Source organism: Streptomyces sp. AC627_RSS907, assembly GCF_019049165.1.
Genome location: NZ_JAGMUE010000291.1, coordinates 1 through 57671, shown reverse-complemented (window position 1 = coordinate 57671; position 57671 = coordinate 1). Strand labels below are relative to the sequence as shown.

General features: G+C 72.1%; 39 protein-coding genes and 1 pseudogene (1 of these 40 running past the window's edge). 12 read left to right on the top strand and 28 right to left on the bottom strand.

All coding sequences use genetic code 11. From position 1 onward, the window contains the following. From KUM32_RS35315 to ngcE, 9 genes are all read right to left on the bottom strand, one after another. Window positions 1-1009, bottom strand: partial view of an amino acid permease gene (locus tag KUM32_RS35315; protein ID WP_217146015.1) — the 5' portion only. Its footprint begins 512 nt before the window's first position; 1009 of the gene's 1521 nt are visible here — the first part of the coding sequence; the start codon lies at window positions 1007-1009; the stop codon falls past the left edge of the window. 137 nt (window positions 1010-1146) lie between these two features. Then, a complete protein-coding gene (gene dxs, locus KUM32_RS35310; protein WP_217146014.1) occupies window positions 1147-3078 on the bottom strand; it encodes a 1-deoxy-D-xylulose-5-phosphate synthase in 1932 nt (643 codons plus the stop codon). A gap of 781 nt (window positions 3079-3859) precedes the next feature. Beyond that, window positions 3860-5164, bottom strand: coding sequence for a sugar ABC transporter permease (locus KUM32_RS35305; protein ID WP_217146013.1), 1305 nt, complete (start codon window positions 5162-5164; stop codon window positions 3860-3862). Beyond that, window positions 5161-5952, bottom strand: coding sequence for an ATP-binding cassette domain-containing protein (locus tag KUM32_RS35300; RefSeq protein ID WP_217146012.1), 792 nt, complete (start codon window positions 5950-5952; stop codon window positions 5161-5163). The genes KUM32_RS35305 and KUM32_RS35300 overlap by 4 nt, the downstream gene beginning before the upstream one ends. Window positions 5953-6134: 182 nt before the next feature. Next, on the bottom strand, window positions 6135-7238 hold the full coding sequence (locus KUM32_RS35295; protein ID WP_217146027.1) for a sugar ABC transporter substrate-binding protein: 1104 nt from the start codon (window positions 7236-7238) through the stop codon (window positions 6135-6137). Between the two features lie 133 nt (window positions 7239-7371). Next, window positions 7372-8583, bottom strand: coding sequence for an ROK family transcriptional regulator (locus KUM32_RS35290; RefSeq protein ID WP_217146011.1), 1212 nt, complete (start codon window positions 8581-8583; stop codon window positions 7372-7374). A 194-nt stretch (window positions 8584-8777) separates the two neighbouring features. Beyond that, window positions 8778-9701, bottom strand: coding sequence for a carbohydrate ABC transporter permease (locus KUM32_RS35285; RefSeq protein WP_217146010.1), 924 nt, complete (start codon window positions 9699-9701; stop codon window positions 8778-8780). Between the two features lie 2 nt (window positions 9702-9703). Continuing rightward, complete coding sequence (locus KUM32_RS35280; protein ID WP_217146009.1) at window positions 9704-10630, bottom strand: carbohydrate ABC transporter permease; 927 nt, start codon at window positions 10628-10630, stop codon at window positions 9704-9706. A gap of 85 nt (window positions 10631-10715) precedes the next feature. Further along, a complete protein-coding gene (gene ngcE, locus KUM32_RS35275; protein WP_217146008.1) occupies window positions 10716-12164 on the bottom strand; it encodes an N-acetylglucosamine/diacetylchitobiose ABC transporter substrate-binding protein in 1449 nt (482 codons plus the stop codon). 409 nt (window positions 12165-12573) lie between these two features. Between ngcE and KUM32_RS35270 the strand changes: the two genes are divergently transcribed. The 3 genes from KUM32_RS35270 to KUM32_RS35260 all read left to right on the top strand — a co-directional run bounded on the left by KUM32_RS35270 (window position 12574) and on the right by KUM32_RS35260 (window position 18691). Then, window positions 12574-16389 (top strand): GH92 family glycosyl hydrolase, encoded by a 3816-nt coding sequence (locus KUM32_RS35270; RefSeq protein ID WP_217146007.1) that lies wholly within the window; start codon window positions 12574-12576, stop codon window positions 16387-16389. Between the two features lie 156 nt (window positions 16390-16545). Then, window positions 16546-17076 carry a hypothetical protein gene (locus KUM32_RS35265; RefSeq protein WP_217146006.1) on the top strand — a complete coding sequence of 177 codons (531 nt, stop codon included), beginning with the start codon at window positions 16546-16548 and terminating at the stop codon, window positions 17074-17076. A gap of 661 nt (window positions 17077-17737) precedes the next feature. Then, window positions 17738-18691 carry a VCBS repeat-containing protein gene (locus tag KUM32_RS35260; protein ID WP_217146005.1) on the top strand — a complete coding sequence of 318 codons (954 nt, stop codon included), beginning with the start codon at window positions 17738-17740 and terminating at the stop codon, window positions 18689-18691. 85 nt (window positions 18692-18776) lie between these two features. Here KUM32_RS35260 and acnA read toward each other — a convergent pair whose 3' ends face one another. After that, window positions 18777-21491 (bottom strand): aconitate hydratase AcnA, encoded by a 2715-nt coding sequence (gene acnA, locus KUM32_RS35255; protein ID WP_308408803.1) that lies wholly within the window; start codon window positions 21489-21491, stop codon window positions 18777-18779. A gap of 597 nt (window positions 21492-22088) precedes the next feature. Here acnA and KUM32_RS35250 point away from each other — a divergent pair. Continuing rightward, the gene (locus tag KUM32_RS35250; protein WP_217146003.1) at window positions 22089-23618 is read left to right on the top strand and encodes a UDP-N-acetylglucosamine 1-carboxyvinyltransferase; all 1530 of its coding nucleotides are present in this window, start codon (window positions 22089-22091) and stop codon (window positions 23616-23618) included. A 221-nt stretch (window positions 23619-23839) separates the two neighbouring features. Here KUM32_RS35250 and KUM32_RS35245 read toward each other — a convergent pair whose 3' ends face one another. The 5 genes from KUM32_RS35245 to KUM32_RS45500 are packed head-to-tail and all read right to left on the bottom strand — an operon-like array spanning window position 23840 to window position 32632. Continuing rightward, window positions 23840-25147 carry a TIGR02679 family protein gene (locus KUM32_RS35245; protein WP_308408802.1) on the bottom strand — a complete coding sequence of 436 codons (1308 nt, stop codon included), beginning with the start codon at window positions 25145-25147 and terminating at the stop codon, window positions 23840-23842. Between the two features lie 41 nt (window positions 25148-25188). Continuing rightward, on the bottom strand, window positions 25189-29427 hold the full coding sequence (locus KUM32_RS35240; RefSeq protein WP_308408801.1) for a TIGR02680 family protein: 4239 nt from the start codon (window positions 29425-29427) through the stop codon (window positions 25189-25191). Window positions 29428-29434: 7 nt separating this feature from the next. Beyond that, a complete protein-coding gene (locus tag KUM32_RS35235; protein ID WP_217146002.1) occupies window positions 29435-30697 on the bottom strand; it encodes a TIGR02678 family protein in 1263 nt (420 codons plus the stop codon). Continuing rightward, window positions 30694-32307, bottom strand: coding sequence for a TIGR02677 family protein (locus KUM32_RS35230; RefSeq protein WP_217146001.1), 1614 nt, complete (start codon window positions 32305-32307; stop codon window positions 30694-30696). The genes KUM32_RS35235 and KUM32_RS35230 overlap by 4 nt, the downstream gene beginning before the upstream one ends. A gap of 31 nt (window positions 32308-32338) precedes the next feature. After that, a complete protein-coding gene (locus KUM32_RS45500) occupies window positions 32339-32632 on the bottom strand; it encodes a hypothetical protein (RefSeq protein ID WP_254406602.1) in 294 nt (97 codons plus the stop codon). 801 nt (window positions 32633-33433) lie between these two features. Between KUM32_RS45500 and KUM32_RS35215 the strand changes: the two genes are divergently transcribed. The 4 genes from KUM32_RS35215 to KUM32_RS35200 all read left to right on the top strand — a co-directional run bounded on the left by KUM32_RS35215 (window position 33434) and on the right by KUM32_RS35200 (window position 37721). After that, on the top strand, window positions 33434-34084 hold the full coding sequence (locus KUM32_RS35215) for a CatB-related O-acetyltransferase (RefSeq protein WP_217146000.1): 651 nt from the start codon (window positions 33434-33436) through the stop codon (window positions 34082-34084). A 174-nt stretch (window positions 34085-34258) separates the two neighbouring features. Then, window positions 34259-36352, top strand: coding sequence for a SpoIIE family protein phosphatase (locus KUM32_RS35210; protein ID WP_217145999.1), 2094 nt, complete (start codon window positions 34259-34261; stop codon window positions 36350-36352). 214 nt (window positions 36353-36566) lie between these two features. After that, window positions 36567-36782 carry a hypothetical protein gene (locus KUM32_RS35205; RefSeq protein ID WP_308408800.1) on the top strand — a complete coding sequence of 72 codons (216 nt, stop codon included), beginning with the start codon at window positions 36567-36569 and terminating at the stop codon, window positions 36780-36782. A gap of 12 nt (window positions 36783-36794) precedes the next feature. Then, complete coding sequence (locus KUM32_RS35200) at window positions 36795-37721, top strand: DUF2637 domain-containing protein (protein ID WP_217145998.1); 927 nt, start codon at window positions 36795-36797, stop codon at window positions 37719-37721. 189 nt (window positions 37722-37910) lie between these two features. On the opposite strand, the gene KUM32_RS35195 is transcribed toward KUM32_RS35200, so the two are convergent. From KUM32_RS35195 to KUM32_RS45495, 4 genes and pseudogenes are all read right to left on the bottom strand, one after another. Beyond that, on the bottom strand, window positions 37911-38345 hold the full coding sequence (locus KUM32_RS35195; protein ID WP_217145997.1) for a DUF6299 family protein: 435 nt from the start codon (window positions 38343-38345) through the stop codon (window positions 37911-37913). Window positions 38346-38484: 139 nt separating this feature from the next. Continuing rightward, on the bottom strand, window positions 38485-38883 hold the full coding sequence (locus KUM32_RS35190; RefSeq protein ID WP_217145996.1) for a RidA family protein: 399 nt from the start codon (window positions 38881-38883) through the stop codon (window positions 38485-38487). Continuing rightward, window positions 38880-40034: an acyl-CoA dehydrogenase family protein gene (locus KUM32_RS44205; RefSeq protein WP_374227586.1), complete on the bottom strand. Its 1155-nt coding sequence runs from the start codon at window positions 40032-40034 to the stop codon at window positions 38880-38882. The genes KUM32_RS35190 and KUM32_RS44205 overlap by 4 nt, the downstream gene beginning before the upstream one ends. A gap of 120 nt (window positions 40035-40154) precedes the next feature. Continuing rightward, a pseudogene (locus KUM32_RS45495) lies at window positions 40155-40469 on the bottom strand (acyl-CoA dehydrogenase family protein); the annotation flags it as partial. A 127-nt stretch (window positions 40470-40596) separates the two neighbouring features. Between KUM32_RS45495 and KUM32_RS35175 the strand changes: the two are divergent. After that, the gene (locus tag KUM32_RS35175; RefSeq protein WP_374227585.1) at window positions 40597-42267 is read left to right on the top strand and encodes an AMP-binding protein; all 1671 of its coding nucleotides are present in this window, start codon (window positions 40597-40599) and stop codon (window positions 42265-42267) included. Window positions 42268-42282: 15 nt separating this feature from the next. Next, on the top strand, window positions 42283-43128 hold the full coding sequence (locus KUM32_RS35170) for a PaaX family transcriptional regulator C-terminal domain-containing protein (protein ID WP_217145995.1): 846 nt from the start codon (window positions 42283-42285) through the stop codon (window positions 43126-43128). Window positions 43129-43143: 15 nt separating this feature from the next. Here KUM32_RS35170 and KUM32_RS35165 read toward each other — a convergent pair whose 3' ends face one another. After that, window positions 43144-45531, bottom strand: coding sequence for a bifunctional salicylyl-CoA 5-hydroxylase/oxidoreductase (locus KUM32_RS35165; RefSeq protein ID WP_217145994.1), 2388 nt, complete (start codon window positions 45529-45531; stop codon window positions 43144-43146). A gap of 3 nt (window positions 45532-45534) precedes the next feature. Beyond that, on the bottom strand, window positions 45535-46362 hold the full coding sequence (locus KUM32_RS35160) for an enoyl-CoA hydratase family protein (RefSeq protein ID WP_217145993.1): 828 nt from the start codon (window positions 46360-46362) through the stop codon (window positions 45535-45537). 402 nt (window positions 46363-46764) lie between these two features. Between KUM32_RS35160 and KUM32_RS35155 the strand changes: the two genes are divergently transcribed. Further along, window positions 46765-47202, top strand: coding sequence for an ATP-binding protein (locus KUM32_RS35155; protein ID WP_217145992.1), 438 nt, complete (start codon window positions 46765-46767; stop codon window positions 47200-47202). Here the strand turns inward: KUM32_RS35155 and KUM32_RS35150 are convergent. The 7 genes from KUM32_RS35150 to KUM32_RS35120 form a co-directional block, all read right to left on the bottom strand. Further along, window positions 47162-48601, bottom strand: a complete 1440-nt coding sequence (locus KUM32_RS35150; protein WP_217145991.1) for an amino acid permease — start codon at window positions 48599-48601, stop codon at window positions 47162-47164. The genes KUM32_RS35155 and KUM32_RS35150 overlap by 41 nt on opposite strands. Before the next feature lie 254 nt (window positions 48602-48855). Next, the gene (gene argF / locus KUM32_RS35145) at window positions 48856-49863 is read right to left on the bottom strand and encodes an ornithine carbamoyltransferase (protein WP_217145990.1); all 1008 of its coding nucleotides are present in this window, start codon (window positions 49861-49863) and stop codon (window positions 48856-48858) included. Between the two features lie 95 nt (window positions 49864-49958). Further along, on the bottom strand, window positions 49959-51182 hold the full coding sequence (locus KUM32_RS35140; protein WP_217145989.1) for an arginine deiminase: 1224 nt from the start codon (window positions 51180-51182) through the stop codon (window positions 49959-49961). Between the two features lie 89 nt (window positions 51183-51271). After that, window positions 51272-53302 carry an HEXXH motif-containing putative peptide modification protein gene (locus tag KUM32_RS35135; protein WP_254406600.1) on the bottom strand — a complete coding sequence of 677 codons (2031 nt, stop codon included), beginning with the start codon at window positions 53300-53302 and terminating at the stop codon, window positions 51272-51274. A gap of 117 nt (window positions 53303-53419) precedes the next feature. Beyond that, window positions 53420-53659, bottom strand: coding sequence for a hypothetical protein (locus KUM32_RS35130; protein ID WP_217145988.1), 240 nt, complete (start codon window positions 53657-53659; stop codon window positions 53420-53422). Between the two features lie 117 nt (window positions 53660-53776). Beyond that, entirely contained in the window at window positions 53777-54895 is a 1119-nt protein-coding gene (locus KUM32_RS35125) for a caspase family protein (protein WP_217145987.1), read from the bottom strand. Beyond that, window positions 54892-56055 carry a hypothetical protein gene (locus KUM32_RS35120; RefSeq protein ID WP_217145986.1) on the bottom strand — a complete coding sequence of 388 codons (1164 nt, stop codon included), beginning with the start codon at window positions 56053-56055 and terminating at the stop codon, window positions 54892-54894. The genes KUM32_RS35125 and KUM32_RS35120 overlap by 4 nt, the downstream gene beginning before the upstream one ends. A gap of 192 nt (window positions 56056-56247) precedes the next feature. Between KUM32_RS35120 and KUM32_RS35115 the strand changes: the two genes are divergently transcribed. Next, complete coding sequence (locus KUM32_RS35115) at window positions 56248-57567, top strand: cation:proton antiporter (RefSeq protein ID WP_217145985.1); 1320 nt, start codon at window positions 56248-56250, stop codon at window positions 57565-57567. Window positions 57568-57671 lie beyond the last annotated feature (104 nt).

The window sequence follows — 57671 nt, the reverse complement described above, 5'->3', positions numbered from 1 at the left end:
CGCCGAAACTGATCACACCCGCGAAGAAGGGGTGCCCGGTGGCCTTGAACGCGTCGGCGAGCGGGGCGTCGACGGACAGCTTGCTGTAGTGCTGCATGCCGGTGACCACGATCGACACCAGGACGTACAGGACGGTGCAGATGGCCAGCGAGCCGAGGATGCCGCGGGGCATGTCCCGCTGCGGGTTCTTGGTCTCCTCGGCGGCCGTGGCGACGATGTCGAAGCCGATGAAGGCGAAGAAGACGACGGAGGCGGCGGTGAAGATGCCCATCACGCCGAAGTTGGCCGGTGCCCACCCGAACATCAGCTGGATCAGGGGCGAATGCAGGCCGCCGCCCGCCTCCACCGGCTGGGAGTCCGGGATGAACGGGTCGTAGTTGGCACCCTTGACGAAGAAGGCACCCGCGATGATCACGACGAGGACGACCGCCACCTTGACGGCGACGACGAGCGAGGTGATCCGCGCCGACAGCTTCATGCCGAGCACGAGGATGACGGTGAGCACCAGCACCAGGGCGGCGGCCAGGATGTCGAAGCCGAACCCCTCGGCGCCGTCCCGGCCGCCGAGCGCCGCGGGCATCTGCCAGCCCGCGTTGTCCAGCAGCGAACGGATGTAGCCCGACCAGCCGACGGCCACCACCGCCGTGCCGAGCGCGAACTCCAGGACCAGGTCCCAGCCGATGATCCAGGCGGGCAGTTCGCCGAGCGAGGCGTAGGAGAAGGTGTACGCCGACCCGGCCACCGGGAGGGTGGAGGCGAACTCCGCGTAGCAGAGCGCGGCGAGCGCGCAGACGACACCGGCCACGACGAAGGCCAGGGCGACCGCGGGCCCGGCGTTGTTCTTCGCGACCGTGCCGGTCAGTACGAAGATGCCGGTGCCGATGACGACACCGACGCCGAAGACGGTGAGGTCGAGCGCCGACAGGGATTTCTTGAGCGCGTGCTCCGGTTCCTCCGTGTCACGGATGGACTGCTCGACCTTCTTGGTCCGGAAAAGGGTGCTGCTCACGGGAAACCTCCCACGCTTGGCGTCCTCGACGTGATCGAGAGGGGGCGTACTGCGTGTGCCCCGGCGTGGCTGGAATCACGCGGATGGGCCGGTTTCGCCACTGCAACGAGTGGAGATACCGGCCCATCGGCGGTACGTCAGTCGCGCGCGGCCTCCACCGAGTCCACCCCGGCGCCCGGACGCTCGTACCTGCCGTCGAGCTTGGCGACCAGGCCGGTGACCTGACGGGCGATGTCGGGGGCGGTGAGCCCGATCTCGGCCAGGACCTCGGCGCGGGAGGCGTGGTCGAGGAAGCGCGGCGGGATGCCGAAGTCACGCAGCGGTACGTCCACGCCCGCGTCGCGCAGGGCCTGGGCGACGGCCGAGCCGACGCCGCCGACGCGCGAGTTGTCCTCGACGGTGACGACCACGCGGTGGCGCTCGGCGAGCGGGGCCATGGCCTCGTCGACGGGCTTGACCCAGCGCGGGTCGACGACGGTGGTGGAGATGCCCTGCTTGTTCAGCATGTCGGCGACCTCCAGGCACATCGGCGCGAGCGCGCCGACCGAGACCAGGAGGACGTCCGGGGTGTCGGTGCCCGGGGCGCGCAGCACGTCCATGCCGCCGACGCGGCCGACGGCGGGTACGGCGGGGCCGACGGCGCCCTTGGAGAAGCGGACCACGGTCGGCGCGTCGTCCACCTCGACGGCCTCGCGCAGCTGGGCGCGGACCTGGTCGGCGTCGCGCGGGGCGGCGAGCCTGAGGCCGGGGACGACCTGGAGGATCGACATGTCCCACATGCCGTTGTGGGAGGCGCCGTCGGTGCCGGTGACACCGGCCCGGTCGAGCACGAACGTCACGCCGCACTTGTGCAGGGCCACGTCCATCAGCACCTGGTCGAAGGCGCGGTTGAGGAAGGTGGCGTACACGGCGAAGACCGGGTGGACCCCGCCGTGGGCGAGGCCGGCCGCGGAGACGGCGCCGTGCTGCTCGGCGATGCCGACGTCGTAGACGCGGTCGGGGAAGGCCTTGGCGAACTTGTCGAGGCCGACCGGCTGGAGCATGGCGGCGGTGATGGCGACGACGTCCTCGCGCTCCTCGCCGATCCTGACCATCTCGTCGCCGAAGACGGACGTCCAGTCGGCGCCGGAGCTGGAGATGGGCAGGCCCGTGTCGGGGTGGATCTTGCCGACGGCGTGGAAGCGGTCGGCCTCGTCCGCCAGGGCGGGCTGGTAGCCGCGGCCCTTCTCGGTGAGGCAGTGCACGATGACCGGGCCGCCGAAGCGCTTGGCGCGGGTGAGGGCGGACTCCAGGGCCTCGATGTCGTGGCCGTCGATCGGGCCGACGTACTTCAGGCCGAGGTCCTCGAACATCCCCTGCGGGGCGATGAAGTCCTTCAGGCCCTTCTTGGCGCCGTGCAGGGTGTCATAGAGGGGGCGGCCGACGACCGGGGTGCGCTCCAGGACCTCCTTGGTGCGGGCCAGGAAGCGCTCGTAGCCGTCGGTGGTGCGCAGGGTCGCCAGGTGGTTGGCGAGGCCGCCGATGGTGGGCGCGTAGGAGCGCTCGTTGTCGTTGACGACGATGACGAGCGGGCGGTCCTTGGCGGCGGCGATGTTGTTCAGCGCCTCCCAGGCCATGCCGCCGGTCAGCGCGCCGTCGCCGATGACCGCGACGACGTGCCGGTCGTCGTGTCCCAGGACCTGGTTGGCCTTGGCGATGCCGTCGGCCCAGCCGAGGACGGTGGAGGCGTGGCTGTTCTCGATGACGTCGTGCTCGGACTCGGCCTGCGAGGGGTAGCCGGACAGGCCGCCCTTCATCTTCAGCCTCGAGAAGTCCTGCCGGCCGGTGAGCAGCTTGTGCACGTAGGACTGGTGTCCGGTGTCCCAGAGCACCTTGTCGGTCGGGGAGTCGAAGACGCGGTGCAGGGCGAGGGTGAGTTCCACCACGCCGAGGTTGGGGCCGAGGTGGCCGCCGGTCTTGGAGACCGCGTCGACGAGGAAGGTCCGGATCTCCTCTGCCAGCCGGCCCAGCTCTTCCAGGCTGAGCCGGTCCAGATCGCGCGGTCCCGTGATGCGGGTCAGCAGCGGCACCCGTGCCTCCTTGCAGTAGAGCTGTTGCCGGGCTCGTCGAGTCTAATGTTCCGCTCCGGCGGAACGTGTCCGGGCGGTGCGTCGTACGTCACGCGATCGACTGTTCCCATCGGGGGCCGCTTCCACGTCTCGTCGAGCGCCCTTTTTCGGTGGACCGGTGCGCGACCGGTTTCCGGTGCGCCGCTGGCCACCGGTTTCCCCCGCGCCGGGCCACCACGAGCGTCGGCCGGCGGTCCGGCGAACGGCCACCGGTACGCCGGACCGCCCGCCCGGATCCCCGGTACAGAAACCGACCCCCACCGCTTTCCCCCGCACCGGACCGCCACAGGCATCGGCGGACGCGCCGGCGAACGGCCACCGATGCGCCGGACCGCCACGGGTTTCCGGTACGGGAACCGATCGCCACGGGCCCCCGCGCACCGGACCGCCACGGGCCCCGCGCACCGGACCGCCACGGGTTTCCGGTGCACCGGACCGCCACGGGTTCCCGGTGCACCGATCACCCCGGGGATTCCGGTGCACCGATCACCCCGGGGCTTCCGGTGCGCCGGTCGTCTGCCGGGGAAGGGCCCCCGCAAGGCGGCGAACGGGACTCCCGTGGCGCCGGGAACCGGGCGACCGGGCGACCGGCGCGCGGGCGACCGCTCCGGGCCGGCCCCTGGCCACGCGGCGCGGTCCGGCCCCGGCGCGGCACCGGGCCCGGTGGCCTCACCACGGGGTCCGCCCGCCGACCCGAGGCTCAGCCGGGTCGGCGGGCGGACCTTCGTCGGCCGTGCGCGGGCTACGCGCGGCCGGCCGTCTTCTGCGTCTTGCGGGTGACCGCGTCGATGACGACGGTCGCCAGCAGGACGCCACCGGTGATCATGTACTGGACCGGCGAGGCGATGCCCTCCAGGGCGAGGCCGTACTGGATCGAGACGATGACCATCACACCGAGCAGCGCGTCCCAGGTGCGGCCGCGGCCGCCGAAGAGGGACGTGCCGCCGATCACGGCCGCGGCGATGACGTTCATCAGGAACTCACCGGTGCCCGCGCCCTGGTTGGCGGAGGCGATCTTGGAGGCGACGAAGAGACCGCCGATCGCCGCGAAGGTGCCGGCGATCGCGAAGACCGAGATCCGGACCAGCTCCACGTTGATGCCGGCACGGCGCGACGCCTCGACGCTGCCGCCGAGCGCGAAGACCTTGCGGCCGTACGCGGTGCGGCGCAGCACGAAGTCCGTGAGCAGCAGGAACGCAAGGAAGATCACCACGGCCAGCGGCAGGCCCTTGTACTGGTTGAAGACGAACGCCACGGCGAAGGCCAGGACCGCGAGCAGTGCCGTGCGCACGATGATCTCGTTCAGCGGCCGGGACGGCACGCCGGCGGCCTCGCGGCGGCGGTTGTCGAAGAACGCGGTGAGGAAGTACCCCGCGGTCACGACGATCGCCAGACCGTAGGCGGCGGCCACGTCGCTGAAGTAGTAGCTGGTCAGCTTGACGACCACGCCCTCGGAGTCGAGGTTGATCGTGCCGTTGTCGCCCAGGATCTGCAGCATGAAGCCCTGCCAGAACAGCAGTCCGGCCAGCGTCACGGCGAAGGCCGGGACACCGATGCGGGCGAAGACGAAGCCGTGGATGGCGCCCGCCACCGTGCCGGTGAGGACGGCGCATATCAGGGCGAGTATCTCGTTCATCCCGTGCGTGACGCTCAGCACGGCGAAGGTGGCGCCCGCGACACCGCTGACCGAACCGACCGACAGGTCGATCTCGCCGAGCAGCAGGACGAAGACGATGCCGACCGCGATCATGCCGGTGCCGACCATGGCGACCGACATGTCGGAGAAGTTGCCGGCGGTGAGGAAGTTGGAGTTCAGGCTGGTGAAGATGGCCCAGATGATCAGCAGACCGACGACGACGGGGAGGGACCCGAGGTCGCCCGCCTTCATCTTCCGCTTGAACTCGTCGACGTAGCCGGCGAGGCCCTGCTCGCGCACCAGCAGCCGCGGGTCGACCGCGGTGACCGCGGCGGAGGCCGCGTCGGGGTTCTCCACCGCGCGGTCCTCGGCGGAAGCGCCGGCGGGCGTGGAGGTCTTGTCGATGCTCACTTCTTGATCTCCCCATGGGTGCGCGCCGCACGACGGGTCACGGCGTTGTCCGTGGCGCCCGTGATGGCGGAGATGATCTCTTCCTGCGAGGTCGACTTGACCTCGAAGACGCCGTTGTTGCGCCCGAGGCGCAGGACGGCCACCTTGTCGGCGACCGCCTTGACATCGGCCATGTTGTGGCTGATGAGGATGACGGCGTGACCGCGCTCGCGCAGCCGCTCGACGAGGTCGAGGACCTGCGCGGTCTGCTCGACGCCGAGGGCGGCGGTGGGCTCGTCGAGGATGACCAGTTTGGGCTCGCCGAGCATGGACCGGGCGATCGCCACGACCTGGCGCTGACCGCCGGAGAGCGAGGCGATCGGGATGCGGACGCTGGGGATGCGGATGGACAGCGTGTCCAGCAGCTCGCGGGAGCGGCGCTCCATCTCCACCTCGTCCAGGACCCCGCGCTTGCGGAGCTCCCGGCCCAGGTAGAGGTTGCCGACCACGTCGATGTTGTCGCACAGCGCGAGGTCCTGGTAGACGGTCGCGATGCCCAGGTTCTGGGCGTCGTGCGGCTTGTTGATCGTGACGGTCTTGCCGTCCCACTCGATGGCGCCCTCATCGATGGGGTGCACGCCGGCGATCGTCTTGACCAGCGTGGACTTTCCGGCGCCGTTGTCGCCCACCAGGGCGACCACTTCACCGGCGTGGACCTCAAGCTCTACATCGGTGAGCGCCTGGACGGCACCGAATCGCTTGGAGACCCCGCGCAACGCCAGCACGGGCGTAGCGGACACGTGAACCATCTCCTTCGCCGCCTGACCCGGCGGGAGGTTGTGCAGAAAGACTGGGTGGGGGCGGGGGACACCCGCGAGGTGTTCCGTCCGGCGCCCCGCGTAGCTTGCGGGGCTGACGAGTGCGGAGCGCCGGAGGAAGCAGCGTGCAGCCGGTCCCGTACGCGTTCACGCGGTACGGGAAGCGGGACTGCTTACTTGAGCCCGATCTTGTCGCAGGCCGACTTGTACTTGCCGCCGCAGATCTCGTCGAGCGTGTAGAAACCTTCCTTGATGACGGTTTCCTTGATGTTGTCCTTGGTCAGCGAGACGACCGGGACGAGAACCGCGGGGACGCCCTTGGTCGTGGCGCTGTCGACCTTGTCCTTGGCGATGGAGTCGAGCGACTCGCCCTTGGCGAGCGCGACGGCCATCTCGGCGGCGACCGTGGCCTCCTGCGGGTAGGACTTGTAGACGCTCATGTACTGCTCGCCGGTGACGATGCGCTGCACGCCCGCGAGTTCGGCGTCCTGGCCGGTGACCGGGATGTCGGCGATGCCCGCTGCCTTGAGCGCGGTGACGATGCCGCCCGCCATGCCGTCGTTGGCGGAGTAGACGCCGACGATCTTGTCCTTGCCGATCGCGGAGATGGCGCCCTCCATGTTGGCGTTGGCGTTCTCCGGCTTCCACTCCTTGGTGTCGTACTCGCGGCCGATCTTCACCTTGCCGTCGAGGACGGAGTGGGCGCCCTCCTTGAACTGGGCGGCGTTCGGGTCCGTGGAGGAGCCGTTCATCATGACGATCTGGCCGTCCTTGGCCTTGTCGCCCAGCGCCTTGAGGAGGGCCTCGCCCTGCGTCTTGCCGACGGTGACGTTGTCGAACGAGGTGTAGGCGTCGATGGGGCCCTCGGCCAGGCGGTCGTAGGCGACGACCTTGATGCCCTGGTCCTTGGCCTTCTTCACCGAGCCGGCGATGGCCTTGAAGTCCACCGCGTCCACGATCAGGACGTCGACCTTGTTGGTCACCATCGTGTCGACCTGCTGCGCCTGCAGGCTGGCGTCCTGCTTGGCGTTGGCGTAGACGACCTCGCCCTTGTTGTTCGTGAGCTCCTTGACCCTCTTCTCGATCAAGGGCTTGTCGAACTTCTCGTAGCGCGCGGTCTGGTTCTCCGGAAGGAGCAGGCCGACCTTGATGGCGTCGCCCTTCTTGGCACCGGAGTCGGCCGCGTCGTCCTTGTCGCCGGACTCCTTGGCGCTGCCGCAGGCGGCGAGCGAGACGGCCATCGCGGTGGCCGCAACGGCAACGGCGGCACGACGCATACGCGTGTTCACTTCAGAAACCTCCCTGACGAGGCCGCGTCGTTGCGGCCGAGGTGGCTGGAAGTCAACTCGGCCACACGTGCGGCGTCAAGAAGTAAATCCTTAACGAGATGGCAACGGTGCCATCCCTTCTCTAAGTGAAGGCAGGGGTGGCCGTCGGCAGAGCGCCGTTCACGCTTCCATCCAAAAGGGTCGAATCGCCCATCTCGCTGAGAGCGAGGGCGAGCGCCCCGAGGACCTCCGCACGGCCCCCAAGTGCCCCCGGGAGAACGGACAGTTGGCGTGCCGCACTGGGGATGGCGTACCGGCCGACCGACTCCCTGATCGGGCCGAGCACCAGCTCACCGGCCTCGGCCAGGTCGCCGCCCAGGACCACGCGGCTCGGGTTGAGCAGGTTGCAGAGATTGGCGACGCCACTGCCGATGTGGCGGCCGACGTCCGCGATCACCCGACGGCAGCCCGGGTCGCCGTCCCTCGCCAGCCGCACGACGCCTTCCATCGTCAGGCCCGTGCCGTGACTGGGCTGGAGGAGCGGGAGGACGTAGCGCGCGGCCGCGAAGGTCTCCAGGCAGCCCCGGTTTCCGCAGCGGCAGACGGGACCGGCTTCGTCGAGCGTGATGTGCCCGATCTCACCCGCGGTGCCGCCGGGGCCGCGGTAGATCTTGCCGTTGATCACCAGGCCCGCGCCGACGCCGCTGGCGACCTTGATGTACGCCAGGTCCCGTACCCCCCGGCCGCTGCCCCAGACCAGCTCGCCGAGGGCACCGAGGTTGGCGTCGTTGTCCACGTGCACCGGCACGCCGAGCCGGCCACGCAGCTCCTCGGCGGGCCGGGTGCCGCCCCAGCCCGGCAGGATGGCGGTCGAGCCCAGCGTCCCGGACTCCACGTCGATCGGGCCGGGCACGCCGAGGCCCACCCCCGCGATCTTGGAGCGGTCGACGCCGGTCGCCGCGATCAGCCGGTTGACCAGCTGCTCCGCCCGGTCGAAGCCCTGCGCGGAGGAGGCGTCGACGTCCAGCGGCTCGGACTCCTCGGCGAGCACCTGGTGGGCGAGGTTCCCGACCGCGACCCGCAGGTGCGTGTGCCCGAAGTCGACGCCGATGACGATGCCGGCGTCCCCGCTCAGGGAGACGCTGCGGGCCCGGCGACCGCCCGCCGAGGTGGGCGTGACCTCGACGGTCCCGCCGTCCTTCAGCTCGCGGACGATGTTCGAGACGGTCGCCGCGGACAGGCCCGTCGTCCTCGCGATCTCCGCCTGCGTGAGCGACCCGGCGAGCCGTACCGCTCGTACGACCCGTTCCAGGTTGGCTCGGTGCAGCGACGACTGCGACCCGGGAGTCTCCACGACGACCTCCTGCGCACGGGACCGCTTCGATGAGGCCCCGTCTATGTCCAACTAGTGAACTCTAAGCTGAGCCGTTCGGGTCGCCTCCCGTCAAGAGGTTGAACCGCATCCGGGTGCCCGGCACACGCCTGCGCACACGCGTGCGTGCCGCCCCCGGGAGCCCGGGGGCGGCACGCACGGGAGCGCGCAGGCGGCTACTTCAGGGCACCCGCCGTGAGCCCCTGGACCACCTGGCGCTGGAAGATGATGTACGCGGCCAGCACCGGCAGCATCGCCATCACCAGGCCGGCGAACAGACCCGACCAGTCGCCCTTGTAGCCCTGGCTGACCGCCAGTTGCACCAGGCCCTGGGTGAGGACGTGCTTGTCCGGGTCGGTGTTGAGCACGGTCGGCAGCATGTACTGGTTCCACTGCCCCAGGAAGTTGAAGATCCCCACGCTGATCAGGCCCGGCTTGGCCATCGGCAGCATGACCTGGAAGAACGTCCGGGTGTGCGAGGCCCCGTCCACGAAGGCGGCCTCCGCCACCGAGGTCGGCAGGGTCCGGAAGAAGCCGGTCAGGAAGAACACCGTGAAGGGCAGCGAGTAGGCGATGTAGACCAGGATCAGGCCGTGGATGGTGTTCAGCAGCCCCATGTTGTCCACCACGTAGAACAACGGGACCAGCGCGAGCATGATCGGGAAGCTCATGCCGCCGATGAACAAGTAGTAGATGAACCGGTTGCCCGGGAAGTCGAACCGGGCCAGGACGTAGGCCGCCATGGACCCGAGCACCAGGGTGCCGACGAGCGACCCGCCCACCACCAGGACGGTGTTGAGGAAGTAGTCGCTCATGTGGGCCTGGGACCAGGCCCGCGACCAGTTGTCGAAGTGCAGCTTGTCGGGCAGCGACCAGGGCGAGCCGAAGATGGAGGCGTCGTCCTTGAAGGAGGTCATCACCGCCCACACCAGCGGCATGCCGACCATGATCGCCCAGATGACGAGGACGCCGTGGGAGAAGACGTTGAGGGTGGTGCCCTCCTTCTTCTCCCGGCGCGTCCCGCCGGGCGGTGCGTCGCTCTTGCGGACGGGGGCGCCGGACTCGGCCGGTACGGGGGCGGGGGTCTCGGTCGTCTTCATGATCAGAACTCCAGCCGCTCGCGCCGGCCCAGCCGCATCACGAGGGCGGCGAAGGCCAGCGTGACGACGAGCAGGGCGACGCCGATCGTGGTGGCGTAGGCGGCCTGTCCGTCACGGAACGCCTTCTGGTACACGTACAGGACCATGACGGTGGTCGAGTAGTCGGGGCCGCCGGGACCGGTCGTCATGATCTGTACGACCGCGAACGACTCCGCACCGAGCGCGAGGATGCCCATGTAGACCCAGCCGGACTGCACGGTGTCCCACAGCAGCGGCAGGGTGACCCTGAAGAAGGTGGTGGCGCGGTTCGCCCCGTCCAGCAGGGCCGCCTCGTACAGTTCCGCCGGGATGGAGGCCATGCCCGCGGAGAAGAGGACCACGAAGAAGCCGACCGTGGACCAGACGAGCACCGCCATCACGCACCACAGCGCCAGGTCCGGGTCGCCGAGCCACAGCGGCTGCAGGGAGTCCAGGCCGATCCCGCGCAGCAGGGAGTTGATCGCGCCGCTGTCCGGGTTGTACGCGAACGCGAACAGCAGGGCGACGATCGCGATGGAGAGCACCTGCGGGAAGAAGTAGACGATCTTGTAGAAGCCGGAGCCGCGGACCCCGGTGATCGCCGGACCGCCGCGGCGACGGCGTCCGCCCACGTTGATCATGAAGGCGAAGAACAGCGCCAGGCCGAGTGTCACCAGCGGCACCAGCAGCGCGAACATCACGCTGTGCTGCAGCGACTTCCAGAAGATGTCGTCGTCGAGCATCCGTGAGTAGTTGTCGAAGCCGACCATCTTGAACTCGGGACTCAGGCCCGTCCAGTCCGTGAACGAGTAGTAGATGGACTGGACGAACGGCCAGACGACGAAGAGCGCGTACAGTCCCAGGGGAACCGCCAGGAACCCCACGATGAACCGGTACTTGCCGTGCTGCATTGCTACCGACCCCGATCTGCGCGCGGGCGCCGCCGCCAGGGCCCGTCCGGCGCGCCGGCGCCGGACAGGCCCTGGGGACGCATCCTCACTGGTGCTTGTAGTGCTTGATCGACGAGTCCTTGGCGGCGTCGTCGGCGTAGCCCTGGATCTTCTTGATGGTCTCGGCCGGGGTGAGCCGGCCGGCCATCATCTCGCCCAGGCAGGAGACGCCGATCTTCTCCTTCTGGAGCTGCACGTACCAGTCCTGCATGCGCGGGTTCACCACGTTGTCGCCGGCCAGTTCCAGCGCCGCGACACCGGCCTTGAGTCCCGGGGTGAGCTCGATGCCGTCGGTGCCGCCGTTGTAGGCGCTCAGCGACTTCACCTTGCTGGTGAAGTTCTTCGAGGAGGCCTCGCTGAGCATGATGCGCAGCTGCTCCATGCCGCCGGCGCCGTTGGCCGCCTTGGCGGGGACGATGAAGGGCTCTCCGCCGGAGGCCCAGATGGTGCCGAAGGGCATCTTGTCGTTCTCGTCGATGCCGGGCGGCGCGGAGACGGTGACCTCGAAGTCCGCGGGGATGACCTTGGCCGACTCGTTCTCCACCCAGGAGCCGTTGGGGAGGAACAGGGCGTCGCCCTTGGCCCAGGCCGTCTGCGACTGGATGTGGTCCAGGCCCGGGGTGCCCTTGAGGATGTAGCCCTTCTTGTAGAGCTCGTACCACGCCTCGAAGACCGTCTTGACCGCCGGGTGCTTCCAGGCGTTCGGCTCCAGGTTGTCGATGGCGTCGAGGACCTCGACACCGCCGACCTTGGCGATCATCGGGGACATCGAGAAGGGGATGTAGTACGGGTACTTGCCCGCGTACGTCCAGCCGGCCATGCCCTTCTTCTTGGCCTTCGCGCAGACGGCGAGCATCTCGTCCCAGGTCTTCGGGTACTCCGCGTCGAGCGAGTCCAGGGCCTTCTTCGAGTACCAGTTGCCGTACACCGTGTACGCGTAGTACAGGATCCAGACCGGTTCCCCGTCGAACTGGCCCATCTCCACGATGCCGGGGCGCAGCGTGTCGCGGACCTTCTTGTTCGGGTCGTCGTAGGACGGTGCGTCCAGCAGCGGGGTGAGGTCGGCGAGCTGCTTCTTGCCGACCAGGACGCCCATGTCCATCTGCTCGGCGCCGGAGTTGTCGACGAGGTCCGGCGGATTGCCGCCGTTGAAGCGCGGCTGCAGCGTGGACTGGATCTTCTGCGTGGCGGCGAACTTCACCTTGGCCTTGGGGAAGGCCTTCTCGTACAGCTTCACGGCGTCCTCGGCGTACTCCTTGCCGAAGCCTCCGTCGAAGAGGACGAATTCCATCTGGGCGGACTCGTTGACCGCCAACGGGTTCTTGGTGGACTTCTCGCCCGCCTCGGCCTTCTCCTGGTCGTCCCCGCCGCCGCTGGCGCAGGCGGAGAGGAAACCCATGGTCGGTACGGAAATCAGGCCTAGCGCGGCGGACCGCTTGATCAGATCACGGCGGCCGACGCCCGTGCCGTTGTTCTCGGCGGAAGTGGATCCCATGCTCAAGTCCTCGCCCTCTCCAGGACTCAGGCGGTGAACCGGATCCTCCCCGGCACCGCTGTCGGGTCACGCTGGGTCGTGCAGGAAGTGCGGATGCAGCTGTTCGGGCGCTCTGGCGGTTCCTCTGCGCGGTTCCCCCCGGAACCCCCGGTGGCCGACAGGTATAGTCCACTTCCGGGCGATGGAGCAAGATCGAGTGCAAGGTTCGCCGTACGTCTTTTCCGAGTTGAGACCTCGCGGAAATACGAGCGGCCTTGGGTGGCCCTTGAAGGGAATTCTCCGGACGCCGAACCCGTGGCCACAGTCAACACCCTTGACACCATTGGCCCCTTCAAGCGCTACTAGTCCTTGCTCATCGAATTTGACAACGTTGTCCATTTCCCCGTGAGCGCAGGGAGGGTGCTGGCGCATGCAGTACGGAGTTCGGCACAGATGGGGTCCGGCGGTCGTGTTGACGACCGCCTTCGCTGTGGCGGTGGGTTCGCAGGGGGCGGCGGTCGCGCTGCCCACCGCACCGGCCGGAGCCGACCGGGGGTTCGCGTCGTCGTTCGAAAGGGACGACCCGCTTCCGGACTGGCTCAACACCGTGGACACCGCCCGGGACGGCGGCAAACGGTCGGCGGGCGTGGACGGCGGGTACAGCACCGGCATACCCGGCAACGTCACCGACCAGGTCACCGCGGTGCGGGCCAGCGCCGAGAACACGGGCGGCGGGGAGGTGAAGGAGAACCTCGTCGACACCGAACCGAGCACCAAGTGGCTGACCTTCGCCCGGACCGGCTGGGTCGAGTTCGACCTGGAGGCGCCGGCCGGCATCACCAGGTACGCCCTCACCTCGGCCAACGACCACGCCGAACGCGACCCGGTGGACTGGACGCTGAAGGGCTCGGCCGACGGCGAGAACTGGCAGACGCTGGACACCCGTTCCGGGGAGTCGTTCGCGGAGCGGTTCCAGACGAAGACGTACGACCTCGCCGAGACGGCCGAGTTCGCGCACTTCCGGCTGGAGGTCACCAAGAACAACGGAGCGGGCGACGCGCTCCAGCTCGCCGACGTGCAGCTGTCCACCGGCGGCAGCGACACTCCCGTGCCGCCGGACATGCTCTCGCTCGTCGACCGCGGCCCGAGCGGCTCCCCGACGGCGAAGTCGGGCGTCGGCTTCACCGGCAAGCGCGCGCTGCGCTACGCGGGCCGGCACACGGCCCAGGGCCGGGCGTACTCGTACAACAAGGTCTTCGACGTCGACGTGAAGGTCGACCGCCGCACGCGGCTGTCGTACAAGATCTTCCCGTCGATGGCGGACGGCGACCTCGACTACGACGCCACGAACGTCTCCGTCGACCTCGCGTTCACCGACGGCACCTACCTGAGCGGCCTCGGGGCCACGGACCAGCACGGTTTCCCGCTGTCCCCGCGCGGCCAGGGCGACGCCAAGGTGCTGTACGTCAACCAGTGGAACAGCGTCGAGTCGGGCATCGGCTCGGTCGCGGCCGGCAAGACCGTCGACCGGATCCTGGTGGCGTACGACTCCCCCAAGGGCCCGGCGAAGTTCCGGGGCTGGCTGGACGACGTGGCGATCGAGCGGGTCGGGGCCGAGCGTCCGAAGGCCCACCTGTCCGACTACGCGCTGACCACCCGCGGCACCAACTCCAGCGGCAGTTTCTCCCGCGGCAACAACATCCCCGCGACCGCCGTGCCGCACGGCTTCAACTTCTGGACCCCGGTGACCGACGCCGGTACCGACAGGTGGCTGTACGACTACGCGCGCGGCAACAACGCGGACAACCTGCCGACGCTCCAGGCGTTCGCCGCGAGCCACGAGCCGAGCCCGTGGATGGGCGACCGGCAGACCTTCCAGGTCATGCCGTCCGCCGCCTCCGGCACCCCGGACACCGGCCGGGACGCCCGCGAGCTGGCCTTCCGACACGAGAACGAGACCGCGCGGCCGTACTACTACGGGGTGCGGTTCGAGAACGGCCTCAAGGCCGAGATGGCACCGACCGACCACGCGGCGATGATGCGCTTCACCTACCCCGGTGACGACGCGAGCGTGCTCTTCGACAATGTCACCGACCAGGCGGGCCTGACCCTGGACAAGGAGAACGGCACCTTCACCGGCTACTCGGACGTCAAGTCGGGCGGCTCCACCGGTGCGACCCGGCTGTTCGTCTACGGCGAGTTCGACAGCAAGGTCCTCGGCGGGGATTCCAGCGGTGTCAAGGGCCACCTGCGCTTCGACGCGGGCCGCGACCGCACGGTGACGATGCGCCTGGCGACCTCCCTGATCAGCGTCGACCAGGCGAAGGACAACCTGCGCCAGGAGATCCCGGAGCGTGCCACCTTCGACAAGGTCAGGCGCGACGCCCAGAGGCAGTGGGACAGGATCCTCGGCAGGGTCGAGGTGGAGGGCGCCACGCAGGACCAGCTGACCACGCTCTACTCCAGCCTGTACCGGCTCTACCTCTACCCGAACTCGGGCCACGAGAAGGTCGACGGGACGTACAAGTACGCCTCCCCGTTCTCGAAGGCGGTGGGGCCCGACACCCCGACGCACACCGGCGCCAAGATCGTGGACGGCAAGGTGTACGTCAACAACGGCTTCTGGGACACCTACCGGACCACCTGGCCCGCCTACTCCTTCCTGACCCCGTCCAAGGCCGGTGAGCTGGTCGACGGCTTCGTGCAGCACTACAAGGACGGCGGCTGGACCTCGCGCTGGTCCTCCCCCGGCTACGCGGACCTGATGACCGGCACCTCCTCGGACGTGGCGTTCGCGGACGCGTACGTCAAGGGCGTCGGCTTCGACGCGAAGGCGGCGTACGACGCGGCCGTCAAGAACGCCACCGTCGTGCCCCCGTCGTCGGGCGTGGGCCGCAAGGGCATGGCGACCTCGCCGTTCCTCGGCTACACCAGCACCGAGACGCACGAGGGCCTGTCCTGGGCGCTGGAGGGCTACCTCAACGACTACGGCATCGCGAAGATGGGCGAGAAGCTCTACCGGGAGACCGGCGAGAAGCGGTACAAGGAGGAGTCCGCGTACTTCCTCGACCGCGCCCGGGACTACGTCAACCTCTTCGACGCGAAGGCCGGCTTCTTCCAGGGCAAGGACCTGTCGGGCAAGTGGCGCGTGGACTCCGAGAAGTACGACCCGCGCGTGTGGGGCCACGACTACACGGAGACCAACGGCTGGGGTTACGCCTTCACCGCCCCGCAGGACAGCCGCGGCCTCGCCAACCTCTACGGCGGCCGGGGCGGTCTCGGCGACAAGCTCGACGAGTACCTCGCCACCCCCGAGACGGCCTCCCCGGAGCTCAAGGGCTCCTACGGCGGCGTCATCCACGAGATGACCGAGGCGCGCGACGTCCGCATGGGCATGTACGGGCACTCCAACCAGGTCGCCCACCACGCCCTGTACATGTTCGACGCGGCCGGACAGCCGTACAAGACGCAGAAGAACGTCCGCGAGGTGCTCTCCCGTCTGTACACCGGCAGCGACATCGGCCAGGGCTACCACGGTGACGAGGACAACGGCGAGCAGTCGGCCTGGTTCCTCTTCTCCTCACTCGGCTTCTACCCGCTGGTGATGGGCAGCGGCGAGTACGCCATCGGCTCCCCGCTGTTCACCAAGGCGACGGTGCACCTGGAGAACGGCCGCGATCTGGTCGTCAAGGCGCCGGAGAACAGCAGGGAGAACGTCTACGTGCAGGGCCTGAAGGTCAACGGCAAGCGCTGGAACTCCACCTCACTCCCCCACTCGCTGATCGCGAAGGGCGGCGTCCTGGAGTTCGACATGGGCCCGAGGCCCTCCTCGTGGGGCACCGGCAAGGACGCGGCGCCGCCGTCGATCACCCAGGACGACGAGGTACCGACCCCGCGCGCGGACGCCGTCGCGGGCACCGGCGCCCTGTTCGACAACACCTCGGCGACCGGCGCGAGCGTGACGTCGGTGGACCTGCCGTTGGCCGGCGGGGGCGACAAGGGCGTCAAGGCGGTCCAGTACACCCTGACCTCGTCGACGGACCACGCGTCGGCTCCGGCCGGCTGGAAGCTCCAGGGCTCCGCCGACGGCACCACGTGGCGGACGCTGGACGAGCGTTCCGGCGAGTCCTTCGCCTGGGACCGGCAGACGCGGGCCTTCTCGGTCAGGTCGCCGGGCACGTACACGAAGTACCGGCTGGTGCTGGACGGCGAGCACACGCTGGCGGAGGTGGAACTGCTGGCGTAGCCGGCCGACACACACCCCGTGGCGGGTCCGGGCTCCGGCCCGGGCCCGCCACCGCCCTGTGCCGCACCATTCCCCGCGCGCGGGACATGCACCAGAATGAGCGGGCGCCGTCGGCGGCCGCCGACGGCGCGTCACACGTCGTCGAAGGGGGAACACGTGCGGACGAACATCGGCAAACGGTTCATGGGACTGGCCACGGGCGCGCTGCTGGCGGCGGGGGCGCTGCTCGCGACGGCCGCACCGGCCGAGGCCTACGACCCGGATCCCAGCGTGTCCACGTACTACCGGGACACCGACACCTGCCCGTGCAGCGGCGGCACGCTCACCGACCCGTTCGACGACACCTACTTCGCGCACGACGCGGGCGGCACGGCCGTCAAGATGGAGCTCAACGACGGGGGCTCGTTCGTCGGCAAGGTCGAGTTCCACCCCAACGACGAGAAGCTGTGGGTCTACGACACGAAGAACGACGGCGACACGTTCTACGTGGCCGTCGGCTACGCGTCCGGGGGTTCCTACCACGACCTGGGCACCTTCTCCGCGCCCGGCACCTCCGAGACCATGGACCTCACGGTGAAGGACTTCGACATCCCGGAGGGGGCGTACGTCGACATCACCGTGTACGACGGGGCGGGCCGCACCGACCACATCGCCGCGGCGCGCGGCACCGGCGGGGCGGTCGCCTGACGCCTGACGTCTGACGTCTGACGTCTGACGTCTGCGGGAACCGGACGGCATGGACGCCGGCCCGCCCCGACTGCCGGCGGGCGGGAGCGGGCCGCTCGCGTACGCGGTGCGGCCCGCTCCGGAGGGGCGGCGGCACGCGCGCTGCCCGGCGTGGACGTCGCCCGTACGGCGGCCGCCGTGCAGGGCCGCCTGTCCGGCGGACACCGTCAACAGCCGGCGTGGCGGGCCGGCGTCGGCCGTGGCGGGCCTGGTCCCCGGTCCGGCGGCGGCCCTGGTCTCCGCCCCGCCGCCGTGCGGCGTCCGGCGCGCGCCGGGCCCCGTCGGCGTGGGCCCGCGCGACCCGGCGTGCCCGCCGGGCGGGGCGTACACCCCCTGCCACGAAACGGTGCGCTGCGGCGCGCGGGCGACGTCAACCGGCCTGGCCGGCGGAGACGGAGGAGCCCTGCTGCGGCGACCGCCGTACCGGTACGACACGTTCCGCCGTAGCGGCGACACCCGTGTCCCGAAAATGGTTGTACGGCTCCCGTTGCACTTGCGTTCCGCTTTCGTACCACTTCATCTACCGAACCTGAATTCGATTGACGTGTAAAGGACATGTGTAAGGATCGCGGAGTATCCCGGATCTTGGTTTGCCGGACCCCGGCACATGATCCGTTTCACCATGATCATCTGGAGGACCCACGTGGCCAAAAGCTCCGGCCTGAACACGCGTCGCGCCCTGGCGCGTGCCACGGCTGCGGCGCTCACCGCCGCACTGGTGGCGACCGGTGCCAGCAGCGCCGTCGCCGCCGACGAGCCGGGACCGAGCGCGTCCCGGCCGCACGTCGACCTGAAGCCCTCGGGCCCCACGAAGTACGGCGCGACCGCTCTGCCCGGTGACGCCCCGATCAACCCGCTGTTCGGCGTGGACAGCCGGGGCGAGCTGTACGGCAACTGGCCCGACGCCGAGGGCGGCATCGAGCCCCGCTACTACGCCGGCGAGGGCTGGCAGGGCGCCCGCGCCATGACGCAGGCCGACCACGACGCCGACGGCTACTCGGACGGCATCTGGCACGTCACGTCCACCGGCCAGCTGTACCACCTCCTGTGGGACAGCGAGGACCACCAGTTCATCGGCAACGGCTGGAAGATCTACAACCAGCTGGTCTCGCCCTCGAACGTGGGCGGTGGCGCCGCCGACGACCTGCTCGCCCGCGACGGCTCCGGCGTGCTGTGGCTGTACCTCGGCTACGGCAACGGCAAGCTGACCCAGCGCTACAAGGTCGGCAGCGGGTGGAACGCCTACACCCACATCACCGGCAAGGGCGACCTGACCGGTGACGGCAAGGACGACATCGTCGCCAAGGACACCTCGGGCGTCCTGTGGCTGTACAAGGGCACCGGCAACTACAAGGCGCCCTTCTCGTCCCGCGCCCGTATCGGCGCCGGCTGGAACACCTACAACTCCGTGGTCTCGGTCGGCGACATCGACATCGACGGTGTCACCGACCTGATCGCCCGCGACAAGGCGGGCGCCCTGTGGCTGTACAAGGGCACCGGCAACGCCTCCGCCCCGTTCAAGTCCCGTGTGAAGATCGGCAACAGCGGCTGGAACACCTACCGCCTGTTCTTCTGAGGCACGGAGTGCCTTTGCTGAAGGCATGAAGAGGGCCGCACCCCCGTCGCCGGGGGTGCGGCCCTCAACCGTTGTGCGCCGCCGCCTACTTGCGGATCAGGCTGCGCAGCACGTACTGCAGGATGCCGCCGTTGCGGTAGTAGTCGGCCTCACCGGGGGTGTCGATGCGGACGACCGCGTCGAACTCGACACCGGTGTCGGTGGTGACCTTCACCGTGCGCGGGGTGGTGCCCTCGTTCAGCTCGGTGACGCCGGAGACGGAGAAGGTCTCCTCGCCGGTCAGGCCGAGGGAGGCCGCGGACTGGCCCTCCGGGAACTGGAGCGGCAGGACGCCCATGCCGATGAGGTTCGAGCGGTGGATGCGCTCGTAGGACTCGGCGATGACGGCCTTGACGCCGAGGAGCGCGGTGCCCTTGGCGGCCCAGTCGCGGGACGAGCCGGAGCCGTACTCCTTGCCGGCCAGGACGACGAGCGGGATGTTCTGCTCGATGTAGTTGCGGGAGGCGTCGTAGATGAACGACACCGGACCGCCGTCCTGGGTGAAGTCGCGGGTGTAGCCGCCCTCGGTGCCCGGCGCGATCTGGTTGCGCAGGCGGATGTTGGCGAACGTACCGCGGATCATGATCTCGTGGTTGCCGCGGCGGGAGCCGTAGCTGTTGAAGTCGCGGCGCTCGACGCCGTGCTCCGTCAGGTACTTGCCCGCCGGGGTGTCGGCCTTGATCGCACCGGCCGGGGAGATGTGGTCGGTGGTGACCGAGTCGCCCAGCTTGGCGAGCACGCGGGCGCCGGAGATGTCCTCGACCGGGGCCGGCTCCATGCCCATGCCCTCGAAGTACGGGGGCTTGCGCACGTAGGTGGACTCGGTGTCCCACTCGAAGGTGTCGCCGGTCGGGATCGGCAGCGCCTGCCACTGGGCGTCGCCCGCGAAGACGTCGCTGTAGGACTTGGAGAACATGTCCTCGCCGATGGCGTTGGCGACGACGTCGTTGACCTCGGCCTCGGAGGGCCAGATGTCCTTGAGGAAGACCGGGTTGCCGTCCTGGTCGGTGCCCAGGGCGTCCTTGGTGATGTCCACCTTCATGGAGCCCGCGAGGGCGTAGGCGACCACCAGCGGCGGGGACGCCAGGTAGTTCATCTTGACGTCGGGATTGATCCGGCCCTCGAAGTTGCGGTTGCCGGAGAGGACCGAGGTGACGGCGAGGTCGTGGTCGTTGACGGCCTTGGAGACCTCGTCCGGCAGCGGGCCGGAGTTGCCGATGCAGGTCGTGCAGCCGTAACCGACCAGGTTGAAGCCGACCTTGTCGAGGTACGGGGTCAGGCCCGCCTTCTCGAAGTAGTCGGTGACGACCTTGGAGCCCGGGGCGAGGGTGGTCTTGACCCACGGCTTGCGGGTCAGGCCCTTCTCGACCGCCTTCTTGGCCACCAGGGCGGCGGCGACCATGACGTACGGGTTGGAGGTGTTGGTGCAGGAGGTGATGGCCGCGACCGTCACCGCACCGTGGTCCAGCTCGTAGGTGGTGCCGTCGGGGGCGGTGACCGGGACCGGGTTGGACGGCACGCCGTTGGTGACGGCGGGGGCGTCGGAGGCCGGGAAGGACTCCTGGCCCGCCTCGTCCACGCTGTCCACGTAGTTGCGGACGTCCTGCTTGAACTGCTCGGCGGCGTTGGCGAGGACGATGCGGTCCTGCGGACGCTTCGGGCCGGCGATGGAGGGCACGACCGTGGAGAGGTCGAGCTCCAGCTTCTCGGAGAAGTCCGGCTCGGCCTTCGGGTCCAGCCAGAGGCCCTGCTCCTTGGCGTACGCCTCGACGAGCGCGACCTGCTGGTCGCTGCGGCCGGTCAGGCGCATGTAGTTCAGCGTCTCGTCGTCGATCGGGAAGATCGCGGCGGTGGAGCCGAACTCCGGCGACATGTTGCCGATGGTGGCGCGGTTGGCCAGCGATGTGGCGGCGACACCCTCACCGTAGAACTCGACGAACTTGCCGACGACGCCGTGCTTGCGCAGCATCTCGGTGATCGTGAGGACGAGGTCGGTGGCGGTCGTGCCGGGCTGGAGCTCACCGGTGAGCTTGAAGCCGACGACGCGCGGGATCAGCATGGAGACGGGCTGGCCGAGCATCGCGGCCTCGGCCTCGATGCCGCCGACGCCCCAGCCGAGGACGCCGAGGCCGTTGACCATGGTGGTGTGCGAGTCGGTGCCGACCAGGGTGTCGGGGTAGGCCTTGCCGTCACGGATCATGACGACGCGGGCCAGGTGCTCGATGTTCACCTGGTGGACGATGCCGGTGCCCGGCGGGACGACCTTGAACTCGTCGAAGGCGGTCTGGCCCCAGCGCAGGAACTGGTAGCGCTCCTTGTTGCGGCCGTACTCCAGGTCGACGTTCTGCTTGAAGGCGTCGTTGGTGCCGAACTTGTCGGCGATGACAGAGTGGTCGATGACCAGCTCGGCGGGGGCCAACGGGTTGATCTTCGCCGCGTCACCGCCGAGCTCCTTGACGGCCTCGCGCATGGTGGCGAGGTCGACGACACAGGGCACGCCGGTGAAGTCCTGCATGATCACGCGGGCGGGCGTGAACTGGATCTCCTGCGACGGCTGGGCCTGCGAGTCCCAGCCGCCGAGGGCGCGGATGTGGTCGGCGGTGATGTTCGCGCCGTCCTCGGTGCGGAGCAGGTTCTCCAGCAGCACCTTCAGGCTGTAGGGAAGGCGCGCGGAGCCCTCGACCTTGTCCAGCCGGAAGATCTCGTACGACTCGTCGCCCACCTGCAGCGTGCTGCGGGCGTCGAAGCTGTTCGCCGACACGACAGTCTCCTTCATTTATGTGCGCGTACCACCGCATCCTGCCGCCACGCCGCCCTGGCCGATCCGCTAAGGTAAGGCTAAGTTAGGTAACCCTTACCACCAGACCCGATAGCAGCGTGCGGCTGCGGTGCGCCTCGGCAGATATCTCGATGTCGAGATAACTCTAGTACATGGGGGCGAGCTGGTCATGTCCGGGAGCGGTGTGGCGTGCACCCCATCCCCGGTGGCCCGCCCGGCCACTCCTGGGCCGAACAGGCGAAAATCCCCCCGGACAGCGCGACACGGGCGACGACAAGCCCCCGCCCGGCCACCCCCGCCGACCACGCGCGGGCGCGCCGCGACGCCCGACGCCACGTGACGCCCGACGCCGCATGACGCCCCGCGATGCCCGACGCCACATACCGCCGCACGCCCCCCCGCGACGCCACATTCCGCCACACGCCACCAGGCGACGTCATGCGACATCAACGGATCTTCCGGACCTTTCGAATGGCATCGAACTCGCCGACCAGGCATCATTGAGGCGCCGTTGACGCCCCATCACTCGAACAGACCCCCCGAGAGGTGCCATCTCATATCTGAGATAACCTCAACCTCATGGCAGACGACTACCTCGTACGCATCGGCAAGCTCATCCGTGACGCCCGGCAGCACCGCGGCTGGACGCAGTCACAGCTCGCGGAGGCGCTCAACACCAGCCAGAGTGCCGTCAACCGCATCGAGCGCGGCAACCAGAACATCAGCCTTGAGATGATCGCCCGCATCGGCGAAGCGCTGGACAGCGAAATCGTCTCTCTCGGCTACGCGGGTCCGATGCACCTGCGGGTGGTCGGCGGCCGGCGCCTCTCGGGCGCCATCGATGTCAAGACCAGCAAGAACGCCTGCGTGGCCCTGCTGTGCGCCTCGCTGCTCAACAAGGGGCGCACGGTGCTGCGCCGGGTCGCCCGCATCGAGGAGGTCTACCGCCTCCTGGAGGTGCTCAACTCCATCGGCGTACGCACCCGCTGGATCAACGACGGCACCGACCTGGAGATCGTGCCGCCGGCCGAGCTGGACATGGAGGCCATCGACGCCGAGGCCGCCGTCCGCACCCGCTCCATCATCATGTTCCTCGGCCCGCTGCTGCACCGCATGGACCGCTTCCGGCTGCCCTACGCCGGCGGCTGCGACCTCGGCACCCGCACCATCGAGCCGCACATGATCGCGCTGCGCCGGTTCGGCCTGGACGTCGCCGCGACCGAGGGCCACTACCACGCGGTGGTCGACCGGCAGATGCGCCCGGACCGCCCGATCGTGCTGACCGAGCGGGGCGACACGGTCACCGAGAACGCGCTCCTCGCCGCCGCCCGCCACGACGGCGTCACCGTCATCCGCAACGCCTCCTCCAACTACATGGTCCAGGACCTGTGCTTCTTCCTGGAGGCCCTGGGTGTCCGGGTCGAGGGCATCGGCACCACCACCCTCACCGTGCACGGCATGCCGGTCATCGACGCCGACGTGGACTACTCCCCCTCCGAGGACCCGGTCGAGGCGATGAGCCTGCTGGCCGCCGCCGTGGTCACGGAGTCCGAGCTGACGGTCCGCCGGGTCCCCATCGAGTTCCTGGAGATCGAGCTGGCGGTCCTGGAGGAGATGGGCCTCGACCACGACCGCACGCCGGAGTACTTCGCCGACAACGGCCGCACCCGGCTGGTGGACCTGACCGTCCGCCCCTCCAAGCTGGAGGCGCCGATCGACAAGATCCACCCGATGCCCTTCCCGGGCCTGAACATCGACAACGTCCCGTTCTTCGCGGCCATCGCCGCCTCCGCGCAGGGCAAGACGCTGATCCACGACTGGGTCTACGACAACCGCGCGATCTACCTCACGGACCTGAACCGCCTCGGCGGCCGCCTCCAGCTCCTCGACCCCCACCGCGTCCTGGTCGAGGGCCCCACCCGCTGGCGCGCCGCCGAGATGATGTGCCCGCCGGCCCTGCGCCCCGCCGTGGTGGTCCTGCTGGCGATGATGGCGGCCGAGGGCACGTCGGTCCTGCGCAACGTCTACGTCATCAACCGCGGGTACGAGGACCTGGCCGAGCGGCTGAACTCGATCGGGGCGCAGATCGAGATCTTCCGGGACATCTGAAGGTCCTCAGAGAAACCACCACCGCCCCCCTTCTGAGCTGCACGAATGTGAGATGGGAGGGGGGTGCAGGCGCCTCTGGGAATTCTCTGGGACTTTGGGCCGGGCGTGAAGGCTTTTCGAGCCACACACTCCACACGACGCGTCGCCGGAAAGACGCGCATGACGAGGGAGTGAGCCGGTACTCGTAGGACTTCGCGCCCGCCGCGGCCCCGGGATACGCCTCAGCGGGACCCCGTGCCGAGGTCCGTGAGCAAGTCGTCCAGCACCGTTTCCTCCTCGACCCGGACACCGCACTCGGCGAGAGCGACGGCCAGGGCCGGGTCCCAGGGGGTCGCAGCGGGCGGGCCCGTCAGATCCGAGGCTTCGGCCACTGCGGTCACTGCTGCACGGTATTCCGCCGCCGTGTAGCGCCACGGCCGCCAAGGGACGCTTCGCGCCAGTGCTGTGGCGATGCGCACCCCGCCCCAGTCGAAATCGCCGTGATAGAGAAGGCGGGCTCCCCGCGAAGACTGGTCGCGCAGCAACGTGAGCGCGGCGGCCGACGGTTGCCCCTGAAGGCACACCATGGGCGGGCACGCCCGGCCGAGGGTGTCGGCGGCAGCGGACAGTACCGCGGGGTTCTCGCAGATGTGAACGGTTCCCGTCGGGGGAACGGAGGCAACCGGTGCGCGGCCGGTGAGGGAGCGGAGCGTCAGCACCGCCGGCTCCCCGGCGTCGGCCATCCAGTCGAGGGCTGGGGTGCCGCGCAGGTTGAGGGTGAGGACGGTCGATGACAGGTCGTCCTTGAGCAGGCCTGCCGACGCCCACGCCTCCCGCCGCCACTGCGCCCCGGAGCCGTCGGGGAAGCCGGTGAGGCAACGGATGCCGGACAGGACGAGAGTGGCGAGCGGCGTCCCCTCGTCCAGGGCATGGGCGCCCGCGAGGTTCCGTGCCGCGAACGTCGCCCGCGACGTCGGGGGTGAGGCGGGCAGTGCACGCAACGCGCGCACCGCGGCCTCCACCAAGGGGACCGCGGCCTCCGGTGTGCGGGCGAGGCGTCGTACGAGACCGTCACCGCGGATCCGTTCGGCCCAGTGGGCCAGCTCCGCGTCGAGGGCGCCGAGCGGGGCGTACGCCTCCTCCCAGGCCCGTTCCTCTCTGTTCCGTGTCTCGGCGTGGAGTACGACCGGGCCGGCGAGGGCGACGACGGCCGCCGCCAGTCCGCCGGGGCTGACACCGGAGCGACGCAGGATCTCATCCACCGTGTCGAGGCGTATGCCGAGGGAGCCGCGGGCTCGCGGTGCCCGTCCCAGGAGGCGTTCGGCGGCGCGCCGTTGGGATTCCTCGGGGTCGGACAAGGTGACGGAGCCGGTGAGCGGCCGGCCGCGTGCCATCCGCTGCCGCACGCGGTCCACGAACCAGGTGAGGCCGGGATCGCCGAGCAGGCGTCCGAGGCGCTCGGTGTCGACGTCGGTCCGGGCTTCTGCCGGTACAGGCCCCTTCGGCACCACGTCCGCGGTCGCTTCCGGCGGTGTCGTGCGTCGGGGCACCGCCCGGCCTCCGTCGCGGTCGGGCGGGGCCGCCGCGTGGTTCACGTCCACAGGCCCCCCTGTCCACCTGCACTGTCGGCCACGGCGGTCCGCCCTGGCTCACGGGAGGGACTCACAGGTCCGTCGGGCCACTCGCCTGAGTCTCCGGCACCGGCAGCCGCCGCAAGCGCGTCCGCCCGGGCACCGGGTTGCGTGCCGCGCCGCCGTTCGCCGCCGTCCCATTCCCACCGTGTCACCAGTACGGCGTCGATGTCGTCGACGCGGGAGAGCTGGGCGATGGCGATACCCGGCACCTGGGGGTAGCAGGCCCATTCGCGCTCACTGGTCATGACGACGTCGAGGTCGAAGGCGCGCAGCAGACCGAGGCACTTGGCGCGTGAGTCGTCGTCGACGCCGGCGAACGCCTCGTCCAGGGTGACCAGGCGCGGGGCGTGCGCGCCGCCCGCGCTCGCGTAGTGCGAGGACGCGGCGGCGAACAGGGGCACGGACGCGGCCAGCACCCGCTCCCCGCCCGAGGCGGGGCCGGTGGCCGGCACCCACTTGCCGTGCTGGTGGCGTTCGACGCCGAACTCGTGCCAGGACCGGTAGTCGAGGGCGGCGGTGAGATCCTCCAGCCAGCTGCCGGCGCTGTCGTCGGCCTGCCGGTGGGCGATCTGCTCCTGGAGGAACGCGCCGACCGCTGCCCGGTCCTCGGGCGACCACGCGTCGGCCGACTGACGCAGCCGTTCGCGGGCCTGAGCCAGTCCCTGCGGAGCCCGGCGGGACGCTCTCCACACCAGCCGCAGCTTCATGCCCGTGGAGGTCGGGCGCTCCTCCAGCTCCCTGTTCATGGCGGCCACCCGGCGTTCGGCCGCCCCGATCAGTTCCTGGAGCGTCCCGGCGACCTCGGTGATCAGATGGGTCTGGAGGATCTCGCGCTCGCGTGCGGACAGGATGCGGGTCAGTTCCGCGACCTCCACGGCCAGCGCCTCCGCGAGTTCGGGCACGGCCCGTTCCCGGCCCTGATAGACGATGTCGACCCGCATGCCGTCCTCGCTCGGGCGGGCGATGGCGGTGTGGCCGTGCCGCGACAGCGCGTCCTGGAGCCTGCCGAACTCCTCGCTCAGCCGCTTCTGCACGCGCTCCCACGCCGCGTCGGTGTCGTCGATCGCGGAGAGCCGGGACTCCACCGCCCGCGCGAGGGCGACAGCGGGGGTCGCCGCCCACGGCCCTCCGCCGTCGTCCGGTACATCGATGTCGGGCAGCGCGACGGCGAGCAGCCCCGTCGCGGCGAACCGCTGGAGCGCCGCGACCGCCTCCTCCCGCGCGGCGGTCGCCTCGGTGACGTCCTCGGTGAGCCGCTCGAGGCGTCCCTCGGCGCGGCTGGCCCGCCGGTCGGCGTCACCGTACTCCGCGCTGGCCTGCCGCTGCTCGTGCTCGCAGACCCGGGCCGCCTCGGCCGTCTCCTCCAGTTGCCTCTGCAGCTCGGCGACGGCCGCTCCGACGGTGGAGCGGAGCGTCGTGAGGTGTTCGTCCGCCGCCGCGGCCGACCGAGCCGCCTCCGTGGCGCGCTCCGCGAGTGCTGACACGAGGAGTTCGGCCCGGCCGGTCTCCTCCCGCTCACCGGTCACCGCGCGCTCGGCCTCCGCGCGTTCGCGCAGTGCCGGCCACAGGGCCGCCAGGAGGGCGGTGTGGTCGGCGAGCGCCTGGCGCACGGCGCCAAGTTCCGTGTGGTCGGCGGGGAGGCTCAGGGCCGCCGCGGTGTCGGTGAGTTCGGCCGCCGCACGATCGGCCCGCTCCGCCGCCGGAGCCAGTTCCGCGGCACGTTCGTCCCGCCGGGCTCGGGCCCGTCGGACCGCTTCGGCCGCGGCGGTGACGCGTGCGTGGGCGTGCCGCAGATCGTCGTCGCCGGGCAGTGCGGCGAGTTCGGCGTCCAGCGTGGCACGGCGCCCGGCCACGGCACGGGACTCCTCGGCCAGTCGTTCCCGCTCCGCCGTCAGGCCGTCGATCTCGGCGCGCAGTTCCCGCATGCGGACGCGGCGTGCCTGCTCCCGTGCCCCTTCCCCCACGTACTGGGCGCTGCCCTTGGCCCAGCTTCCGGTGAGCGCCCCGACGCGGAAGCGCCCGTCCCCGCAGACCCAGGTGTCGTGGCCGCCGGCCTCCCAGGAGGCCTCGCCGGACCCGTCGCCGTCGCCCGCGACCAGGCCGATCGAGGCGAGCAGGCGCGCGACCGTCTCCTCCCCCACGGCGGCGGCTCCCTCGTCCGCGGGGTCGACGGCCGGGCACAGCGCGCGGTCGAGGCCGGTCCCGCCGAGCAGCCCGACCGGGTCGAGCAGTACGTCGTGTCCGTCCGCCGCGACCGCGGAGCCGTCCGGCCGCACCCAGGCGTCGAGGAGCCCCGACGCCTGAAGCGCGGCTTCCAGTCCCGCGCGGTCGGCCTCGGTGACGTGTGGGTGGAAGTCGACGAGCCGCCACAGCGGGGCGCCGGGGCCCCGGTCCCGCACGCCAGGTGTGCGCGTGGGGGGAGCCGCGGGGCCGCGTTCCCCGCCTGACTCGAGGGCGGTCAGTTCCTCCACCGCCAGTCGCTGCCGCTCCGCCGTCGCCGCCTCGCGGTGGGCCAGTCCGGCCGCCCGGTCGGCCAGGCGGGTGGCGGCGGCGCGATGCGCCTCGCTCGCCGCCGTACGGGCCGGCATCGGGCCGTCCAGAGAGCCCGACCAGTCCTGTACGGCGTCCAGGACCCCGGGCAGCCCCGGCACCCGCAGCTCCACACACCCGGAAAGACGCTCCCGCACGGCCGTGACCAGCGCCCGCCCCTCCCGGGCGACGTCCTCCTCCGCCTCGGCCAGTCGCTCCTGCCCGTGCACGACCTCCTCGTCGGCCTCGTCGACGCGCAGCCGAGCGGCACGGTGCCGCTCCTCGGCCTGCTCGGCCCGCGTGACGAGCTCCGCCACGTGCCCGACGGCGCGCTGCCTGCTCGCGGTCGCCTCATCCGCCTCCCGGCGCAGAACCGCCTCGGGGGCTCCCTCCGTCCTGGGAAGCCGGAGCCGGGCGGCTACCGCGCTCTCGGCCACCCGGTCGCGGATCCCGTCCAACGCCTCCCGGGCTGCTGTGAGCCGGTTGTCCGCGGTGGCGAGCCGGCCCAGGGCCCGGGTGTGTGCCTCGGCCGCCGTACGCCGATCCGCCTCGGCCCGCTTCAGGTCTGCCGCCGTGCGGGAGGCGTCGTCCGCCGCCCGGTCGAGCGCGCGGGCGTCGCGCATCTCGGGCCGGGACCGCAGCGTGGCGTCCTGGGCGGCCAGCCGTGCGGCCCGCTCGTCGAGGGCGGTGCCCCTCGCCGCGGCCTCCTCGCGTTCCGCCGAGGCCCGGTGCAGGTCCGCCTGTGCCCTGGCGAGTTCCCGTTGCAGGTTCTCGTACCGGGCGTGTTCGCGGCGGGGCAGGCGGGCGCGGCGCCGGGAGGCGAGGCGGGCGTAGCGGCGGTAGTGGTCGAGGAACGCCGTGGACGCCTGTTCGGCCTCGCGGGCCGCCCGCAGTTCCTCCTTCTCCTCGTCCAGCGACCGGAACGCCTCCGCCGCGTCGGCGACGACCGCCTGGTCCATCGGTGGGAGTGCCTCGGTCAGCGCCCGGGACAGGGCGGCCTCGCTGGGGCGCTTGGACAGCTGGGGCTGGCGCAGCTGGATCAGGAGGTCGACGAGGGCGCCGTAGCGCCGCTCCCCCAGCCCGAACAGGGCTTCGTCGACTGCCCTGCGGTAGGCCTTCGCCGTGTCGTACACCATGCCGTGGGCGCCTACGGCCTCGGCGAGCCGGTCCCGGGACAGTGCCGTGCCGGTCGCGTCCAGCAGGTCGAGGCCGGCGCCGATGCGCTGGCCGGTGACCGCGAACCAGTGGCGGGCGATGCCACGTCCGGCGACCGCCTTGAGTCCGCACAGCAGCGTGCGGAAGTGCGCCTCACCCGTGCTGCCGTCGAGTCGTCCGAACTCGATCCAGGTGTATCCGAGCCGTTCGGGGTGCGGGTGCGCGCCGCCCAGGAGGAGGTTCCACTCCATGCGCTTGCCGGGGTCGCCGTCGGGTTCGACACGACGGGCGGAGAGGTCGCCGTCCAGGAGGAACGGCAGGGTGAGGGCCAGCACCTTCGACTTGCCGGTGCCGTTGTTGCCGCGCAACAGCAGTCGGCCGTCGCGGAACCAGAACTCCTCGACGTCGTAGTGGAAGAGGTCGACGAGTCCGATGCGCAGGGGCCGCCACCGGCCGGGCGCGGGAGCGGGCAGCACGGGGCCGGGCGACTCGGGTCCGGGGAGCGCGGTCACGGGTGGTTCACCTTTCGTCCTGCGCGGGCTGCGCGGGCTGCGCGGATTGTTCCGTCGTGGCGGACCGGCGGGCCCGTCCGGGTTCGCTGACCACGGGTTCGCCGACCGCGTACCGGGCGAGGGCCGGCCGCGGTACGACACCCCCTTCGGTGCGCTCGGCGAGTCCCAGCGCCACCAGCCTGGCCAGCGCCTGCTCGACGAGTCCGGGCTCCGCTCCCGGTTCCCTCGCCGACTTGGACCAGAACCCGCCGTGCTCCACGGCCAGTTCCCGTACGCGGGCCGCCAGTTCCGCCGGTTCGACGGGCCCGTCCGCCCGGGCCAGGTGCCCCGCCAGCAGCAGGGTGATGTGACCGTGGGTGCCCTGTTCCGGCATGCGCGCGTCCGTGAGGTCGTCCATCGGGTCGACCATGGCGATGCCCTCGGCCCGGGCCTCCGGGACGAGTCCCGTCAGCTCGTTGATGCGGGCGGTGATGAAGCCACGCTGCCGGGTGAGGTAGGCCAGTTCATCGTCGGTCAGGTCGTCGTAGTACAGCACCGGGTCGTCCAGGAGGATGCGGGTCAGTTTCCAGCGGACCGCCCGGAACCTGAGCTCGTCGCTGTCGAGCACGGTCGACGCGGTCATCTCCACCAGGCGCTCCTCGAAGCCCTCGGCCTCGACCATGGAGGGACCGCGCAGGGACGCGGGCATCCCGGCCAGCACGCGCCGCCGCACGTCGTACAGCACGTCGCCCGATCCGCTGACGTAGGCGTCCTCGTCGCCGGCGACCCGCCGCAGCACGCCGAACCGCAGCAGCACGCGGACGACGGCCGCGAGGTCGAGTCGCTCGTCGCGCCGCTCCAGGGTGAACGTGATCCCGGCAGCGACGAGTTCGGGATCGGCGGCGGCCAGGACGACCTGCTCGGCGAGGCGTCCGAGCGCCACCTGCGACTCGCCCCGTTCCAGCGCGGCCAGGGCCAGGCAGAGCAGGACGTAGCGGCGTCGGGTGAAGGGCAGGGCGCTCCGGGTGGCCTCGCGCGCCGGGTGTGTGGCGTCGGTGACGGTGCCCGGCGTCTTGCGCAGCCGTGCTGCGTCGGCGTCCGTGCGCAGCGTCCAGCCGACGTTGCGTTCGAACCACTCCCGCAGCTCGGCGGTGTGCCGGCGCACCAGCTTGAACTCGTCTGCGTACGGTCCGTCGGCCGTGAGCAGCGGCTTCTTCAGCAGGGCGCGTGCGGCCTTCTGGAGGTCGGCCTGCCGCTGGCCGTCGAGGACCTCGCCCAGGGGGCCACTCATCGGTCCTCCGTGAGTTGGGGAGCGGTGTCCCGTCGCGGGGCGGGGAGGGGAACGGGTGCCGATGGCGGTGCGGCGGCACGGTCGCCCTGCCCCACCGTGAGGTCGACGATGTCGATCAGATGGTCGGGGCCGCTGAACACACCGTCGGGAGTGCGCACTTCGGCTGTCGAACCGTCGTCGAGCGCGGTCAGCCGGATCTCCATCGAACCGTCCCCGCTGGTGGCGACTGTGGTGATGGTGCCCGGCCGCCAGGTGGCGAGCGCGTCGCCGAGCAGCCGCAGGAACAACTGGAAGGCATGCGGGTCGAGTCCCCCGAGCCGGGACAGCCGCACCGGTCCGTCCGTCACGAGACGGTCCCGCGCCCGCCTGGTCTCCTCCGTCTGCCGGGCTGCGATCTCGGCGAGCCGGCGCTTCGCCTCGCCCCGGTCGGCCACCCTGCGCGGCTTGCCGCGTCGTTCATAGCTGCCGGTGCGGCGCAGCTGGGGGCTGATACGCAGCGGTCGCGCCTCGCTCCACGGGGTGGAGGCCGGCTCAGGGGCGGCCGTCCGTTCGGCGAGGGTTTCGGCGTCGATGGTGAGGTGCCGGGAGGAGTGCAACCCGAACGCCACGCGCCACAGCCGGTGCCGTGCCGCGTCGTCCGGGGCCTGGGCGAACCAGCGCGCGAGGGTGCGGAAGTCGGCTGAACGGTCCGAGCGTCCGGCCCGCCGCTCGTTGAGCTGCCGTACGACGGCCAGGAGCTGCGGGATCGAGCCGAGCGCCCGCCCCCGCAGCAGTCTGGCCTGCGCATCCCGCCCCTCCCCCGACACGAACCACTCGGCGAGCCCGGACCACCGGGCGGCCCACCGCTCGTACGCCACCGCCTCCGCCCGCTCGGCGTCCTCGGGAGCGGCGTCGGCGGCCTCGCGGGCGGCGGCGAGCCGCAGCAGCGGAGCGACCCGCTCCTGCTCCTCCAGCTCTCCGATGAGCAGGGCGATCCGCCCGCCGAGGGTGATGAGGTCCTGGATGAACCGCTCCAGGTACTGGATCAGCCGGTCCTTGTAGGCGAGGAACGCCTCGACCTCGATGTCGTGCAGGTCGATGGTGCGCTGGAGCGAGCCCATGAAGGCGCGGGCGTTGTCGGCGAGGTCGGTGAACCGCGCCGTCAGCACGGACAGGGCGACGTAGGTCTTCGCCGGGTCGGGCTCGTCCTCCGCGGCGATCACCAGCAGAGCACGCAGCTGTGTGACGATGTCGTGCAGCGCGACCGCCTGGAGTTCGCCGCGCCGCCCCAGCACCTCGTCGTACGTCCCCAGCGCCGCCTCGGCCGCCTCACCGGCCCGGGTGAGCTGGTAGATGAACCGCCTGCGGTAGAAGTCCTCGACCGCCGTCACCCGCGCGTGGTCCGGGTCGGCCCGCAGATTGCCCCACTCCACGAGCTTGTCCAGCGCCTGCGTCACCGCGTCCGGGTCGGCGGGCCGGCTCCCCGCGTCCAGGGCGGCGTACACGTCCTCCGGCCGCAGATGCACCGCGAACCGCTCCTTGGCGGCGAGGAACGCGCGCATGACCTGACGGTAGAGGGGGGCGTTGGGGGTGGTGAGGTGGGCGAACGGAGAGTAGTCACTGGAGATCATCTCGCCACATTCTTCCACCGCGGTCCCGGGCTCACATGGGAGTTGCGAACACGCACTCCGCCCAGACCGCCCAGACCGTCCTGCCCGGACCCCCCGGCCGGAGGTGCCGACCCCAGCGGGTGGCGAGGCCCGCGACCAACAGCAGCTCGCGAGCCCCGTCGCAGACGTGCTCGACGTCCGCGCTGTCCGGCTCGTCGCCGTCCGCCGGCATGCGGGCCTGGGGTTGCTGGCAGCGCAGTCCGCCCCAGCGGGCCCGCACCTGTGCGGTCACCGGCTGGACGGCGATGCGCAGGTGCCTGCGCGCGGCGCGGCCGTGCGACCGCATGCAGACGTGGGTCGGTCAGGGCTGCACAACGTCTCCATGACACGAGCGGTGTCGCGCGGCGAGGCGCCGGGTTCCGCCGTTGCCCGGTCGGCGAGTTCGGTGACGGTCACGACGTGTTCCCGGGGACCGGCGATGAGGGTGCCGAGGTCACGGACCCACGAGGTGGTTCACCACCCAGGCCGCGCTTTCGTGCACGACACCGCCGGGTGGTTCCCGGCGCCCGGCCGGCAGGTCGCACCCGAGGCACCCCGTCACATCCCCGTGCGCCGGTCCGTCCAGGGCCGCGGCGATGACGTCGCCTGCCGTGCGCCACGGCCCCGTCGCCGTAAAGCCAGTGGAGCGGCGCCGCTGTGCGCCCCTACCTTGCTGGCGAACCACGGCGTCCGGTCAAGGAGATGCCGTTGTACACCGTGTGAGACCTCCCGAGCGCTGAACCGTCGCGCGTCGCGCTCTGCACCGCCTGCGGGGACACCTGCGGTCTTTCGCGGGCCGAGGCCGAGAGACTGATCACGGAGGGGAAGCTCGCTTCGGCGGTCCGGCTGACCGGCAAGCTCTCCGGCGACTTCACCTTCACGCTCAAGCGCTGAGCCCTCCTCGGGACCGGGGAAGGGCCGCGCCACTCCCCCTGCCAGGCGTCTTCCTCGCCCTGCGCGGGCGCGGGGCGAGGAAGACGCCTGGCAGGCGGCCGGCGGGCAGTCGGCCGCCTGCGTGCGCGCGGGTGGTAAATGGGTGTCCCTGGCTGGTGCGGTGCGTCGATCATGGAGCGGGCCAGGACCCGCTACCGGTGAGGAGTTCCTCCCCATGCCCGCACCCGCCGACCCCACGGTGCTCCACCCGATGCCCGAGCAGCCCCGGGTCGTCCTGCTCAAGCCGCTCGTGAAGTCCCCGTTGATCGAGGTCGGGGAGTACTCCTACTACGACGACCCGGACGACCCGACGGCCTTCGAGACACGCAACGTGCTCTACCACTACGGGCCGGAGAAGCTGGTCATCGGCAAGTTCTGCGCGCTGGGCACGGGCGTGCGGTTCATCATGAACGGCGCCAACCACCGGATGGACGGCCCCTCCACCTTCCCCTTCCCCACCATGGGCGGCTCGTGGGCCGAGCACTTCGACCTGCTCACCGGCCTGCCCAGTCGTGGGGACACCGTCGTCGGCAACGACGTGTGGTTCGGCCACGGCGCGACGGTCATGCCGGGTGTGCGGATCGGACACGGCGCGATCATCGCCGCGGGCGCCGTGGTCACCGGCGACGTGCCCGACTACGGCATCGTCGGCGGCAACCCGGCCCGCCTCCTCCGCACCCGCTACACCAGCGAGGACATCGCCCGGCTGCTGGCGGTGGCCTGGTGGGACTGGCCCGCGCGGCACATCACCGAGCACGTTCGCACCATCATGTCGGGCAGCGTCGCCGCTCTCGAAGCCGCCGCCCCCACCACCCCGCACGGGTGACGCACGGGCCGTCTCCGGAGCCACCGGAGCCCGCCACCGGCGCCCGCCACCGGCGCCGGCCACCGGGGCCCGCCGCCGGAGTGGGCGCCGTCTCACCGCACCGCGCCGGTCGAGTTGCCGCGGGCGGTCGATGCGAGAAGGTGAGGGGGGGAAGGTCCGCGAAGGGAGCTTGTGGTGGCAGCCCGTTCCATCGACGACTCTGCGGTGCTGGACGCGCTGTTCGCCGGTTCCCCCCAGGGTCTGTTCGTCTTCGACTCCGAGCAGAAGGTCACCCGCTACAACCCCGCCGGGCGGGGAGCGCGCAGGGTACCCCCCGAGGACGTCACCGGCCACTGCGCCGAGGACTTCGCCCCCGGCTTCGACCCGGCCGAGATCAGGGCCCTGATCGACGAGGCCCTCGCGACCGGCGAGCCGCTGAGGGGCCGGCTGGTGCGGGGACAGTCGCCCTCGAACCCGCACCGGACCCTCGCGCTCGAGGTGTCCCTCTTCCCCCTGCACGGCTCGGGCGACGGCATGCCGGGGCTGGTGGGCGTGGTCGAGGACGTGACCGACAGGCAGGAGGCGGCGGCCCGCCTGGCCGTTCTCAGTACGGTGCACGCGGCGGTCGGCTCCACGCTCGACGCGCGGACCACGGCCGACGAGCTGGTGCGCGCGCTGGTGCCCGCGTTCGCCGACGCCGCGGCCGTCGACCTGCTGGACGACGGCCGGCAGGGCCCCGGCGGGCAGGCCGGCCCCCTGCCGACGAGTGTTCCCCTGCGCCGCGTGTCCTTCGCCCCAGCCACCGCCGAGACCATCAGGAAGAAGGGCGACAGCCGCCCCTTCCCCTTCCCCACCCCGTACACACAGGCCCTCAACGACAGACAGGCCCGCATCGTCCGGGTCTCACCGGACGCGCCGTGGCTGTCCGCCGATCCGGACGGCTTCGCGCCGCTGCTCAAAGCCAACGTGCACTCCATGATCGTCGCTCCGCTCACTGTTCGGGACAGCGTCCTCGGTCTGCTGACCCTGTACCGGAACCGGACCGACCCTTTCCGGGAAGCGGATCTGGACGTGGCCCGGCAGGTGACCACCACGGCGTCCGCGCAGCTGGACAACGCGCGCAGTTACCAGCGCGAACGTACCGTGGCCACGGCACTGCAGCGTCGGCTCCAGCCCGGTGTGATCCCCGACCTCTCGGCGGTGGAGACCGCCCACGTGTACCTGCCCGAGAGCGCCGGCGGCGACTGGTTCGACGTCATCCCCCTCTCCGGCACGCGCGTCGCCCTCGTCGTCGGCGAGGTCGCCGGTCACGGCGTCGAAGCGGCGGCCACCATGGGCCAGCTCCGGGTCGCCGTGCGCACGCTCGCCCTGCAGGACCTGGAGGCGGACGAGCTGCTGACCCGTCTGGACGAGGTCGCCGCCCAGCTCGCCAAGGCCTCCGCGGCGGCCGCGGACACCGATGCGGCGACGTGCGCGATCACCGTCTACGACCCGGTCTCCTGCCACTGCACCATGGTCCGCGCGGGACACCCCCCGCCCATCGTCGTCGACCCCGACGGGTCACCGCTCACCGTGGACATACCCCAGGGGCCGCCCCTGGGGGCGGGCGGCGGACGTGCCTTCACCCCGATCGTGATCGAGCTCCCCCCGGGCAGTCTGCTCGCCCACTTCACCAGCGGCCTCCTCGCCGCCGACGGTGACGACCGGGCCGCCGCCGTACGCCACCTCGAACGCGTCCTCGCCTCCACCACGCTGCCCCTGCAGGAACTGTGCGACTCCGCCGTGTACCGCGTGGCACCTTCCCCGCAGGACGACGCCGTCCTCCTCCTCGCCCGCACCCACGCCCTGTCGCCGGAGCAGGTCGCGGACTGGACCCTGCCCGCAGACGCCTCCGTCGTGAGCACGGCGCGCCTGCTCACCGACCGGCAACTCGCCGCCTGGGACCTCGACGAAGCGGTCTTCGCCACCGAACTCATCGTCAGCGAGCTCGTCACCAACGCCATCCGCCACGGCAAGGGACCGGTCCGCCTGCGGCTCATCCACGACCAGGACCGGCTTCTGACCGAGGTCACGGACGCCAACAGCGCCAGCCCCCACCTGCGCCACGCGAGGGAGAGCGACGAGGGCGGACGCGGTCTCTACATCGTCATGCGGCTCAGCTCCCACTGGGGCGTCCGGCACGGCCGCCGGGACAAGACCATCTGGTCCGAACAGCGACTCGGCGGCGAACCGCCGGACCCGTCGGTCATGCTGGACGTCGTCGACGCGACCGACACGGCGGAATCCTGACCGGCCCCGCGACGCTATTCATACAGCAATACCGTCGATTTTGCGTGTTTGCGTGAATTCGGATCGAGCGAGGATCCCAGAAATCGTTCACTCGACTGCCACGCATCCGACGGAGTAGGCAGACGTTACTTCGGATATGACCGAGGAAAACGGGGAATTGGTCTCCTGTCCGTTGAGGCGAGAGCAAGGGCACGTCATCGAAGGGGGGTGTGCGGTGACGCTGGGCTCCTACACCTACACGCCCGGCAGGAATCACAGCCCCTCACCGGTCGACGGAACCCTCACGAGAGGCGGGTTCCCGGTCCCGCTACGGGAGACCGAGCCCGTGCTGCAACGCTTCCTGGACGTCATGACCGAGCTGGAGACCGGTCTCGCCGAGCGTTGGGGCCGGTCCTCCCAGGGGTCCCTGACGTGCACCGCGGCGGAGTGATGCGGGCGCGTCATGCACGATGAGCACATTCATCAGCCCCTGCCCTACGGCGAAGGCCTCTTCCCCTCCGCGGGCACCGGCCGGCACCGGGGGCCCCGGGAAGCGGCTCCGGAAGCCCTGGTCCCGCCGGACCCCGGCTGGGACCCGGCCGAAGAGCTCGCGTTCCTGCTCCAGGACGCGATGGAACAGCAGTCATCCGTCCCGCAGGAAACAGAGACCTCGGCGTTCGCCCCCGCGCCGGGCACACCGCTGAGCAATCTCCAGGAAATCACGGCGGAACTGCCACCGTTGAGGGAATCCCCCACGAGCCACCGCAGGATCCGCCGGGGCAGAAAGGTGAGCCGGCTGCGCGCCACGAGCCTGTCCCTCGCGGCCCTCGCCGCGGTCATCGCGGCCTCGGTCAGCCTGTTCGGCGGCATGGTGGCCTACGAATCCCTGCGCCTGGCCGCCGCGCCCCGGACCCGCGGCAGCGTCGTCTCCTGGTGGCCGCTGCTGGTCTACGGGCCCTGGCTGGTCGCGTCGCTGGCCGTCCTGCGGTCCGCGCTGCACCAGCGCCGTGCGGTCCACTCCTGGTCCGTGGTCCTGCTGTTCTCGACCATCGCGATGCTGCTGTGCATCGCCCAGGCGCCCAGGACCCTCAGCGACAGCGCGGCGGCGGCCCTGCCGGGCCTGGCGTCGTTGCTCTGCTTCCAGCAGATCGTCCGCCAGATCACCCTCACCCGTCCGCCCCGGCGGGCGGTGCCGCGCCACCGCCAGCGCCCCGTGCCGGCGCCGGGCGACGAGGCGGCGGACACCGCGGCACGGGATGCGGCGGGCCGGGACCCGCTGTCCCTCCCCCAGCAGCGGCATGCCCAGCACCCGTCGCGGTCCGGCGTGCGGACCCGCCCGGCCGACCCGGCCGGGCGGCCTCCCGCCCGGTCGCCGCGGAAGCGGCCCTGACCCGGGGCGGCGATCGCCGCCGATCACCGCTGTGCCCCCGCACGGCCCCTCGAAGCGGAACTCGAGGGGCCGCTTGCGTACGCCGTCACGCCGGTCGCGTCCGCCGTCATGGTGACTGCCGGCGTCGGGCCCCGTACCGGGTCGGATGCCGTCGGTGCGTCCGGGGTGGTGCGGCCCGAGCGTTCGGGCTCAGCCCGCGACCAACGTCACGGCCTGCTCGCGCCACGCGTGGAAGTCCGGCAGCAGCAGGCCGTTGGTGGGCCGCAGTTCCATCAGGGTGGCCTCGACGTGCGCCGCGCCGGGCTTCAGGGCGTTCGCGAAGGCTCTTCCCTTGTTGGACCAGCGGTGCTCCTGCCCGTCGCACACCGCACGGGTGCCGCCGATGCCGTACCGCACGGACGGGTTGCTCTGGCTCACGGAGGAGCTGACGAAGACGGGGCCGGTACCGGCGGTGCAGCGGTAGGTGCCGGAGAGCGTGATGGTGCCGTCCGAGGCGATGCGGCCGGTCCGGTCGACCGTCACCGTCTCCGTGTCGGCCGCCGCGAACGCGGTGGGGGCGGGCGACAGGAGCAGGGCGGCGCCGGCGGCTGCGGCCAGGGCGGCGGAACGTACGCGTACGGGCATGGGGAACCTCCCGGTCGAGCGGAATGGAGGGTTCCACTGGATACAGGGCGAGTGGGCCGACGGCGGTGACCGTCACCCCTTCGGTGGCGAGTCCGCGGCGGTCGTCGCGGGTCGGGTGCCCGAGGCGCGCCGGCCGGGCCTACGGCAGTACCGCGAACCCGTCGAGTTCCACCAACGCCCGCTCGTCCCACAGGCGTACGACCTCCACGACCGCCATCGCCGGGTAGTCGCGGCCCGCCAGTGCGCGCCAGATGCGGCCGAGGGCGGCGGCGTGGGTGCGGTAGGCGGCGACGTCCGTGGCGTAGACGGTGACGCGGGCCAGGTCGGCGGGGGTGCCGCCGGCGGCGCGCAGAGCGGTCAGGAGGTTGGTGAGGGCCTTCTCGAACTGGACGGGGAGGGTGTCCCCCGTGACCTCGCCGTCGGTGTCGAGGGCGGTCTGGCCGGCCAGGAACACGACGCGGGTGCCGGTGGCGACGACGGCGTGGGAGAAGCCCGTGGGCGGGGAGAGGCCGGGCGGGTTCACCCGTTCGGCGGTCATGCTCCGGCCCCTTCGGTCGCGTCCCGCGTGCGGTACAGCTCCTTGGCGATGATGCCGCGTTGCACCTCGCTCGCGCCCTCGTAGACACGGGGGGCGCGCACCTCGCGGTAGAGGTGTTCGAGGAGGTGGCCGCGGCGCAGGGCGCGGGCGCCGTGCAGTTGGACCGCCTTGTCGACGACGTACTGGGCGGTCTCGGTGGCGAGGAGTTTGGCCATGGCGGCGCGCTGCGGGACGTCCGGCGCGTGGTCGTCGTACGCCGTGGCGGCCGCGTACACCATGAGGCGGGCGGCCTCGGTGCGCAGGGCCATTTCGGCGACCTGGTGGGAGACGGCCTGGAGGTCGCGCAGCTTGCCGCCGAAGGCGTCGCGGGCGCTGGTGTGCGCCAGGGTGGCGTCGAGGGCGGCGCGCGCCATGCCGACCGCGAAGGCGCCGACGCTGGGGCGGAACAGGTTGAGGGTGCTCATGGCGACCCTGAAGCCGCGGTCCGGTTCACCGAGGACGTCGTCGGCCGTGACGGGCACGGCGTCGAAGGCCAGGGTGCCGATGGGGTGCGGGGAGAGCATGTCGAGGGGGGCGCCGGAGAGGCCTGGGCGGTCGGCGGGCACGAGGAACGCGGTGACGCCGCGGGCGCCGGCGCCCGGGGTGGTGCGGGCGAAGACGGTGTAGAAGTCGGCCTCGGGGGCGTTGGAGATCCAGCACTTCTCACCGGTGAGCCGCCAGCCGGTGGGACCGTCGCGCTCGGCGGCCGGTGCGGCCGGGGCCTGCCCGCCGCCCCGCCGGTCACCCGTCGGGCTCGGCTCCCCGGGGCGCGCGGCGTCGTCGCGCGCGGCGTCCCTGGGCTGCGGATACGGCCCCGCGCCGGGCTCGACGGCCGGGCGCGCGGCTTCCCGGGCCGAGGGGGCGGAGGGGCCCGAGGAGTCCGTGGGGCCCGGCCCCGCGGGGTCGGTGGCCGACAGGTCCGGCCCCGCGCCGCACCCGGCGCCACCCCGCTCGGCGTCCGGCGCGTCCCCCCGGTCACCGGCGGGCCACGCGCCTGCCGGGACCGACGGACCCGAACCCGCGCCGCGCCCCTCCGCCGACCCCACGGCACCCCCGGCCCCGGCCTGCCCGGCGGCGGGGAGACCGGCGTGTGAGGGGACCGGAGGGGTGATCTCCGGTGGTGTCCCGCGCGTCGCTGTGGCCGGTTCCGCCCTGAGTGTCAGCGCGGCCGCGTCGGAGCCGGCGTCGGGCTCGCTGAGTGCGAAGGCGGCCACCGCGCTGCCGTCGCTCACGCGGGGCAGCCAGCGGGCGCGCTGGGCCTCGGTGCCGTGGGCGTGCACCGGATGGGCGCCGAGGCCCTGGAGGGCCAGGGCGGTCTCGGCCTCCGTGCAGGCGTAGGCGAGGGACTCGCGCATCAGGCACAGGTCGAGCGCGCCCGAGGTGAACAGGCGGGACAGGAGGCCGAGGGTGCCGAGTTCGGCGACGAGGGCGCGGTTGACGCGGCCCGGCTCGCCCTTCTCGGCCAGGGGCCGCAGCCGTTCGGCGGCCAGGGTGCGCAGCTCCTCGCACCAGGTGAGTCGTGCCGGTTCGAGCGAGAATGCGGTCATCGCCGGTCCCTTCCCCTGCTCGCCTGCCCACGGGGCCACACCCGAGGTTATCGCGCACCGTTGACTGTCGTCACCGACACGATACGCTCGTGGCGCGAGCCCACCACGACAAAGGGGGCGAACCGCCATGGCGGATCCGCACCGCGCGGAACCACACCGCTCCGCCCACGTCGACACCTTCACGCGCGAGCACCTGCCGCCCCCCGACCAGTGGCCCGAGCTCCGCTTCGACCTCCCGGAGCTGCGCTACCCCGCGCGGCTGAACTGCGCCGCCGAACTGCTCACCGGCCCGCCCGACGACCGCCCGGTCTTCCGCACCGCGTCCGGGGACACCTGGAGCTACGGCCGGCTGCGGGCCCGCGTCGACCGGCTCGCCCACGTCCTCACCGGGGACCTCGGTGTCGTCCCGGGCAACCGGGTGCTGCTGCGGGGCCCGACCACCCCGTGGCTGGCCGCCTGCTGGCTGGCGGTGCTGAAGGCGGGCGCGGTGGCGGTCACCGTGCTGGCCCAGCAGCGTCCGCACGAGCTGCGCGCGATGTGCGAGATCGCCCGGGTACGGCACGCCCTGTGCGACGCGAGGGCCGTCGACGACCTCGCCGGGGCGCGGATACCCGGGCTGCGGATCACCCCGTACGGCGGGGACGCGCCCGACGACCTGCTGACCCGCGCGCAGGGCGGCACGGCGCCGGACGCCCCCTACGCGGCCGTGGACACCGCGGCCGACGACGTGGCGCTGATCGCCTTCACCTCGGGCACCACCGGGCGCCCCAAGGGCTGCATGCACTTCCACCGCGACGTGCTGGCGATCGCCGACACCTTCTCCCGGCACGTCCTCAAGCCGCACGCCGACGACCTCTTCGCGGGCAGTCCGCCGCTCGGCTTCACCTTCGGGCTCGGCGGGCTGGTGGTCTTCCCGATGCGGGCCGGGGCGAGCGCGCTGCTGCTGGAACAGGCCGGCCCCCGGGTGCTGTTGCCGGCCGTCGCCGAGCACCGGGTGACGGTGCTGTTCACCGCGCCGACGGCGTACCGCGCGATGCTCGACGAACTGGACGCGTACGACCTGACGTGCCTGCGGCGTTGTGTGTCGGCGGGCGAGAACCTGCCCGCGGCCACCTGGCGGGCCTGGCGGGAGCGCACCGGTCTGCGCATCATCAACGGCATAGGCGCCACCGAGCTGCTGCACATCTTCGTCTCCGCGGCGGACGACGACATCAGGCCCGGCACGACGGGCGTTCCGGTGCCGGGGTGGCACGCGCGCGTGCAGGACGAGCACGGCTCGCCCGTGCCCGACGGGGAGCCCGGGCTGCTGGCGGTGCGCGGGCCGGTGGGCTGCCGGTACCTCGCCGACCCGCGGCAGCGGGAGTACGTGCGCGGCGGCTGGAACATCACCGGCGACACCTACGTGCGTGAGCCCGACGGCTACTTCCGGTACGTGGCACGCGCCGACGACATGATCATCTCCGCCGGGTACAACATCGCCGGGCCGGAGGTCGAGGACGCGCTGCTGCGGCATCCGGACGTCGTGGAGGCAGCGGTGGTGGGCCGGCCCGACGCGGCCCGCGGGCAGGTGGTGGTGGCCCACGCGGTGCTGAGGGAGGGTGCCGAACGGGACTCCGACGCGCTGCGCGCGTTCCTCAGGGACGAGCTGGCGCCGTACAAGTGCCCGCGCGAGATCGTCTTCCTGGACGCGCTGCCGCGCACGGCGACCGGCAAGCTCCAGCGCTACCGGCTCCTGGCCCCACCCGGCCCCCGTGCCGGTGCCGAGGGTGACCGGGGTGGCCGGGGTGACCAGGCGTGATGCCGACGACCTAAGATGATCAACGTGTCCGAGCAGCACGCGCAGCACGCCCCGAGGTCCCTGATCGTCACGTTCTACGGCGCGTACGGCCGTTTCGCCCCGGGCCCGGTGCCCGTCGCCGAGCTGATCCGACTGCTGGCCGCGGTGGGGGTGGACGCGCCCTCCGTACGCTCGTCGGTGTCCCGGCTGAAGCGGCGCGGGCTGCTGCTGCCCGCCCGTACGGCCGAGGGGGCGGCCGGGTACGAACTGTCCGGCGAGGCACGGCAGTTGCTGGACGACGGGGACCGGCGCGTCTACGCCACGACACCCTACGGGGACGAGGGCTGGGTGCTCGCCGTGTTCTCCGTGCCGGAGTCGGAGCGGCAGAAGCGGCATGTGCTGCGTTCCCGCCTGGCCGGCCTCGGTTTCGGCACCGCGGCCCCCGGCGTGTGGATCGCCCCCGCCCGCCTGTACGAGGAGACCCGGCACGCGCTGGGCCGCCTGGGCCTCGACGCGTACGTGGACTTCTTCCGCGGAGAGCACCTGGGCTTCACGCCGACCGCCGAGGCGGCGGCGCGCTGGTGGGACCTGGCCGCGATCGCCAAGGAGCACGAGACGTTCCTCGACCGCCACGCGCGCGTGCTGCACGCGTGGGAGGGCCGGCCGGACACCCCGCCCGAGGAGGCCTACCGCGACTACCTCCTCGCCCTGGACTCCTGGCGGCACCTCCCCTACACCGACCCCGGACTGCCCGCCGGGCTGCTGCCCGACGACTGGCCCGGTACGCGCTCGGCGGCCGTCTTCCGGGCCCTGCACGAGCGGCTGCGCGACGCGGGGGCGCGCTACGCCCTGCCGGAGGCACCGGTGGACTCCTGGCGGTGACCCGAGGCCCTGGTGCTACCCGTCCTGACGCGGGGTGTGCAGCGTGAGTCTGGGCCTGGGCGCGTCCGTGCGTCCGGTCACCGGGCGGCGGCTGCCCGCCCGGTAGGGCGCCGGCCAGACGGCGCCCGGGCCGTCGTAGCCCTGCTCGGCCGCCGCGTGGAGCGTCCAGTGCGGGTCGTAGAGGTGGGGGCGGGCGAGCGCGCACAGGTCGGTGCGTCCGGCGAGGATCAGCGAGTTGACGTCGTCCCAGGAGGAGATCGCGCCGACGGCGATCACCGGGACACCCGCCTCGTGCCGGACGCGGTCGGCGAACGGGGTCTGGTACGACCGCCCGTACTCCGGCCGCTCCCCGGCCACCACCTGCCCCGTGGACACGTCGATCGCGTCGGCGCCGTGCGCGGCGAAGGCGCGGGCGATCTCCACGGCCTCCTGGGCACTGGTGCCGCCCTCGGCCCAGTCGGTGGCGGAGATGCGGACCGTCATCGGCCGTTCCGCCGGCCACACGCCGCGTACGGCGTCGAAGACCTCCAGAGGGAAGCGGAGCCGTTTCTCCAGGGTGCCGCCGTAGGCGTCGGTGCGGTGGTTGGTGAGCGGGGAGAGGAAGCCGGAGAGCAGGTAGCCGTGGGCGCAGTGCAGTTCGAGCAGGTCGAAGCCGGCCCGGGCGGCCCGCGCCGCGGCGCTCGTGAACTGCTCCCTCACGTCCGTCAGCTGGGCCCGCGACAACTCGCGGGGCGTCTGGCTGCGCGGCGTGTAGGGCAGCGCGGAGGCGGCCACGAGGGGCCAGTTGCCGTCGGGGAGCGGTTCGTCGATGCCCTCCCACATCAGCCGGGTCGAGCCCTTGCGTCCGCTGTGGCCGAGCTGCACGCCGATCGCGGTGCCGGGCGCCTGGGCGTGCACGAAGTCCGTGACCCGCTTCCACGCCCCGGCCTGCCGGCCGGTGTAGAGGCCCGTGCAGCCGGGGGTGATGCGGCCCTCCTCGCTGACGCACACCATCTCGGTCATCACCAGTCCCGCGCCGCCCAGGGCCCTGGCGCCCAGATGGACCAGGTGGAAGTCGCCGGGGAGGCCGTCGGTGGCCGAGTACACGTCCATCGGGGAGACGACGACGCGGTTGCGCAGGGTCAGGCCGCGCAGCCGGAACGGGGTGAACATCGGGGGCGTCCCGGGCGGGCAGCCGAACTCGCGCTCCACCGACTCGGTGAAGCGGGCGTCGCGCAGCCGGAGGTTGTCGTGGGTGACGCGGCGGCTGCGGGTGAGGAGGTTGAAGGCGAACTGGCGCGGCGGCTGGCCGAGGTAGCGGGGCAGGTCCTCGAACCACTCCAGGCTGGCGCGGGCCGCGCGCTGGGTGGAGGCGACCACGGGGCGCCGCTCCTCCTCGTAGGCGGTCAGCGCCTGGGGGAGGGACGGCTGTTCCTCCAGGCAGGCGGCGAGGGCGAGGGCGTCCTCCACGGCGAGCTTGGTGCCGGAGCCGATGGAGAAGTGGGCGGTGTGGGCGGCGTCGCCGAGGAGGACGAGGTTGCCGTGCGACCAGCGTTCGTTGACGACCGTGCGGAACGTGGTCCACTCCGACCGGTTGGACTTCAGCGGTCTGCCGCCGAGGGCGTCGGCGAAGATCTCGGCGCAGCGTTCCAGGGACTCCCGCTCGTCCGACGCGTCGAAGCCGGCCGCCCGCCACACCTCCTCGCGCATCTCCACGATGACCGTGGAGGCGTCGGCCGCGTACGGGTATCCGTGCAGCTGCATCACGCCGTGCCCGGTCTCGGCGATCTCGAAGCGGAAGGCGTCGAAGGCGAAGTCAGCGGCCAGCCAGATGTAGCGGCAGCGGTGGCCGGTGACACGGGGCCGGAACACGTCGCGGTAGGTCTCGCGGGTGGCGCTGTGCACCCCGTCGGCGGCGACGACGAGGTCGTACGCCTCCGCGAGCCGGGCGGGGTCCGGGGCCTCGGTGCGCGGGCGCAGCTCGACGCCGAGGGCGCGGCAGCGCTCGTGCAGGATCTCCAGGAGGCGGCGGCGGCCGAGGGCGGCGAAGCGGTGTCCTGTGGAGGTGTGGCGGATGCCCCGGTGGACGATGTGGATGTCGTCCCAGCGGACGAAGTCCTGCTTGAGGGCCTCGTAAACGACCGGGTCGGCGTGTTCGATGCCGCCGAGGGTCTCGTCGGAGAGGACCACGCCGAAGCCGAAGGTGTCGTCGGGGGCGTTGCGCTCCCAGACGGTGACCTCGCGGCCCGGGGCGAGGCGTTTGAGGAGGGCGGCGGTGTAGAGGCCGCCGGGGCCGCCGCCGATGATCGCCGCGCGCAGGGGGTGGCCCGGGTCGTCTCGCGACCGCGGGTTGCCTGTGGTGGCTCGCGCCCCGCGGCGGAGCCGCCGATCGACGCTGCCCCGCGCCCCTGGGGTCGGGGACACGCCCTACCTCCCCTGCCACTTCGGGGGGCGCTTCTCCGTGAAGGCCGCGTGGAACTCGGCGTAGTCCTCACCGTTCATCAGGAGGGCCTGCGTCGAGGCGTCCAGTTCCACCGCTGCCGCCAGCGGCATGTCCAGTTCCGCGGTGAGGAGGGCCTTGGTCTGGGCGTACGCCAGCGCCGGGCCGTCGGCCAGGCGGCGGGCGAGTGACTGGGCGGCCTCGTCGGCGCGGCCCTCGTCGGTCAGCTCGCTGATCAGGCCGATCCGCTCGGCCTCGGGCGCCCGCACCGGTTCGCCGAGCATCAGCAGGCGGGTGGCGTGGCCGAGGCCCACGACGCGGGGCAGCAGGTAGGCGGCACCCATGTCGCCGCCGGAGAGTCCGACGCGGGTGAAGAGGAAGACGAAGCGGGCGGACGGGTCGGCGACGCGGAAGTCGGCGGCCAGCGCGAGGACCGCGCCCGCCCCGGCCGCGACGCCGTGGACCGCGGCGATCACCGGGAACGGGGCTTCCCGCACGGCGCGCACCACCTGGCCGGTCATCCGGTTGAAGTCCAGCAGCCGGGCGGTGTCCATGGACAGGGTGGCGCCGATGATCTCGTCCACGTCGCCGCCGGAGCAGAAGCCGCGCCCTTCGCCGGTCAGCACGAGGGCCCGTACGGACCGCTCGCGGGACAGTTCCGCCAGCAGGTCGCGCAGGTCGGCGTAGGCCTCGAAGGTGAGCGCGTTGAGCCTGTCGGGGCGGGCGAGGGTGACGGTGGCGACCCCGTCGGTGAGATCGACGCGCAGGTGCCGCCAGTCGGGGGTGGGGGCGGCGGAGCCGGTGAAGGGACTCATGACGGGCGGCCTCCTCGGGCGGGCGCGGCCTCACCGAGTGCGGGGTACCGGAGCACTTCGAAGCTATCACTCTTCCGTGACTGTCGTCACGAGGGCGCGATAGAACGGATCCCGGAAGGGCGGCTCCGCCGGCCGGCTTCCGCCACATCCGGGCACCCACGGTCATGGCCGGTCATGAACGGCTCTCTGCGGCCACATCGGATCCCTTCGTCACCGGCCGTCGAGAACGCGGTGAGGGGGAAACCGTCCGCGCGGGTGACGGCGTTCACCCCGGTGCGCCGCCCGGTGGCAGCGGGTCCAAGGTCCCGCGCGGTGCCCGTCGAACGGCTCTGCCGGGTGGCGCCGTACCATTCGTAGGGTTGGAAGCAGGACAGGACCGCCTGCTCCAGAAACGGACTCGCCGTGCACGATCGCTCTCACGCCCCCGCCTCCTGGCGGATCGCGCTGCCGCACTCCGCCGCGGCCGTGCCGGTGGCGCGTGCCCTGGTCCGTACGGCGCTGGCCGAGCTGGAGCACCCCGCCGACAGCGACACCGCGGAGCTGCTCACGGCGGAACTGGTCGCCAACGCCGTCGAGCACACCTCCGGCGGGTCACCGATCGAGCTGGTGGTGGAGCTGAGGCCGACCGGCTGCCAGGTCGAGGTCCACGACCCGGACCCGGCTCCGCCCGGCGACCTCACCCGGCCCGGCGTGGAGCCGCCCGACCCCTGGCAGGAGCACGGGCGCGGGCTGCTGCTGATCCGCGCCCTGAGCTCGTCCTGCGGCCACCGGCCCACCGGGTCGGGCAAGGCGGTCTGGTTCAGGCTTCCCGCGGTGCCCGCTCAGCGTCGTCCGGCGTGAGGGCCGCCTGGGCGAGACGGGAGTGCCGGCGCCCGTAGGCCGCGTACACCAGCAGGCCCACCGCGAGGAACACCGCGAACTGGAGCCAGGTGGCCGCGCCCGTCTCGTAGATCAGGTACAGGCAGAAACCGACCCCGAGCAGCGGTGTCACCGGGTACAGCGGCACCCGGAAGGTGCGGGCGAGACCCGGCTCACGGCGGCGCAGCGCGATCACGGCGACGTTGACGGCGGCCATGGTGGCGAGGGTGCCGATGGTGCACAGGTTGACCACCGCGTCGAGCGGGGCGAAGGCCGCGGGGAGCGCGAAGACCACGCCCACGATGAGGGTGCCGGCGACGGGGGTGGCGGTGCGCGGCGAGACCTTCTCGAAGACGCGCGGGATCAGACCGTCCCGGGACATGGACATCAGGATGCGGGTCTGGCCGTACATCACGGCCAGCACCACCGAGGCGATGGCCACGACCGCGCCGAAGGCGACGACACCGCCGCCGATCGTGGAACCGGTGACCTCGTTCACGACGTACGACAGCGCGGCGGGCCGGTCGCCGACCTCGTCCCCGCCGACGGCGCCGATCGCGGCCACGGCGACCGCGCAGTACAGCAGGGTGACCAGGCCGATGCAGACCAGGATCGCGACCGGGATGTCCCGGCGCGGGTTCTTGGCCTCCTCGCCGGCCGTGGTGATCGCGTCGAAGCCGATGTACGAGAAGAAGGCGGCCGTGGTGCCGGCGCCGATGCCGCCGAGGCCGGCCGGGGAGAACGGGGTGAGGTTGCCGTCCCGGAAGGCGGCGAAGCCGATGGCGCAGAAGGCGACGAGGACGGCCAGCTTGAGGACGGCCATCGCCGCCGTGGCCCGGGCGCTCTCCCGCACCCCGCGCACCAGCAGCAGGCAGGCCAGGGCGATGACGATCACCGCGGGCAGGTTGACCACGCCCCCGTCCCCGGGCCCCGCCGAGAGCGCCCGGGGCAGCTGGAGGCCGAGGACGCTGTCCAGCAGTTCGTTGACGTACTGGCTCCAGCCGACCGCGACCGCGGAGACCGACACGCCGTACTCCAGCAGGAGGCACCAGCCGACCAGGAAGGCGGTCCGCTCGCCGAGTCCGGCGTAGGCGAAGGAGTACGAGGAGCCGGAGACCGGGATGGCGCCGCCCAGCTCGGCGAAGGCGAACGCGGTGAACACGCAGGTGATCGCGGCGAGCACGAAGGAGACGACGACGGCCGGACCGGCCTCGGCGACCGAGTCGGACAGACCGACGAAGATGCCGGTCCCGACGATGGCGCCCACGCCGAAGCAGACGAGCTGGAACAGCCCCATCGTGCGCTTCAGGCCGTGGCCTTCACGGTCGGCGCCGGATTCGGCCACCAGGAGGTGGGGCGACTTGATGCGGGAAGCGGGCATTGCGGGTGGTGCTCGTTTCTGGTGGTGCGGAGGCGACGGGTGTGTCGCGCGGCGGCCTGCGGAAGGGGTGGCTCCGGGCCGCCGGACAGCATAGGTCCTGGTCGGACGACAGGGCTCGGTCGGGCGGGACGTCCTGCCCAGGCGGGACGACCCGCCCGGGCAGACGACTCGGGCAGACGGCTCCGGCGGACGGCTCCGGCGGACGGCTCCGGCGGACGGCTCAGGCGGACGTCCTGCCCAGGCGGACGTCCTGCTCAGGCGAGGGTGGCGACGAGCACGGCCTTGATGGTGTGCAGCCGGTTCTCCGCCTCGTCGAAGACGACCGAGTGCGCGGACTCGAAGACCTCGTCGGTGACCTCGAGGGAGTCGAGGCCGTGGTTCTCGAAGACCTCCTGGCCGACCTTGGTGCCCAGGTCGTGGAAGGCCGGCAGGCAGTGCAGGAACCTCACGTCCGGGTTGCCGGTGGCGCGCAGGACGTCCATGGTCACCGCGTACGGGGACAGGGCGGCGATCCGCTCGGCCCAGACCTCCTTCGGCTCACCCATGGACACCCACACGTCCGTGACGACGAAGTCGGCACCGCGGACGCCCTCGTCCAGGCCCTCGGTGAGGGTGACGCGCGCGCCGTTCGCCTCGGCCAGCTTCCGGGCCCGGTCCACGACCTCCTGGGCGGGCCAGTAGGCCTTCGGGGCGACGATGCGCACGTCCATGCCGAGCAGGGCGCCGGTGACCAGGTAGGAGTTGCCCATGTTGAAGCGGGCGTCGCCGAGGTAGGCGAAGGACGTCTCCGTCAGGGGCTTGGCGCAGTGCTCGGTCATGGTCAGCACGTCGGCGAGCATCTGGGTGGGGTGCCAGTCGTCGGTCAGCCCGTTGTAGACGGGCACGCCGGCGAAGGCGGCCAGCTCCTCGACCTTCTGCTGACTGTCCCCGCGGTACTCGATCCCGTCGAACATGCGCCCGAGCACGCGTGCGGTGTCCTTCACGGACTCCTTGTGCCCGATCTGCGAGCCGGAGGGGTCCAGGTACGTGGTGGACGCGCCCTGGTCGGCGGCGGCGACCTCGAACGCGCAGCGGGTGCGTGTCGAGGTCTTCTCGAAGATCAGCGCGATGTTCCTGCCCCGCAGGTACCGTGTCTCGTTCCCGGCCTTCTTGGCGGCCTTCAGCTCCGCGGCCAGTTCGACCAGGCCACGGAACTCGTCCGCGGTGAAGTCGGTCTCCTTGAGGAAGTGGCGGCCGGCGAGGGCGGTCGGGACTGTCGCCATGGGGCGCTCCAGAGGTGCAGGGACGGGGACGCCTGGAAGTCTATACGAACTTCTGAATTTCTATACAGCCCGTGTCGCTGTGCGGCCCGGCTCTCCTACACGGCCTCGCGTTCCACCGGGCAGCTCATGCAGCGCGGTCCGCCCCGGCCCCGCCCCAGCTCGCTGCCCGGGATCTCGATCACCTCGACGCCCCGCTTGCGCAGGTGGGTGTTGGTGGTGGCGTTGCGCTCGTAGGCGACGACGACGCCCGGTTCGACGGCCAGCACGTTGCAGCCGTCGTCCCACTGCTCGCGTTCGGCCGCGTGCACGTCCTGCGTCGCGGTGAGCACGCGGATCTCGTTCAGGCCGAGGGCCGCGGCGATCGCACGGTGCATGTGCTCCGGCGGGTGGTCGGTGACCTTCAGGTCCTTCTCCCCCACGCCCGGCTCGATGGTGTACGAACGGAGCATGCCGAGCCCGGCGTACTGCGTGAAGGTGTCGCCGTCCACCATGGTCATCACGGTGTCCAGATGCATGACGGCCCGCCGCTTGGGCATGTCGAGGGCCACGATGGTGCGGGCGGAGCCCGCGGCGAACAGCTTGTACGCGAGCATCTCGACGGCCTGGGGCGTGGTCCGCTCGCTCATGCCGATGAGCACGGCGCCGTTGCCGATGACCAGCACGTCGCCGCCCTCGATGGTGGAGGGGTAGTCGGCCTGCCCCTCGGACCAGAGGTGGAACGTCTCGTCGCGGAACAGCGGGTGGTACCGGTAGATCGCCTCGAAGTGGACCGTCTCGCGCTGCCGGGCGGGCCAGCGCATGGCGTTGATGGAGACGCCGTCGTAGATCCAGGCCGAGGTGTCCCGGGTGAAGAGGTGGTTGGGCAGCGGTCCCAGCAGGAAGTCGTCCAGCTCCATGACGTGGAAGCGCACGGAGGTCGGCTCCGGGTGCGCGTCCAGGAACTCCCGCTTGGTCATGCCGCCGACCAGGACCTCGGCGAGCTCGCGGGCGGGCAGGGTCTCGAAGGCGGCCCGGAGGTGGTCCGTGGCCAGCACTCCGTACTCCTTCTCGTCGAAGACGCGGTCCAGGACGAGCCGTCGGGCCGCCGGGACGTCCAGGGCCTCGGTGAGCAGGTCGCCGAAGAGGTGCACGGCGACCCCGCGGTCGCGCAGTACGTCGGCGAACCCGTCGTGCTCGGCGCGCGCCCGGCGCACCCACAGCACGTCGTCGAAGAGGAGGGCGTCCTTGTTGCTGGGGGTGAGCCTTTTGAGCTCGAGATCCGGCCGGTGCAGGATGACGCGGGTGAGCCGCCCGGCTTCGGAGTCGACTTGGAATCCCATGCCTCCATCCTGACCGTTCGGGCGCCTGTTCATCCCCTGCTCGCGCAGACCCGTGCGTCCCGGGGCCGGCCGCCGGGACGGGCCCGGCGTCAGCCGCTGGGCTGCGGCTGGAGCAGCTCCGGGCGGGCGAGCGGACGGCGCGTGGCGTGGCCCGGGTCCAGGAGCGCCCGGGCCACGATCCAGCCGGACCGCGCGTGGGGGTCGGCCGGGTCACGGGCGAGGTCCCGGGCGTAGCCGTCCAGCGCGGCGGCCGGGTCGCCGGCGGCGAGGTGCTCGTCGGGGGTACGGGGGACGGCGGGGCGGGTGGCGAAGGCGTGGGTGCGGGTGTCGGGCCAGAAGCCGCGGTCCGGGCGGAAGCGGAGGGCGCCGTCCGGCCCGGCCGGTGCCGCGACGTTGCGCAGCCGCCACTGGGTGCGGTGCAGGGCGGCGGCCGTACGGGCCCGGGCGAGGGCGGCCGGGTCGACGGGTTCGCGCAGCCAGCCGTCCAGCGTCCGGGCGAGGCCGGTGACCAGCCGGCGCCCCGGCGCGGTGAGCCGGGCACTGGTCAGCAGGGTGCGCACGACCAGCCGGCTCTGCTGCCGGCGCAGCGCGAAGTGGTAGGCGGCGGCCTCGGCGTGTTCCGGCTCGGCCAGCCGGTCCCGCCAGAAGCCGGCGACGCCGGTGAAGGCGTACGCGCCGTGCAGCAGCCCGGTGAGGTGGCGCGGGTCGGCGCGCCAGGGGGCGTAGTACCGCTCCTCGCGGTCGTCGTCGAGGAGGGGGAAGAGGTGGAGGAGGGCGGCGAGTTTGCTGTGCTGGAACTCGTGGACGAGCGTCTCGGCGAGGGCCAGCGGGGACGCGGGGCGGGATATCAGCATGGCGCCGAAGGAGTCGCCGCTGGTGGCGGAGACCCCGACGGTCGGCGGAGCGGGCGGTGTGACGGCGGTACGGCCGTACGGCACCACGGCCCGGACGACGGCCGGGTCCAGCCGGCCCGGTCCCGGCTCGGCGCCCGCCCCGGCGAGGACGGCGACGGCACCGTCGAAGACCCGCTGCCACTGCGCCGCCTCGGCGGCGTCGAGCCGGGCAGGCGGGACGGGGCCGTCGAGGTCGCGGTAGGGGTCGAGGTCGTCGAGGGGTATGGCGACCGGGCCGGCCGGGGTGGTGTGGGTGAGGGTCCGCAGGGGGAGCCAGGATGCGAGCCGGTGCGACCGGACCGGCTCCGATTCCGACTCCGATTCCGGCACCGGCACCGACTCCAACTCCGGCTCCGGCACTGGCTCCAACTCCGGCTCCGACACCGATTCCGACACCGACACCGGCACCGGCACCGGCACCGGCACCGGCTCCAACTCCGGTACCGGCACCGGCACCGATTCCGGCTCCGACACTGGCTCCAACTCCGGCTCCGATTCCGACTCCCGCTCCGGCTCCGGCACCGGTCGCGCCTCCCCCGCCCGGTCGGACGCCTGCCGAGGCCCCCCGGGCTCACGCGGCTCGGGGAGGGGCCCGGGCCACCGACGTGTCTCCGGACCGGGTCCGTCCGGACCGTGGACGTTCACCGATGTCGTCACCGGGCGGCACGTCACGGAGGTCCGGGGTCCGTTGTGGCCCGGTGGGGCCGAGAGGGTCAGTTCGCCCGTTCTCGTCGCCGCCCGGGCCGCGGAGGGGCCCGGCGGCGCGTCCGGGAGACGGAGCAGGCCCAGGCCGGGCAGGTGCAGGCCGCCGTCCACGAGCGGGACCGTGAGCGCCGTCACCGTACCGGCGTGCAGGGCCGCGGTGACCGCCAGGACGTTCAGCCGGCCGGCCTCCGCCCACAACGGCGGCCCGGTGGCGGTGCCGTGCACCCGGCGCAGCATGTGGGCGATCCAGCCACCGGTCGTCGGCGCGAGCAGGAGCCGGTCGGCGGCCTCGGGCGCCCGTTCGGCGGCCGCCTTGAACGCGTCCCAGGCCTCGGCGACCGGCGTCAGGGGCGTGGGCAGCTCCGCGAGCCGCTCCAGCAGCGTCCGCAGCAACAGCAGCCGCCGTGCCCGTTCCCCGCGTTCCAGGAAGGCGACCGCCTCCGCGGAACCACCTCCGGCGGCCAGTTCGGCGAAGAGCCGGTCCGGCACGCGGAACGGGGCGGGGCGCGGCTCGCTGCTCATCGGTGGGACCTCCGGTCGGGTGCGGGCATGCGGGGACCCCGGCGGGCGCTCGGGCTCGTCGGGGCTCTGTCGTCGGCGCTCTGTCGTCGGCGTTCTGTCGTCTGCTGTGGGCGGCGGCTATTCGGCGCGGGCTCCGCCGCCGCCGCCTTCACCGCCGCCTCTGATGCCGCCGCGTGCGCGCAGGACCTCTTCGAGGAGGCGGGCGGTGGGACGGAGCGGCGTGAGACCGTCCAGGGCGGTCAGGGGCAGCGCCGCGACGTCCGCCAGGTCCGACTCCCAGACGTCGGCGCGCCCGAGGGCGACCGGTTGTTCACGGGTGGCGGCTTCGGCGTGGCGCAGAGCGGGCGGCTGGTCCAAGGTGCTCCCCCTTCTCGCACGGTGGCACTCGATGCCCCGTGTCTCTTCCATCATGGCCATTCAGGCCCATGTCGAAAACCGTACGATCACGCCACCTGATCAGCCCGGCGCACCCGATCACCTTCCCGGGCCCGCCAACTCCCGGAAGGCCTCAGCCAGTTCGTCCCTGCGCCCGGGGTCGTCGTCGACGGTGACCACGGCGTCGAACAGGTCCCACAACGCCTGCGGGCGGTGCCGGGCGAGCCCGTTGAGGATGCCGGCCGCATCCGTGCGCGCCTTGGCGTGACGAGGCAGTGTCCCGGTGACGCGTGGGTCCAGCGAGGCGACCACCGTCTGCCGCTCCGTCGGGTCGCTCATCAGCGGATAGGCGAGCAGCGCGTCCACGGCCCGCAGCAGCGGGGAGGGCGGCCGCCGCGGAGCGTCCGCGACCGCCGGGACGAGGATCTCGGTGCGTTCCGGGCTCTGCAGCCGGATCTCGGGATACTGCAGAGTACGACCCGCGTCCCTGAGGGCAGCGATACGCGTCCGTACGGCCGGAAACAGTTCCTCCGCATCCGGCGGGGCGGGCAGTACGGCCGTCCGGTCGGCCAGCAGGGCGAGCAGGACGTCGGAGAACAGACCCGTGGCCCGCACCGGGTCGTTGGCGGCGGCCCGGCCACGTCCGGCGGCACGGAGCACAGTCTGCCGGTGGGCGAGGCTGCGCCGCCCGACCGGCAGCGCGTCGGGCGGCAGCGGCTCCCGGAAGGCGAGCGCCTCCTCGAAGGTCTCGCAAGCGTCCACGATCCACAGTTGGTCCGCGAAACCGGGCACGGCGTCCCCCGCGTACCGTTCGAGCGCGGAGTCCAGGTCGATGCCCAGCTTGTCCTCGGTGGTGGCGTCCGCGCAGAACAGGCGCAGGTGCCCGGACCGGTCGAGGACACCGTGCCCGCCCCACCAGACCCACAGCGCGTCGCCCCGGGCGGTGGGCAGTTCACGGACGAGGACCCGGCGCAGCGTGGCGTGGTCGGCCGGCGCGTACGGCACCTCGGGGACGTACGGCGGCAGCGGCGCGAGGTGCAGCCGGATGTTGGCCTCCGGCACACCGGCGGCGCGCAGCAGGTGGTGGAGGCGGATCGCGTCCCGGGCGGGCCCGGGCAGGTCCCAGCCGGTGCCGGCGTCGTAGGCCTCGACGCCCACGACGAGGGCGTGCACACGCGCCGGGTCCACGGCCGGGGCGGGGAGGAGCGGGCCGGTCACGGGAGCCGGTCCACGATGTGCCGGTAGACGTCCGGGTTGGTCCAGTAGGCGCTGTGCGCGGCCGGGAACGGCTGGCGGCTGTCGACGGCGACGTCGGTCACCCGGCCCGGGAACAGGCCGGCGCCGAGGTAGGAGAGCAGGTCGCGGGGGTCGTAGAGGTTCAGCCAGTCGGGGACGTGGTCCGGCAGCGGAGCGGGGTGCTCGAGGGAGGGCAGCGACCCCGACTCGTACAGGAACGGTCCCTGGGAACCGGCGGTGACCAGCAGCCGGACCTGGGGCAGCGGAGTGAGGACCAGGGTGTCCAGGGCGATGATGCCGCCCAGGCTGTGGGCGACGATCGCGACGGGCGGCTCCAGCCCGGCGAGCAGGGTGCGCAGCCCGGCCCGGACCGCCTCGCCGCGGCTGAGGTAGCGCAGGACGTCCCCGGCGGCCGGGTGGGCGGCCTCGGTGAGCGCGCGGCGGCGGCGTACGACGGCACGGGAGGCCGCCGAGCCCGCGACGCGCAGGGCCAGGGAGCGCACGCCGCGTTCCCCGCCCAGGGGTGGTGCGCCGAGGGCCCGGGCGAGCCGGTCGGTGGCGTCGTCCCGGGTGGCGCCGGACGGCACGAGGGGCGCGTCGGATTCGAGGGCGTCGGCGATGACCTGGGCGGTCAGGCTGCGGGCGGCGAGGTGCGCGAGGTCGTCCGGGGCGAGGGCCGCGGCGGCGGCGCCGAGCAGCGGGTGGGCGGCCAGGCCGGTGGCGGCGCGCGCCAGACCGGGGCCCAGGTCGGCCGCCGGTGCGTCGCCCTCGGCGGCGAGGGCGGCCAGCCGTGCCCGGATGTGCCAATCCGGTGGCAGGGAGCCGGGCGGCAGCTCGGCCGCGGGGGTCTCCGCGGCGGCGGCGAGGGCGAGTTCGGCGTACGGGTCGGCGTAGAGGGCGGCCCATGCGGCCGTGTCGTCGTCGGCGGTGTCCGGGGCGGCGGGGCCGCGGCTGGTGCCGGAGGCCGGCGGCAGGCTCGCCCCGTCGGCGGCGAGCGTGGCCCCGTGCTCGCCGCCCCAGTAGTACGGCACGATGCGCAGCCCGCCGCGCAGCGCCGTCACTCCGGCGGAGAAGCGCCCCGCGAGCGCAGAGAAGCCCGGTTCGCGGACGCCCGTGCCGTGGATGAAGACGACCGCCGTCATATGCCCCCCGTGATCCCGGTGAAAGCCGTGTACGACTTCCGATGCGACGTCAAATTCTCTTTATTCTAGGGAAGTTGGAGCTCCTACGCGGAAGACGCTCCGAACACGGGACCGTCGAACCGGGGACCGTCGAACAGGGAACCGCTGAACAGGTCTGCTACCGGACGACCACCGGACCAACGGGGAGACAGCATGAGCCCGGACGCGATGATCACGCACTTCGTGGGTGCCTCGGCTCTCGTCCTGGTGGCCGCGCACGCGGCCGGCTGGCTGGCCCGGCGGCTGAAGCAGCCGTACATCGTGGGTCAGCTGGCGGCGGGCATCGCGCTCGGCCCCTCCCTGCTCGGCGCGCTGGCGCCGGACGCGTACGCGTCGCTGTTCCCCGGGGAGATCGGCCCCGCGCTGAACGGCTTCGCGCAGTTCGCGCTGGTGGTCTTCCTGTTCGCGGTGGGCTACGAGCTGGATCTGAAGATCCTCGGCGACCGGGCCCGCAGTTCGCTGATCGTGGCGCTGGCCTCGTTCGTGGTGCCGATGGCCGTGGGCTGCGGGGGCGCGCTGCTGTTCCGGGACCGGCTGCACGAACTGGGCATGCCGCGGGACCCCACCCCCGCCATGGTGGTGTTCGCCGGGATCTCCCTGTCGATAACGGCGGTGCCCGTGCTGACGGCCATCGTGCGGGAGAACGGGCTGTCCCGCTCCGTGCCGGGCGTGGTGGCGGTCTCGGCGGCCGGGGTGCTGGACGCGGTCTGCTGGACGGTGCTGGCAGCGGCGCTGATGGACAGCGGCGGCGCGGAGTCGGCCCTCGACTGGCCGTGGCGGGTCACGCTCGCCGTCGGTTTCGTCACCGTGATGGTGCTCGCGGCCCGGCCGGTGCTCCGCCGGCTGCTGTGGGGGACCCGGATGGAGCCCTCGCTGCGGCTGGCGCTGCTCATCGGCTTCGCCCTCGGGTCGGCGTGGGTCACGCACTCCCTCGGGCTGCACGTGATCTTCGGCGCGCTGCTCGCCGGGGTCGTGGTCCCGCGCGAGGAGGACGGCACGCTCGACCCGGACCTGTTGCGGCCACTGCACGACGTCAGCTCGCTGCTGCTGCCGTTCTTCTTCGTGCTCTCGGGCCAGTCCGTGGCGCTGAACAGCATGGACGGCACGGGCTGGGCCGTCCTGCTGGTGGTGACCGTGCTCGCGGTCACCACGAAGATCGGCAGCGGGACACTCGCGGCCCGGGCGGGCGGGCTGGACCGGCACGATGCGCGGACCGTCGGCGTACTGCTCAGCGCGCGCGGCCTCACCGAGCTGATCGCGCTCAACGCGGGGCTCCAGGCGGGCCTGTTGAGTCCGCCGCTCTACACGGTGCTGGTCTTCATGGCCCTGGCCACGACCCTGCTCACCCAGCCGTTCCTGATCCTGACCCGCCGCCTCGCCGAACGCGACCGTGCCCGACACCCCGCCCGCGCCCCCTTCGCGCCCCCGCCCTCCCAGGACGGCACGACGACGGCACCGGCGGACGTGGGCTGAGGACCTGTCGTTCGGATCAGGCCGGCTGCGTGTGACTCCGCTTCGCCGCCGACCCGGGCCCCGCGACACCGGCATGATCGTGGCGACAGGCCTGGAGCCGGGCG

Excerpts from the sequence above, each read along its gene's own strand:
- KUM32_RS35200 (WP_217145998.1), top strand. The coding sequence starts at position 36,795 with ATGCACGATGAGCACATTCATCAGCCCCTGCCCTACGGCGAAGGCCTC.
- KUM32_RS35295 (WP_217146027.1), bottom strand. The coding sequence starts at position 7,238 with ATGCGTCGTGCCGCCGTTGCCGTTGCGGCCACCGCGATGGCCGTCTCG.
- KUM32_RS35280 (WP_217146009.1), bottom strand. The coding sequence starts at position 10,630 with ATGCAGCACGGCAAGTACCGGTTCATCGTGGGGTTCCTGGCGGTTCCC.
- KUM32_RS35215 (WP_217146000.1), top strand. The coding sequence starts at position 33,434 with ATGCCCGCACCCGCCGACCCCACGGTGCTCCACCCGATGCCCGAGCAG.
- KUM32_RS35150 (WP_217145991.1), bottom strand. The coding sequence starts at position 48,601 with ATGCCCGCTTCCCGCATCAAGTCGCCCCACCTCCTGGTGGCCGAATCC.
- KUM32_RS35135 (WP_254406600.1), bottom strand. The coding sequence starts at position 53,302 with ATGAGCAGCGAGCCGCGCCCCGCCCCGTTCCGCGTGCCGGACCGGCTC.
- KUM32_RS35140 (WP_217145989.1), bottom strand. The coding sequence starts at position 51,182 with ATGGGATTCCAAGTCGACTCCGAAGCCGGGCGGCTCACCCGCGTCATC.
- KUM32_RS35270 (WP_217146007.1), top strand. The coding sequence starts at position 12,574 with ATGCAGTACGGAGTTCGGCACAGATGGGGTCCGGCGGTCGTGTTGACG.
- KUM32_RS45500 (WP_254406602.1), bottom strand. The coding sequence starts at position 32,632 with ATGCGGTCGCACGGCCGCGCCGCGCGCAGGCACCTGCGCATCGCCGTC.
- argF (WP_217145990.1), bottom strand. The coding sequence starts at position 49,863 with ATGGCGACAGTCCCGACCGCCCTCGCCGGCCGCCACTTCCTCAAGGAG.
- KUM32_RS35175 (WP_374227585.1), top strand. The coding sequence starts at position 40,597 with ATGGCGGATCCGCACCGCGCGGAACCACACCGCTCCGCCCACGTCGAC.
- KUM32_RS35115 (WP_217145985.1), top strand. The coding sequence starts at position 56,248 with ATGAGCCCGGACGCGATGATCACGCACTTCGTGGGTGCCTCGGCTCTC.
- KUM32_RS35300 (WP_217146012.1), bottom strand. The coding sequence starts at position 5,952 with ATGGTTCACGTGTCCGCTACGCCCGTGCTGGCGTTGCGCGGGGTCTCC.
- KUM32_RS35195 (WP_217145997.1), bottom strand. The coding sequence starts at position 38,345 with ATGCCCGTACGCGTACGTTCCGCCGCCCTGGCCGCAGCCGCCGGCGCC.
- KUM32_RS35230 (WP_217146001.1), bottom strand. The coding sequence starts at position 32,307 with ATGATCTCCAGTGACTACTCTCCGTTCGCCCACCTCACCACCCCCAAC.
- KUM32_RS35260 (WP_217146005.1), top strand. The coding sequence starts at position 17,738 with ATGATCATCTGGAGGACCCACGTGGCCAAAAGCTCCGGCCTGAACACG.
- ngcE (WP_217146008.1), bottom strand. The coding sequence starts at position 12,164 with ATGGGATCCACTTCCGCCGAGAACAACGGCACGGGCGTCGGCCGCCGT.
- KUM32_RS35285 (WP_217146010.1), bottom strand. The coding sequence starts at position 9,701 with ATGAAGACGACCGAGACCCCCGCCCCCGTACCGGCCGAGTCCGGCGCC.
- KUM32_RS35250 (WP_217146003.1), top strand. The coding sequence starts at position 22,089 with ATGGCAGACGACTACCTCGTACGCATCGGCAAGCTCATCCGTGACGCC.
- KUM32_RS35190 (WP_217145996.1), bottom strand. The coding sequence starts at position 38,883 with ATGACCGCCGAACGGGTGAACCCGCCCGGCCTCTCCCCGCCCACGGGC.
- KUM32_RS35120 (WP_217145986.1), bottom strand. The coding sequence starts at position 56,055 with ATGACGGCGGTCGTCTTCATCCACGGCACGGGCGTCCGCGAACCGGGC.
- KUM32_RS35160 (WP_217145993.1), bottom strand. The coding sequence starts at position 46,362 with ATGAGTCCCTTCACCGGCTCCGCCGCCCCCACCCCCGACTGGCGGCAC.
- KUM32_RS35235 (WP_217146002.1), bottom strand. The coding sequence starts at position 30,697 with ATGAGTGGCCCCCTGGGCGAGGTCCTCGACGGCCAGCGGCAGGCCGAC.
- KUM32_RS35170 (WP_217145995.1), top strand. The coding sequence starts at position 42,283 with ATGATCAACGTGTCCGAGCAGCACGCGCAGCACGCCCCGAGGTCCCTG.